Source organism: Metabacillus sp. KH_069 (assembly GCF_057838075.1).
The window spans coordinates 555687-613357 of record NZ_CM174460.1 but is presented as its reverse complement, the minus strand read 5'-3'; the positions used below and the strand labels follow the sequence as shown (position 1 = coordinate 613357).

The following is a 57671-nucleotide window of genomic DNA, read 5'->3' as shown; positions in this document are numbered from 1 at the left end:
AGCGGACTCTGGTCAAATGTCTCAGCTTCCCGTAAAAGTATTTAACCGAAAAGCCGTAAAGAGGAAACAGAATAATGGAAACAAGCGTAAGCTTGATATCCATAGTAAACATGATAATCACTGCAATCACGATTGTAAAAATATCCAGCCATACGTTCATCAGACCGGTGATGACAAAGTTTTTCGTTTGTTCAACATCGTTAATGATCCTGGAGATAATTTCTCCCGCTCTTGTGTTTGCGTAGTAGCGGAGACTGAGCTTTTGCAGATGGGTAAACAGGCTGTCCCTTATATCATAGAGGATCTTGCTCCCTGTCCATTGTGCAAAATATTGACGGTAATATTCAATTGGCGGTCTGACGATTAGGAAGATGGCAAACATGATTCCCATGATTGTCAGCAGCTTTGCCGTTTTTTCATCTGCTGACATTTTTCCGCCTAATATGTCATCGACTACATACTTAAGCAGCAGCGGTGTTAATAAAGGAATAGAGAATTTGATAATTCCGATAAGGATCGTTCCTGCAATTTGCAATTTATAAGGTTTGACGAATTTCATGTAGCGCTTTACAGAACTCAAGGGCCTTGTCTCCCCCTTTCTTTTTCTATGCTCTTTTCGTAAACATTTTTGTTTTAGTTAAACCGCTCTCTTCAAATGGCTCTGTATCTTCAAATTTAAGGAAAAGAGCACGACTGAGAACTTGACGCGTGAGGAATATCTTTACGCTAAGCAACAAGTAATGCAAACAGCTTTTTCTATTTTGCGCGGAGCAGAACATCTCATACGTCCCGCTGCTTCACCTGAAAAACTAAAAAAAATCCCGGCAAAAAGAATAAGCCTGTTTATCAAACAGGCTTTCAGGTTAAACATCCCCGAATCTGCTATCTATGTGCTGTACTTCAGGAAGTGTGAACTGACAACAAATCATTTTACATGTGTTAAATAACGTTCATACCACTCATCGATAAATTCCGCCGAGAACGGTCCTTTTTGCTGTCTGATCCAGCGCAGCAGTTTTTCAAGGTTGCTCTTCAAAATCAAATCGATGACATCAGGATAATTCATTTTTTTACGGTGATATTCGTATTCATCTTCATCTAAGATGATATAGGTCATATCAGGAAAAATTTTAACATCAAGGTCATAATCTATGTATTTCAGCGCTTCATCGTCCCAAGCGAATGGCGAGCTTATGTTGCAATAATAATATATGCCGTCTTCCCGGATCATCCCTATTACGTTAAACCAGTACTTTGTATGAAAGTAACAAATCGCAGGTTCACGGGTAATCCATGTGCGGCCATCAGATTCTGTCACAACTGTACGGTCATTTCCGCCGATAATACAATGCTGACTAGCCTTTAATACGGTTGTTTCATCCCAAATTCTGTGAATATGCCCATCATGTTTGTAACTATGAATTTGTATGTTATCTCCTTCCTTGGGAAATCCCATTTTACTCCCCTACTTTCCGTATCGCCGCTTTGCTGAAAGGGCAAAGGTCTTCAATTATTTGTTTTTACTATTATACCGTTTGCAGGAAAAAAAAGAAAATAAAAGAGCCGCCCTGAGGTTGGCAGACTCTTAAGAAAACCTATTTATTTATGTATCGGCTCCGCAGCTTGATATGAACGGATAACGTCTTCTGTCTGCTTTTCAAACACCTTCTGAATCATATGCAGCTCATCCTTCATAAAATGAATCTCAGACTCAATCTCCTTGCATTGTATTTCATCAGGAAGATTGTTCAGCTGCTCTTTTAACTCCTGGCATCTCTCAATTTCGGACTGCAGGCTCAGCAGCTTCTCCATCGTCTGGAGCTGATTGCCGACTAATTGATCAAATTCTTTCAATCTAATGACACCTCTCTCTTCCGTCCTGGTGATTTGTACACGTATTATTTCTTCTCTGCTAATGAATTTCCTTTGACTTTATATGTTGAGGAATAAGAGGTTTTGTCGGATGTGTAAATCTGGCCTTACAGCACATTGAAATTCCTGATTTTGGTTTGTATCGATTAAAATGAGGGAAACGTTAAACAGTCTGAATTTTCCCAATAACACTAAGGCGGTGCACGTTCATCTTGAATTCCCTTTTATTTTTAATCATCACTGTCATTTGGATCGCTGAATTCATCCTTTACCGCAACAGGGGATTCACAGAAGAAGAAACAAAAGAGAAGCGCTCTTACTCCTTTATCTTATTTGTTTTCGCTTCAACGATTTTAAGTGCGGTCTTAATGAAAGAATGGGGAATATTTTACTGGGAAAATACCTTTATTCAATTAATTGGACTAATGCTTTATTCGCTTGGGGTTTTATTAAGGTACTGGGGGATTGGCCACCTGCGTCAGCAATTTACACGGCATGTATCCGTTCGCGTCAGCGACGAGCTTGTAAGCTCTGGTCCATACAGGCGGCTTAGACATCCGCTTTATACCGGGCTTTTGCTGATCATTATCGGGATTTGTCTTTCTCTCGGCAATATTGTCCTTGCAATTGTTGGCGGATCTGCCGGAGCATTCAGCTTAATTCAAAGGATCCGAATTGAAGAAAGAATGCTCATTAAAGCATATGGAGAGGAATACCGGAGCTGGGCAAAAAAAAGATATAGGCTCTTTCCCCCTATTTATTAACCATTAACAGGAGGTGCTGGAATGATCAATCAAAAAAAGAAAGCTATCGTAATCGGAGCAGGGCTTGGAGGAATGTCTGCTGCAATTCGACTGTCTGCAGATGGATATGATGTGACTGTACTTGAGAAAAACAGCAATGTTGGAGGAAAACTAAATCGCCGCTCCGGCAAAGGATTCACTTTCGATACAGGCCCTTCTATTTTAACGATGCCCTGGGTGCTCGAGCAGCTTTTCAGAAGTGTAAACAGGCACTTGGAAGACTACATAACAGTTGAACGGGTAGAGCCTCAATGGCGCACGTTTTTTGAAGACGGCACAAAAATTGATGTTTCAAGCGACCTTCCGACAATGATAGCAGAAATGGCAAAGGTATCTAAGGAGCCACATGGCAACCTGAGCGGCCTTCTTTCCTACAGTGAAAAAATGTATGATCTTTGTTTGAAAAGTTTTTATAAATTCAGCCTTGAAGATTTAAAGGATTTAAAGAAACACCACACTCTGAAGGATTTAATGGCAATGGATCCCCTCAGCACCGTTGCAGACGGAACTGAAAAGCACCTGGACAGCAAGTATCTGCAGCAGCTGTTCAATTTCTTCGTGATGTATGTCGGATCTAATCCTTATTCCGCACCGGCCATCCTTAATCAGCTGATTTATGTGCAGCTCGGTCTTGGCATTCACTATGTAAAAGGCGGCATGTACGGAATTGCTGAAGGGATGCTGAAGGTAATGGATGAGCTTAGAATTGAAGTCAAAACCAATACCCCTGTAGCTTGCCTGGAGCTGGATGGAAAAACAGTTAAAGGCGTCATGACGGAGAATGGGGATGTTTATCATGCAGATGTTGTTATTTCCAACTTAGAGGCAATCCCCGCATACCGCCATCTTGCTCCTTCAACAGGAGAAGTTAAAAAAGAAATTAAAAAATTGGGCAAAACCTTTTTTCCAAGTGTTTCCGGCTTAGTGCTGCTGCTTGGGACAGACCGCAAATTTGATGATTTGAAGCATCATAATTTCTTTTTCTCTGAGGATCCGGAAAAAGAATTTCAGCAAATATTCGATCAGGGGGTGCCGGCTGATGACCCGACGATTTATATCGGTATTTCTTCAAGATCTGACGCAAGCCAGGCTCCGGAAGGAAAAGACAACCTGTTCGTCCTTACCCACGTCCCTCCTTTAAAGGAAGGAGCTAAAACAAGCTTTGATTGGGAAGAGTACCGGGAACTCGTCTTAAACAAACTTGAACGCATGGGCATGAAAGACCTGCGAAAATCAATTGAATTTGAATACCGCTTCACTCCAGAGGACCTTGAGGAGCTATATGGACCAAATGGCGGTTCAATCTACGGGGTCGCTTCTGATAAAAAGAAAAACAGCGGATTTAAAATTCCTGCAAAGAGCGATATTTATGAAGGATTGTATTTTGTTGGAGGATCGACTCACCCAGGGGGCGGAGTTCCAATGGTTACATTGTCAGGCCAGCTTACAGCTGATCTGATCAAGAAGAATGAGCTTGCTACTGTGAAATAGGAGATTTTGTGCACTGGATGCCGTGTTGCCTTTAGGGGTGATGCGGTGTTTTTTTGTGGGTTTAAATGTTTTCGGATTTGCTCGGTTGCTTAAATCACGATTAGATCACTTTAGCCTGACTCGCTCTTTTGGGAAGTGCTCCAAACTCCAGATTAGAACACTTTAGCCTGATCCGCCCATTCGTGAAGTGTTCCAAACTCATGATTAGAACACATAAGTCTGATCTGATCATTCGTGAAGTGTTCCATACTCACGATTAGATCACTTTAGTCTGATCCGCTCATTCGTGAAGTGCTCCATACTCACGATTAGATCACTTTAGCCTGTCACGCTCTTTCGTGAAGTGTTCCATACTCTCGATTAGATCACTTTAGACTGACTCGCTCTTTCGTAAAGTGTTCCATACTCACGATTAGTACACTTAAGTCTGATCCGCTCATTCGTGAAGTGTTCCATACTCACGATTAGTACACTTTAGCCTGTCATGCTCTTTCGTAAAGTGTTCCAAACTCACGATTAGATCACTTTAGTCTGACTCGCTCTTTCGTGAAGTGTTCCAAACTCACGATTAGATCACTTTAGCCTGACTCGCTCTTTCGTAAAGTGCTCCAAACTCACGATTAGTACACTTTAGCCTGACTCGCTCTTTCGTGAAGTGTTCCAAACTCACGATTAGATCACTTTAGACTGACTCGCTCTTTTGGGAAGTGCTCCAAACTCACGATTAGATCACTTTAGACTGACTCGCTCTTTCGAGAAGTGTTCCAAACTCACGATTAGAACACTTCATCCCCTCTTCCCCTTCTGGAAAGTGCTCTTAAACACATTAGAACACTGTACCACCTGCGCTTTTACCACATATAAAAAAAGACACCTCTCCACACAAGGGAGAAGTGTCTCTTTTCGTTTTTTAAACGGTTTGATTATGAGTTTTGGTTCTTTTTAGCTTCAGCTTGCTGGTTGTATTTCTTTACGTGTTGAGCATCAGTTTCGCTAGCGAACTCAGCTCCGAATTGTTGTTGACCTTGCGCAGCTTGAGCGTTTTGTTGTTTCACGTGTTGTACGCTAGTGCCAGATTGAGTTTTGTTTGGTTGTTGTTGATTGTTTGCCATGTTTATCACCTCCACGAAATTTATCATGTCCCGGAGGTGAAATTAATATCCAAAGGTTTTTAAAATTTTTTTGATTTTGTTCAACCCTATGACAGACCGCTGATTTTACATCAGAAGTGAACGTCCGCCATCGACGATGATGGTCTGTCCTCTAATCATGGATGCCTGGTCTGAAACGAGAAATTCAACTGCATCAACCATATCTTCCATATCCACCATGCGCCCTGCAGGTGTCATTCTTTTCGCATCCGCAAGCAGTTCTTCCCGGTTTGGAAAATGCTTCAGTGCTTCTGTATCAACAGCTCCTCCTGAAACAGCATTGACAACAATGTTTTTGGATGCAAGCTCGACTGCCAAGTAACGTGTCAAAGATTCAAGTGCAGCCTTCGATACTCCAACTGTTGTGTAATTTTCAAGAACGCGGATTGAACCTAATGAGCTGATGCTGACAATCGTTCCGCCGCCATTTTTCTCCATTCTCTTCGCAGCTTCCTGAGCGCAGAATAAAAGGGCCTTGCTGTTGATATCCATTGTCCAGTCCCAGTGGCTTTCTTCAAGTTCCATTAGTGGTCTTAATACCCCTGATGCAGCATTGTTTACAAATATATCTAAACGGCCGAAGGTTTCATCTATCTCGGCAAACATGTCTTTTATCTTTTCAGGTTTTCCTACGTTTGCTTTTACTACAAGGGCCTTTACGCCAAGCGCTTCAATTTCTTCCGCTGTTTGAAGTGCCGCACCTTTGCTTCTGGCATAATTGATGACGATATTGTACCCCTGTTTAGCAAGACGGAGAGCGATTGCTTTCCCTATTCCCCGGCTGCTTCCTGTAATTAGAGCTGTTTTGTTCTGGTTCATTTTTACATCTCCTTATTGGCTGTTAATCGTATAGTTGCCTTTATTGTATCAAACAATAGGACAAGCGAGTAGTAGAGGAGGATTGCTTATGTATGTAGGCCGTGATATGACTGAATTATCCATGATGTCCATCCACGAGTGGAAGGATAGTGAATTAGCTTACTTCCATCATGGACTTCAGCAAATGATGCCATACTTAAACGCCGAAGGACAAACAATACACCGAGAGATCATTCAGGAAATTGAAGAACGCGGCGGTTTAAATCGCAATGAAGCTGATTACACACATGGGACTAAAATAAGCTATGATTAATAAGAAAAGCGGAATCGCCCGTTTAGCTCCGACAGACAGACAAGGATCCGGCTGAAAAGGCGCTTTTTGCCTTTACAGACGGAGCCGTTCTGGCCGAGGAGTTGGGCGATGGAGCTAGACACCAAGAAAAGCGGAGCCGACTGTTCAGACCCGACAGACAGATAAGAAATCACCCGAAAAGTCCGGTTTTGACTTTTTGGGGGATTTTGTTCTGGCCGAGGGGCTAGGAGGCGGAGCTAGACAGCGCAAAATTTCATCTCTTCTCATCTCTAAAAATCGGCCGGAATCAGGCCGGTTTTGTGTATTTTAGGCTTCTTTGAAAGTTTCGGGCTCATTTTTCTGAGATTGCTTCCTTTCTCACTATGAGCTGTTTCTACTGTTCATTCGTTTGCAGCGACATCTGATAAATCTTCTGATGTGAAACAGGAAATGCGTATCTCTGCATTTCAGTTTCTGTCACTTTTACAAGATGTTTATAGCTGCTGCCGGGCTTTAGCTGACCAGCGTAGACGGAAATGTTCCAGACTAAATGTGAAAAGACATGCTGAATGGTGCCTGTCAGCGGCTCTAGCTCAACTTCTGTCTCATATTCTTCACGAAGAAAAGAAACAAGCTGCTCTTTTTGTGAGACGATGTCTATGTTTGTTTCACAGTTTGGGAATTCCCATAAATTAGCTAGCAGACCAGATGAATTGCGCTTATGAATGTAGTAATGGCCTTCTTCATCTTTCAGGACTGCAGCTGCCATAGTAATTTGCTTAGGCTTTTTCTTTTTGCTTTTGACAGGGAGCTCCCTTTGCACTCCTTCATGGAACGCGTGGCAATGCTCTCTCACAGGACACATCAGACAGGACGGGGATGCAGGTGTGCAGATGATTGCTCCAAGCTCCATTAATGCCTGATTAAATTCTGATGGCTGTTCCTTTGAAATAACCTCATATAGAATGTTTTCAAAAATTTTGCGTGTTTTCGGCTTTGCGATATCCTCCCATATAGATAGAATGCGTGACATGACTCTCATCACGTTTCCATCCACCGCAGGCTCCGGCACGTTATAGGCAATGCTCAAAATGGCTCCTTTTGTATAAGGACCCACCCCTTTTAGTTTACTGATCTCCTCTGGTGTATCAGGAACGATTCCGCCGTAGCTGCTCACAACCTCTTTTACAGCCGAATGCAGGTTGCGGACTCTCGAATAATAGCCAAGCCCCTCCCACGCTTTCAGAACATCTTCTTCGTCGGCCTCAGCCAAGGCTTCAAGCGTCGGGAATTTCTCTGTGAAGGCAAGAAAATACGGAATGACTGTATCTACTCTTGTCTGTTGAAGCATAATTTCAGAAACCCATATTTTATAAGGATCCTGATTAAGTCTCCAGGGCAGGTCTCTTTTCTCAAGCAAATACCAGGAGATTAAATCTTTTCTAAAATCTTCTATATTCAATGAATGTAGATTTTTATCAATTGAGTCGAGCATATTTAAATATCCTCCGCATGTTATTTTTATAGGAAATTTGGGAAAATAAATGGTAGGCTTTCCTTTGAGTTTTAACAAGTATAAAAATTTTACGCTTTCTTAGTACAACTAAAAAATCATACAGCATTCGCCGCAAATAAAAAAGGGCAGGCATGCCTTCTCACAAAAACCATAAAAATCAGTAATGTATCCCATAAAATAAAGGGATGGGAAAACCTTATTTCATCATATGATTGTGACAGGAGGTTTTAATGAGTGGATACAGGCACACATGTTGTGATGGGGATTGCTCTCGGCGGGCTTGCAACACTTGATCCGGCAGTGGGCGCAGATCCTGTGACTGCACAGGCCGTTATGATCGGAGCCATCGCAGGGTCTCAGGCGCCAGATCTTGATACCATATTAAAGTTCAGAAACAACGCTAAATATATTCGCAATCACCGGGGCATCACTCACTCGATACCCGCTGTAATTCTTTGGTCCGTGCTGATTACTGCATTATTGTACTGGATCTTTCCGGGAGCTGATTTGCTGCATTTAGCTATATGGACCTCAGTCGCTGTCGTTCTTCATGTGTTTGTTGATATTTTCAATGCATACGGAACCCAGGCACTGCGTCCATTTTCACAAAAGTGGATCGCCCTTGGCATGATCAATACCTTTGATCCCTTTTTGTTCTTTATTTATACAGCAGGCATTGTCGTATGGATATTTGGAGCACCGGCCGGCTACACATTTTTAACAGTATTTATTGTTGCGTTCGGGTATTACATTCTTCGCTTTATCATGAAAAGAAGGATTGTCCATAAGATCCATAAAAAATATGGCGATGTTGAAAAAATCATTATTTCTCCGACGATGAGATTCAGAAGATGGCGCATCGCGATTATTTCAAAAAACCATTATTATGTTGGACGATCACATAATGATGAATTGACAATCCTTGATGAATATGACCGTGTTCCCGTGCCTCAAACGGACATCATTCAGGCTGCGGAACAGGATGAAAACATCTCCGCATTTCTGTCTTTTTCACCCGTTTACAGGTGGGAGGTTGACGAATATACAGACCATTACGAGGTGAAATTCATTGACTTGCGCTACCGGAGCAAAGGCCATTATCCCTTTGTTGCCATCGTTCAGCTCGATCAGGATTTAAACATCGTAAGCTCGTATACAGGCTGGATATTCAGTGAGGAAAAGCTCAGAAAGAAATTGGATTTATTGCCTGATTGAACTACCCTCCACTTACTCGCTAACGCTCCTTGAAGTGGTGGATTCCTAAGTACAGAATGAAGTTCACGATAAAAAACTTGGCTACATTGCAGCCAAGTTTTTTAATGCAGCAAATGATCTTCATCATTCAGCAAATGCTTATATTTAGGATTTGTTGCTAAAAACTCATGCAAATGCTCACCGTAGTTGGTGATCCACTGCGTCACAATTTTCTCTGTGACATTTTTGCCGCGGTATTTTTCGCCGGCCTTGGCGTAGGTTGCTTCAAAATCCTCCCAAAGAAGTTCGATCCAGGTCCGGGCTTTTTCATAGCTTAGGGACGGATTTTTTTCCATCAGCAATTTGGTTAAACGTTCATAATAAGTTTCCATTTTTCATCACCTCGAGGCATTGATTCACTGCTTATAGTTTTAGCTTCAGCATCACATACTATAAATACGCTTCAGTAATTGAAGCTATTTTAAACCCATTGGAGGTCATACGCATGCGGAATAAAGCAAAAGACTTTCCGATTCAATCCAGCAACAAGTTCGAGGGTGAACCTAGAGCAAAAGACGATTTCGCCTCAAAACGGGCAAATGGGACAATCAACACGAACCCGCAGGAAAGAATGAGAGCTTCAGGCGAACGCAATGATATTGGTTCTTGATTTTGCACAAATTTTGCGGAGGTGCTTATAGTGGGTTCAAACCATAAAAAGTTCTACAACAACAGAAGTGCAAATCCGTTTCAGCAGCCTTGGGCCAATCCTAAGCATGCACATGCTCAGGTTAATGGACAGACACAGCAAACCCAAGACTTGATTATATTAGAAGCTCAAACAAGAAAAAGATCTTAGCTTTTCAAGGTATAACGAATCATACTGAATGATCCAGGTTCAGTGTGGTTCGTTTTCATTCTTTTTTTGTCCGAGCATTGAAATAGGAAGACCTTCTTCTTCATCTGGAGTTTGCAGACGATATCCCCAGGCAAATACTCCATTCATGTAGGAGATTTTAAAAAATGTTCCTGGCGCCCCTTCTATTTCATAGATCTCTCCCGGCAAAAAGCTGTCCGGATTCAGCAAATAGGCTTGTGCCATTGTAATTTTACGGTCTAATACAGCGAATTCATTTATCATTCCTAACTGTTCCGCTTTACGGGCTTTCTCGCGCAGCAGGGCAATTTCGGTTTTTAATTCATATTCAGACAGGGTGCTGTAGCGTTTTGTCTGCAAAATGATCATCCTTTCGCATTTCAGTCAATTAAGTATAGAATATTAGTATGATTCAGAAGGAGTGAGCCAATGTCAGCTATCGTTGTTACAGGAGCCGGTTCAGGGCTGGGGCGAGCACTCGCTCTTCAGTACAGCAAAGATTTTAATGAAATTATTTTAATCGGGAGAAATCATGAACGGCTTCAGCAAACAAAAGACATCCTGCAGCAAACGCGGGAGCTTGAAGTGTCTACATATACCGTGAATGTCCAAAATCAAAATGAAGTTGAATCATTATGCACATCATTGTTCACAAAGCATGATACAGCTGCCCTTATCAATAATGCTGGTGTAGGCCACTTTGGCCCTGTCACTTCATTATCAGGTGATGAGATCAGTGAAATGCTCGACACAAATGTAAAAGGCACCATTTTTTTATCTCAGGCTTTTATTAAAGAGTTTCAGAAAAAAGGGAAAGGCAAAATCTTAAACATCATCTCAACCGCCGGACTGCGCGGCAAGGTGAACGAAAGTGTGTATGTCGCATCTAAATTCGCCGTCAGGGGTTTTACAGATAGTCTTGTAAAAGAGCTGGACGGAACTGGCATTACCATTGCCGGAGCTTACATGGGCGGCATGGATACACCTTTTTGGGACAACAATGATCACATTAAAGATAAATCCCGTCTGAAATCTCCGGAAGATATCGCAGAAAAAATTTATCGCCTTGATGACGGCAGAGCAGAAATCATTGTAGAGTAGGATATCAATCCTGCTCTTCTTCGTTTAAATAGCGATCGATGATTTCAATCGAGAAACCCTTTCTGTATAAAGCCTGCTTCATTTTCATTTTATATTGCGCCTGAGCTCCTTTGGCATACTTCCTTTTCAGTTTTTCTGCCTGAATCACAAGAGAATTCCACTCTTCATCATCATTATTTTCATACATTAACTCTTCTTTTACAATAGAGATAACATCATAACTGAAGCCTTTTCTCATCAGGGTCTGTTCCACTTTTTGCTTAATCTGCACTGTGGAGATCTTCGTTTCTTTCCGGACCACTTTTTCAGCATGAACCATCGCTTGTTCCACTTGATCTTCTTTTGAATACTGCTGAAGGGCTTTTTCAGCCGTGTCCTTGCTGATGCCTTTTAATGAAAGTTCCTGCTTCATCACTCCAGGTCCCTTTCCGCCGGTTTTCCAGTGCGTGCGGATATAAGCGTCTGCAAACTCTTCATCGTTTACATATTTATAGTGGCGAAGCTGGTGCATCACTTCAGAGACAACAGCTTCCGGGTACTCTTTTTTCAGCAGCATGTCCGCTACTTCTTTTTCTGAACGCATTCTGAACCCTAAATATTCGATTGCTTTATTAAAAGCTTTTTTTACCGAATCCCCATATTGAATTTCAAGGATTTCCATCTCATCCAGTTCAAGGCCCTTTTTAAGGCCGAATTTCAAGAGAACATTTTGATCGACGCTGAATGCGAATTTCTCGCCGCTTCCGTCATTTAAAAATACATTAAAACGCTCTTCACTGCTTTTTTGAGCGGTTATTTTCGATATAGTTGGCATATTTACACCTCATCCTCATCTTATCATAATTCGCCTTCAGAACATTTAAAAAAGGATTATCAGGGTTTGATTGTTAAATTATAAGGATAGAGAATAACAAGGAGTGATACGATGAAAATTGCGATTGCTGGAGGAACCGGTTTTGTAGGAAAAAAGCTCACGGCCTACCTTTTAGAAAACAGTAACGAAGTGCTGATTTTAAGCAGAACGAAAAAAGAAAGCACGAAACCTGGGCTTAAGTACGTTGAATGGATGACTGAAGGCGCAGCTCCCGAACGGGAATTGGAAGGAATAAATGCTTTCATTAACCTTGCAGGAAAATCAATCAATGACCGCTGGACTGAAGAATCAAAAAAACAGATTGTGGAAAGCCGCGTCAAAACAACTCGTGAAGTCTACAGAATCATTGACACTCTGAAAAAAAAGCCTGAGGTGCTGATAAACGCCAGCGCGGTCGGAATTTACGGAACTTCTGAAGAAGAAACATTTACAGAGGATTCCCGTCCAAATGCATCAGACTTCCTTTCTGAAACCGTCATCAAATGGGAGAAGGAAGCAGCAAAAATTTCCAAGCTTGGGGTGCGGACGGTATTTACCCGCTTTGGCATTATTTTAGGAGAAAAAGGCGCACTTCCTTCTATTGTACTGCCTTATAAATTATTTGCAGGAGGAACGGTTGGCTCCGGCACACAATGGCTGTCATGGATTCATATAAATGATGTAGTGAAACTTATTCACTTTTTGCTTCATAAAAAAACGATTGAAGGTCCTGTGAATGCAGCATCTCCAAACCCTGTTCAAATGAAGGATTTCGGAAAAACGGTTGCCAAAGTGCTGCACCGCCCTCATTGGGTTCCTGCTCCAAGCTTCGCTTTAAAACTGGCACTCGGGGAAAAAAGCATTCTAGTTCTTGAAGGACAGCGCGTGATCCCAAAAGTCGCACTTGAAAATCATTTTCAATTTTCACATCCAGTGCTTGAAGAAGCTCTATCTGACATATTAAAATCCACATAAGGACACTCAGAATAGGAGTTTATCATGGACAGCTTTTTATTTAAGAATGCAACCATATATCCCATTACATCAAAAACACTTTATCAATCCGACCTCCTAGTTTCAGGAGGCAAAATAAAGGCAATCGGCAAACATCTGCCTTGCCCTGAAGGAACGCAAGTCATTGACTGCAAAGAGCAATTTTTGTTCCCCGGATTTATTGATGTTCATACACATCTCGGTCTTTACGATGAAGGAACAGGCTGGGCAGGGAATGATGCCAATGAAACCATAGAAGTGCTCTCTCCTCATATTCGTGCTCTTGACGGAGTTCATCCACTTGATCAGGGCTTTAAGGATGCCGTTCAATACGGGATAACTACCGTTCATATCATGCCCGGAAGTGCAAATGTGATTGGAGGCACAACATCTGTCATTAAAACTCATGGCGTGAATATTAAGGACATGATCGTTGTTGAAACGGCAGCTTTAAAAATCGCACTTGGCGAAAATCCAAAACGCATTCACAGTCACGGCAATAAAGACTCCATTACGAGAATGGGCATCATGGGGATGCTCAGAGAAGCTTTTTATAACGCAAAGTTCGGCAAAGATGCGGATGATTTCAGATCGATTCCCATCCGCAAAGTGCTGAATCGGGAAATACCTGTCCGCATTCATGCTCACCGGGCAGATGATATCCTCTCAGCAATACGGTTCGCCGAAGAATTTAATCTTGATTTCAGAATTGAACATTGTACAGAAGGACATCTGATTGCCGATGAATTCATCGGAAAAAATATTAAGGTGAGCGTAGGTCCAACGCTTACAAGAAGATCCAAAATTGAGCTTAAAAATAAAAGCTGGCTTACGTATCAGGCATTGGCAGACCGCGGCGTTGAAGTTTCCATTACAACAGACCATCCATACACGCCAATTCAGTATTTAAATGTTGTGGCATCCATCGCCGTAAGAGAAGGTTTTGATGAAAAATTGGCCATGGAAGCTATAACGATTACCGCTGCAAAAAACTTATTAATTGACGACCGGGCCGGGAGTCTTGAAATAGGAAAAGATGCTGACATAGTCCTATGGAATCATCACCCATTTCACTACCTCGCAAAGCCCGGCCTGACAATGATTGACGGGAAAATCGTCTTTCAAAAAACCTGAATTTTCCTGCCTGAAACAGGTGCAAATTATGGCATAAAAAAATGTGCTCAAATTCATAAAAAATTAACAAAAAAAATTGTTTCATTTTGAAAAAAAATCGAGTATGATACGAGAGGAAAGAGTAATAAGCTAGAAAAGCGGAAGCGCCCGTTCAGCTCCGGCAGTCAAATAAGAAATCACCCGAAAAGTCCAGGTTTGACTTTTTGGGGGATTTTGTTCTGGCCGAGGAGTTGGGCGCTGCGAGCTGGACATCGAAAAACGAGTCTAAATATTCCTGAAGTTATTACTAAAAACCGAATGATGCAAATGCGTGGGAAGGCAAATGGTGCGCCACCAGTAAACTGGTCCTAGTGGGTTCGATTCCCACCCCGAAATTTTTTTATCTAATTTAAAAAATTTCGAGGGTGGGACTTTAACACGACAAGTCTGTAAGTCTGCCCTCTGGTTGGAGGGATAGCAGATGCTAAAAAAACGTGATATTCAAGACAGTCAGCCGCTATATGATCAAATGGTTCACCCTGATGTCTTCCCTTTTGTGCGCCACAAAGCAGCATCAATTGATGAATATCTATTTTTAACAAAACAAACGATTGAAGCAGAAGAGCGCGGGGAATTGATTTCACGTACCATTCTCGATGAATGGGGCTCTCCAATCGGAACCATCAGTTTATTTGATATTCAGGACAATGCCGGGTTTCTTGGAACATGGCTTGGGAAGCCATTCCACGGAAAAGGCTATAACCAGGCTGCAAAAGATGCTTTTTTCAACGAGCTCTTTTTTGAGCTTGACATTGAACGTATTTTTCTCCGGATCCGAAAGAAAAACGTACGCTCAACAAAAGCCGCTGAAAAGCTGCCTTACGTTGTAAATGCAAACGAAACAAGAAAGCCTCTTCTTGACGAAATCAATCAGGGCGAGGATATTTACAACTTATACGAAATTTCAAAAGACCTATATACTTTTTATACGATGCGCACCGCCTCAGAAATGGAAGAACAGCATCTTAAAGAAGCCTAATGAAACTAAACCTGCTCAGGAGAAAATCGAGCAGGTTTTTTTGTATGAGATTCCTTAAAGATGACAAAAATAGTGCTGACACCAAGAAAAGCGCAAGTGCCCGTTTAGCTCCGACAGACAGATAAGAAATCACCCGAAAAGTCCGGTTTTGACTTTTTGGGGGATTTTGTTCTGGCCGAGGAGTTGGGCGGTGGAGCTAGACAGCGAAGCGCAAAATTTTATACTTTCTTTTCTACTAAGAAAAGTGTAAGCGCTCGTTTATCGCAGAAGCTTGCCATCAAAGTGCAGAACAGTGTAGTTTCTCATGACATAAAGAAAGGGTGAACGAAATGGCAGATAAAAGAAAACGCGAAAAAACCCGCAATTCTTTAAGCGGTGCACAGGAAGTTACCTATTCAAGAGCATTTAAAATGGCTGACCGTGCTGGCGGATACATAAACAGCAAATCAAGTCATTAACTGCCAGCATACCTTCCCCCGGTTCAGATAAAACTAATAATGAACACATGATGTTCAAGCTAACTTCAGGGGGCCAAAAAATGGGCAGAGCAAATAGCCAGCATTCTAGAAGCAAAAGCAAAAATAATTTAGCACAGGTTCCAAAAAACCTTAAAAAAGAATCTGACGGAGTTTATGAAGAATATTCGGCTGAACTCGCAGATCAAGCAGATAAAACGGCTCAGGCAAGAGCAAAAGCTGCTGATGAGCGTCAAGGGAAATAAGCGATTTAGATATGATTCAGAAAAGGGAGTGCATAAATGCACTCTCTTAATATTTTTCTATTAATGACCTGTGGATATAATTATCCACAGGAATGTGCATTTTGTGGATAAGCTAAATCAGACACTTATTAATACAGTTAGATAAAAATTGTCAGATTTTTTAATAATGTTGTGGACAACCTTCCTTTAAACTGTGGATACTGTGTATAAACCTGTGGAGCCTTTATGTTTTTTGGATTTTTATTGTGGATAAATATTTAATGATTGCTGCGCATATTTTCTTTGCTTTTTACAAATTTTAAATATACACCAATGATTGACATCACGATATTAATCAAAGAGCTGCCCGAAGGCAGCTCTTTTTTTATTTATCACCTCTCCGCCTAAAACCATGTCATGTTTCCTCACATAAATAAAGAAATTTCAATTAATTAATAGTAGACTAAGTGAATATTTTAAAAATTTAAAACGGGAGAGATGATAATGAAATTACATAACTTGAGAAAAAGCGGTCATGCCCCTTCCTTGTTTGCATCCTTTCTTTATTTTGATGTCAGTTTTATGATTTGGGTTTTATTAGGCGCATTAGGCGTATATATTACAAAGGATTTCGGGCTGTCACCAGCTGAAAAAGGATTAATTGTTGCCATTCCTATTTTAGGAGGATCATTTTTCCGGCTCATTTTAGGCATTCTGACAGATCGGATTGGCCCTCGGAAAACAGCAATTGGGGGCATGCTCGTTACAATGATTCCCCTTTTATGGGGATGGTTATCAGGAGAAAATTTAGCAGAACTTTATATGATTGGTATCTTGCTTGGAGTTGCAGGTGCAAGCTTTGCTGCTGCTCTTCCTATGGCCAGCCGCTGGTACCCGCCGCACTTGCAGGGCCTTGCCATGGGGATAGCAGGAGCGGGCAATAGCGGTACACTTTTCGCAACATTATTTGGACCGCGTCTTGCAGAATCAATTGGCTGGCATAATGTAATGGGATTAGCCTTAATCCCTTTATCGATTGTCTTCGTCATTTATCTGTCCATTGCAAAGGACGCTCCATCACAGCCGGCCCCTAAACCTGTCAAAGAATATTTTAATGTATTTAAAATGAAGGATACTTGGTATTTCTGCCTGCTTTATAGTGTGACCTTCGGAGGTTTTATAGGTTTTACCAGCTTTTTAAGCATCTATTTTGTGGATGAGTTCGGATTAACCAGGGTTAGAGCAGGTGATTTTGTTACATTATGTGTGATCGCAGGCAGCTTCTTTCGTCCCGTAGGAGGATTTATTGCAGATAAAATTGGCGGGGTTAAACTTCTATTGTTCCTATTTGTGGGAGTAGCAATCAGCATGTTTGGAGTCAGCGTTTTATCATCTTTTACTGCCGTCACGATTCTGCTGTTTCTCGGCATGCTGTTCCTTGGTATGGGGAACGGAGCCGTCTTTCAGTTAGTTCCACAGCGATTTCCCGAGGAAATTGGTTTTATTACCGGAATTGTAGGGGCAGCTGGCGGTGTAGGAGGATTTTTCGTACCTAACATCCTTGGTACCTTAAAACAAATTACCGGAACATATGATGCTGGATTTGCAGTCTTTTCTGTTGTTGGAATTGCTGCACTGACGATCTTACTATCAGCACAGTTTTCGTGGAGAAAGACTTGGGTTATCGGTAAGAAGTCGGTTAAAATTTAGGATCAATCAAGGAATGGGAACTAATCTTCCCCCTTAAGTTTTCACCCTTGGATTTTCGCTGCAGGCACTTGCATTCCGCGGTTCGTCTGGGGGCCTCTATTTCCCGCAGTAATCAAGTGCCTTCCGCTGCAATCCACTCAAGGTTTAAACGTTTTTCCTAAAAACAACAAACTGAGAGACTATTTAAAAGATGTTCTTAATGGTTGATACACGGTAGCAAAAAATCAATTCAAAAACGCTTAGGAAAATACCTAAGCGTTTTTTGATCTTCACCAAAAGTGTTTGCTTTTACTTTTACTTTTCTTATCTGATAATCGGATTTAAACCAATAACAACTATTCATACAAAAAGAGCTTTTAAATAAATACCTTCTCTCTTTTTCTTTGTGAAAACCAAGCTAAACGCTCCGACAATTTAACAACTTCTCCTATTACAATCATGGCCGGGTTTGTGATTTCTTCACTTCTAACAGATTCCACTATTGTTACGAGAGTACCTGTTACAATCCGCTGATTCATTGTCGTTCCTTGTTCAATGACAGCGATTGGCGTTTGAGGATTTTTACCGCAGGATTGAAGCTTTCTGCATATATAAGGAAGATTTTTTATTCCCATGTAAATGGATATAGTATCAACACCTTTCGCTAAATAATCCCATCGGATGTTATCCGGTTTACCTGTTTTACAGTGACCTGTGACAAATGCTATGGAACCCCCAAACTCCCTGTGGGTAACAGGAATGCCAGCATACGCAGGAGCCGCTATTCCCGCTGTTATTCCAGGAACAATTTCAAATATAATGCCGTGTCGGGCAAGAACTTCTGCCTCTTCTCCGCCCCGCCCAAAGATGAATGGGTCCCCGCCTTTTAATCGCACAACAGTTTTACCTTGAAGAGATTTTTCAATGAGTAATTCCTGAATAACCTCCTGTGAGACACAGTGGTTCCCGGGGATTTTACCGCAGTATATGAACTCGGCTTCTTCCTTTCCATGTTTCAGCAAGATTGGATTGACTAAACGATCGTATAGAATGACATCCGCTGCTGCAAGACATTTCACAGCTTTGAGAGTAATTAATTCCGGGTCACCTGGTCCAGCTCCAACGATATAGACTTTTCCCTTTTTCATCCTTTTCCTCCCAATCTGCTCATTCCCTAACTGATTCAGGACTGCAATAACCGGATCCCATTCTATAAAAGAAGGTAAATATCATTGTCATCTATTATCGTTTGATACGTTTTAACACAGCCTGCATCTGGCTCCTGGACGTTGCCATCATCTAAACAGATCTTCCAGTCATGCATTGGACAATAAACATATTCGCCGCTGACAATTCCTTCTGTCAGCACTCCTCCTTTATGAGGACATCGGTTTTCGACTGCGCGGACTCTTCCGTCTGATAATCTGAATACCGCAACCTCATTGCCCTCAACACGAACCGTTTTTCCTAAACGTTCTGGAAGTTCATCAGCAGCACAAACGAGCACTTTTGTTAAACTATTGTTTACCATGAATGATTTCCCCCTAATCTTTTCAGACCGCTGTTTTAAGACATGACGACATTCTCAAACAATTCTTTCTTTGTTTTATTATTATTTACAATTTCTTTCCAAGGGTCTTTATAAACAGATAGAGCTTCATTCATTCGGTCATTAAGCTGTTTGCATTTTTCTTTATCTTCCAATACAGATTGAACATGAGTCAATCCAACGCGCTCTATCCATGCAGAAGTACGCTCTAAATAATTTGCCGTTTCGCGGTAATATTGCAAGTAAGCCCCTGTGATTTCCATCACTTCTTCATCCGATTTCACTTTGATCAATAAGTCTCCTCCGCGTACATGGGTACCGCCATTTCCGCCGACATAAAGTTCCCATCCGCCTTCAATGCCAATAAACCCAATATCTTTGAATCCCGATTCTGCACAGCTTCTTGGGCAGGCAGAAACGGCCATTTTTACTTTATGGGGAGTTTGCAGTCCTTCGAATTTTTTTTCAAGGGCAATTCCAAGTGACATGGAATCCTGTGTGCCGAACCGGCAGAACTGCTCCCCAACACACGTTTTCACTGTCCGAAGAGATTTGCCGTAAGCATAACCAGAAGGCATATCAAGCTCTTTCCACACATCGGGCAAATCTTCTTTTTTCACTCCAAACAAATCCAGGCGCTGTCCTCCAGTTACCTTCACCAGCGGAATTTCATACTTATCCACTACATCAGCAATTCGCCTCAAATCTTTGGCATTTGTTACACCGCCGTACATACGGGGTACAACCGAGTATGTTCCGTCCCTTTGAATGTTCGCATGCATGCGCTCATTTACAAAACGTGATTCTCTCTCATCTTCATATTCTGTCGGCTTTACCATTCCTAAATAATAATTAAGAGCCGGACGGCATTTTGAACAGCCTTCCTCAGAACTCCAGCCAAGAACGTTCATGACTTCTTTTGTATGAGACAATCCTTTGGCTCTAATTTCATCGACGATTTCATCTCTTGACAGTTCGGTACAGCCGCAGATCGCTTCTTTTTGAGAGCCTGCATCAAAATCTTCTCCAAGCGTGTATTGCAATAGCTCTGCAACAAGCGGCTTGCAGCCTCCGCAAGAACGGGAAGCGCTGGTACAAGCTTTTATTTCATCAACTGATGAGCATCCTTGCTTTTGAATAGCCTGAACAATGGCTCCTTTTGATACACCATTACATCCGCAGATCATCTCTTCAGCACTCATGTTTTCTACAAGGCTTGATCCAGCCATTTCCCCTGCAGGCTGTAGAATGGATACTTTGGATATCTCTGAAACATCTGCTTGCTTTTGGATCATTGAGAGCAGGCGGCTGCCATCACTTGTGTCTCCAAATAAAACGGCGCCGACAATTTGATTTCCCCGCAATACGATTTTTTTATAAATTCCATCCTGATCATCAAAAACCTTGATTGCTTTTTTGTCTTCTCCTTCTGTAAAATCGCCTGCAGAAAATACGTTTACACCTGAAACTTTTAATTGAGTGGATACAATAGATCCTTTATAAGGATTTGTTTTATTCCCGCAAATTTGTTTAGCCAGTACTTTTGCTTGCTCATAAAGAGGTGCAACTAACCCGTATGCAATACCATCATGTTCTGCGCATTCTCCAACAGCATAGATGTGAGGAAGATTGGTCTGCAGATAATCATCGACAAGAATTCCGCGATTTACTGAAAGTCCGCTTTCCTTTGCAAGCTCTGTATTCGGCCTGATCCCCACTGCCATAACGACTAAGTCAGCTTCAATTTCCGTACCGTCTTTAAACTTCAATCCTTCCGCCCGATCATCCCCCATTATCGCTTCAGTTTGCTTTTCTAAAAGAAAGTTCATTCCCTGATTTTCCAGTTCCTTTTGCAAGAGATTTCCAGCTATTGGATCCAATTGACGCTCCATCAAATTTGGCGAGAGATGAATCACAGAGACATCCATACCTAAGTTTAAAAGCCCCCTTGCCGCCTCAAGCCCCAGCAATCCCCCTCCGATTACAGCAGCTTTTTTGTATTTCTTTGAGGCTTCAAGCATTTCATCTGTATCCCTAATATCCCGAAAAGCCGTAACACCCTTTTTATCTGCACCGGGAATTGGAAGAATAAAAGGAAGGGATCCAGTAGCTAAAATCAATTCATCATAAAACTCTACTCTTCCTGAATCAGAAAAAACAGCCTTCATCTCCGCATCAATCTTTGTCACCGTTTCTCCTGTATGTAATTGAATGTTATTTTCTTTGTACCAATTCCAGTCATTTAATGTAATATCCTTAACTTCTGTATCTCCCTGCAAGACCTTTGACAGCAAAATCCTATTATAATTCGGATGCGGTTCACTTCCGAAAATCGTAATCTCAAATTCTTCTCCTGATACGTTCAATACCTCCTCAATGGTTCTGACGCCCGCCATTCCATTACCGATAAGAATTAGCTTTTTCTTCACTTGGCGTTCCTCCTCTTAGAAAGTTTCTTAAACTATATCACAGCAAAAAGTAAACTTAACTTCTTGTGTAAGGTTTTCTGACATTGTTTTTTGATAATTTAAAATATTAGATTTTCAATAAGGTGTGTTTCAATGAAAAAACCGGCTGTAAACCATAACGGGTTCGGATACCTATCACAAACCGTTAATTTGGATTGTAAAAAGTAACGTTTGGTGTATATAAAAATGTTATTAGTTTTGTGGACCAAATTGCTATACAGGCGATTTGGTCTTTTTGTTTTTTAGGACATTTATAAACCATTATTACTAAGAAGGATTAGCTGAAGAAGAAGAATTAGAATAATTTTAAAAATTAAAAAGTCAGAATGTTTTAAATGATACATAAAATAGAAGGGGAAAGTTTCAATTAAATATAAAATACAAAATTCTTGGAGGTAATGTAGGTGAGAGCAGCGGTTTATAATACCTATGGTTCCCCTGAAGTTATAGGTATTAAGGACGTCGAAAAACCAACTATCAAAGAACAAGATAGGGTGTTGATTCTTGTACACAATGCCTCAGTCAATACATTAGACTACTTGTACAGAAAAGGTTATTTACCAACAAGAATGGATAATGGACTAACAAAACCTAAGAGTCCCATACTAGGCATAGATGTTGCAGGGACTATTGAGGCTGTAGGTGAAAATGTACGCAAATTTAAGGTGGGTGATAATGTTTTTGGGAGTTGCTTTGGATCTCATTCTGAATATGTCGCTCCACGTGAGAATTTCCTAAGTCATATGCCGAAAAACATAACTTTTGAGGAAGCGGCTGCTATACCGTGTGCTGCTCAAACTGCGTTACAAGCATTACGAGATGTAGCACAGGTAAAGCAAGGTCAAAGAGTGTTAATATATGGAGCTTCTGGCGGAGTAGGGCATTTTGCTGTTCAACTTGCAAATTACTTTGGAGCTGAGGTAACTGCTGTTTGTAGTACCTCAAATTTAGATTGGGTCAAGAAACTTGGGGCACAGTATGTTATTGATTATACCAGGAAAGATTTCACGGATAATGGAAATAAATACGATATTATTCTGGATGCAGTTGGTAAACGAACCTTTTTCAGTTGTTTACACTCTTTAACCGAGAACGGTCTTTATATTACGGTGCACCTATTTTTCCCTAAGTACCATCCTTTTCAATTGATGATAGGCTCATTAATAGGTCGCAAGAAAGCAAAAATTCATTTTACGAAACCGAATGCTAGGGATTTGGATTTCCTAAGGGGTCTTGTGGAGGAAGAAAAGTTACGACCTGTTATTGAAAAATGTTACCCTTTAGAACAAATTGTAAAGGCACACCAGCACATTGAAACTGGACGTACAAAGGGAAAGATAGTTCTTAGAGTCAAATAGGTCGGATATATTTGATGATGTGAACTCCATCTTAAACAAACAGGTGCTTAAGTTAAAGATGGACTCGATCATAAATAAAAATCGCTTAACGCTACTGTTAAGCGATTTTTTCATTCTCCAGATTACTTCTGTTAGCAAAATTGCCGGTTAAAATGTACCTTAATTTGCACGCTTACAGAAATGTCTGTTAGTCTGCAATTTGATATACAAAATCTAAAACAAAAAAATAAAATTTATTAGTATAAATGCCTATATATCAATAAAAAAAGACCATCATTTTCAATTGCAATTTGATGGTCTATTTGCTTTACATAATTAAATTTTGTGACAGGTAACTGAACCGTTATGTAAACCAGCCGGTTTTAATGTATTTTGAGAATTATTGTGCTGATTCGGCAAGAGGTGCAATTTTAACCGCACTAACCTTAAATCCAGGCATTTTGCATACAGGATCTAAATCTTTTGAAACAAGCAGATTGATATTTTGAGAGTCTGCCCAATGAAATGGGACAAAAACAGTATCCGGACGAATCTTTTCAGACCATCTGCTTCTGACAGTAATACTGCCGCGCTTTGACTCAATTTTCACTAGAGTATGATTGGGGATGTGATACTCCTCGGCCGTTTTAGGGTGAATTTCCATAAATGATTCGAAATTTCTGGCTGCAAGTGTTGAACTCTTTCTTGTTTGCACCCCGGTCAAGTAGTGTGACATGACCCTCCCTGTTGTTAAATATAAAGGAAACTCTTGAGTTGGTTCTTCTTTCGGAACTTTCGGGCTGTTTGGAACTAAAGCCATAGCCGCTTTGCCATCCGCATGCGCAAATGATTGTTCAAATAATCTTTTTGTTCCTTCATGATCAAGAGCTGGACATGGCCACAATATTCCGTCTTCTTTTCTTAGACGATTGTATGTAATGCCATAATAATCAGCTGTTCCCCCGCGGCTTGCCGCTCTTAATTCATTAAAAATCTCTTCAGCAGATTGAAAGGGAAAATACTTTCCTTTTCCTAGAACACGTGCAATATCACAAATAATTTGCCAATCATGCTTCGCTTCACCGGGTGAAGGAAAGCTTGCTTCTCGGAGCGTGACCCGGCCTTCTAAATTTGTCATTGTTCCTTCATCTTCCAGATAGGAGGAAGCAGGTAAAATTAGATCTGCTAATCTTGCAGTTTCTGAAACAAACAGATCCACAGCTACAAGATACTTTAATTTTTTTAATGCTCTCTTGACAAAATCAGCATTTGGATTAGAGACAATAGGATTTGAGCACATTAAAAACATGCCTGTGATTTCACCCTCATGTATTTTCTCTATCATTTCATATGCAGAAACACCTTTTCTCGGTAAATCGCCTTCTTCGATTCCCCAAACACTTGCAATATATGATCTGTGTTCATCGTTCTCAATAGAGCGGTATCCCGGCAGCTGATCTGCTTTTTGGCCATGCTCCCTTCCCCCCTGACCATTCCCCTGTCCAGTAATGGCTCCATAACCGGAGTTAGGCTTTCCAATCTTCCCTGTTACGAGGAGAATATTGAGGAAATTCCGAACAGCTGCAGATCCATCTGTTTGCTGTTCAACACCTCTAGCTGTAAAAATCATTCCTGATTCTGCCTGCCCGAACGTTTTGGCTGCAAGACGGATTTGATCAGCCGAAACACCTGTCATTTGAGCAATTTCCTCCAAATCCAGAGAAGAAACATGCTCTTTTACTTCCTCAAAGCTATTCACGCGATTCCTGATAAACCCATGGTCAATAAGGTCCTCCTCAATCAGCACGTTCAGTAATCCATTAGCCAATGCTGCGTCCTTCCCCGGTTTAACTTTCATATGTAAGTCAGCGAGTTCCGTTGTAGCTGTTTCCCTTGGATCTATTGCGATGATAAAAGCTCCATTTTCCTTCGCCTTCTCAAAATAAGGAATAATGGTGGGCTGGCATTCCGCAATATTCGTCCCGGCTAAAATAATACATTTGGCGAATGGTATTTCGGTTAAGCTGTTTGTCAGACCCCTATCCATCCCGAATGTCTGACTTGCAGCTGAAGCAGCTGAAGACATACACAATCGGCCATTATAATCGATGTATTTTGTTTTCAGAGCCACTCTTGCAAATTTGCCGAGTAAATACGCTTCTTCATTTGTAATCGAAGCACTTCCATAAACAGACAAAGCATTCAGCCCATCTGCTGCTTGAATTTCAGCAAAATTTTCTTTTATGTGGTTCAATGCTTCCTCCCAGGAAACTTGAATAAATTCACCATTTACTTTTAATAACGGATATTTAAGACGATCATTATGCAAAGCGTGCTGGTGTGCATTCATGCCTTTTATGCATAAACGGCCCTCTGAAACCGGATTGTCTTTGCCGATTGTCATATATTTTTTTCTTGTGACAATCGATTGTTCAAGCAATTGCATCTTACACTGGATACTGCAAAATGGACATTGTGTATCATATGATTTTTCCGATTGAACTTCCAGCTGCTTCTCGCGGAAATATTTCAATAATAACTCTGTCAAGCTCTCACATCCTCCTGAAAATTCACTTGATCATTTATCAAAAATGCTAATAAGCTGCTGGTTCTCCCTTGCATTTTTTCGCTGAGAGGCATCCCTTTCAAAATAATGAAGAAGCTGCAGGATAAGTTCTTGATTAAAAAGCACTTCCCTGATATGAAGCAATCCCATGCGCTCAATCCATTGCCAAGTCCTTTCTGAATAATTGGCTGTTTCACGGTAATATTGAATCAGTCCGCATGTGATATTAATCGCTTCTTCATCTGTACTGGCGACGCATAATAAATCCCCCGCCCGCACATTGCGTCCGCTGCTCCCCCCAATATACATTTCCCAGCCTCTGTCAATTCCCATAATGCCTATATCCTTCGTTGTGGACCCTGCCCCATTATGCATACAGGCAGAAACACCTATTTTCAAACGATACGGCGCTGAAATGAGTGCGAGTTTCTTTTCTAAAGCCACAGCAAGGTTTAGCGATTGCTGTTTATCGCACCTGCAGATATGCTCTCCCGTACAGGTTTTAATGTTTTGAACATAGTTGCCGGCCTTAGAAGATAAAGGCATATTTAAATCAGCCCACATCCCTTTGAGATCTTCTTTTTTAACTCCCATTAAATGAATTCGCTGTTCACTTGTTACAGCAACCTGCGAGATGCTGTATTTATCCGCTGCATCTGCAATTTTCCGGAGTTCTTCAGGATTCGTGATTCCGCCGTACAATTGGGGAATAACTGTGTACAAACCATCACTTTGCCGGACAGCATTCATTTTTTCATTTATAAAAATCATTTTTTGACTCTTTTCATACTCTGGGTAAATCATTCCCAGATAATACCTTAGAGCAGGCTGACAGGTTAGGCAGCCTTCACTATTTTTCCATCCAAGTGCAATCATGATTTCTTGATTAGATGATAAATTTTGGAGCTGCATTTCATGCACGACTTCTTCTTCTGTTAGATCAGTACATGAACACATGCTCTTTTTTTCGATCACTTCATTAAACTCATCACTATTTATATATAATAAAAGTTCTTTCACTGCCGGCTTGCAGCCTCCACAAGAACTTGATGCCTTTGTGCATGTTTTCACTTGTTCAAAATTTGTTAATTCTTTCGTTTGTACAGCTTCAATTATGTTTCCTTTTGTTACTCCGTTACAATTGCAAATCACATCACTCATTGCCATTTCAGCAATCAAACGTCCGCCGGAATTTGATGCGGATTGGAACAGTGCATTCTTTTCCTCTGAGGAAATATCTTTTTGTTTCAAGATCAAATCAAATAATTTTGCACCGGCTTTTGTATCACCAAAAAGAACAGCGCCAATGAGTTTTCGATCTTGAAAAACCGCCTTTTTATAACACCCATCCAACTCATCAAATGCTGTTATTGATCTTGTTGAATCTTGATCAGCGAACTGTCCTGCTGAAAATACATCCACTCCTGAAATTTTCAGCTGAGTAGAAAGGACGGATCCCTGATAACCTTGAGTTTTGACCCCACATATATGTTTTGCTGCTATTGCTCCTTGCTCATAAAGAGGTTTTACCAGTCCATAAACGATGCCCTGGTGCTCAGCACACTCTCCCACAGCGTAAATATTGGCAGCACTTGTTTCTAAATAGTCGTTTACAGTAATAGCTCGATTTGTATGAATGCCGCTTTCTTTTGCAAGCTTTATATTGGGTCTGATTCCCGCTGCCATAATCACTAAATCTGCCTCTGCTTCTGTTCCATCTTGAAAACGGACGCCCTTTGCACGGCCGTTTCCGATGATCTCTTGCGTCTTCTTTTTTAAAAGAAAATGCATGCCTTGCCTCTCCAGTTCTTTTTGAAGAAGGATGGATGCTGTCCGATCAAGCTGCCGCTCCATTAAATATTCTGAAATATGGACAACACTAACGTCCATTCCCAGGTTTAAAAGTCCTCTTGCCGCTTCTAAGCCTAATAATCCTCCTCCAATAACCACCGCTTTTTTATATCGAAGCGAACTTTCCATCATTTTCCGGCAATCATCAATTGTGCGGAAAGCGATTACTCCATCTTTATCAGCACCTGGAACAGGAAGAAAAAAAGGAACAGACCCTGTGGCTAGAATCAGCTTGTCATAGGATAACTCCCTCTCTTTATCTGTTTGAATAATTTGATTCAACGTATCGATATTCACAACCGTTTCACCTGTAAACAGCTGGATATTATTTTTTGTATACCAATTAAGGTCATTTATTGTAAGATCATCAAAAGTCATGCTGCCCTGCAGAACGGATGACAATAAAATTCGATTATAGGTAACATGCCGCTCACTTCCGAAAATGGTAATATCAAACGCTTCAGATCCATTCTTAATCATTTCTTCCACACATCGCGCGCCTGCCATACCGTTTCCTACTACTACTACTTTTTGTTTAGTCATTTTGAAACCTCCAACATCCTTAAATGTGGTAGTTGAGATTTTTATTATTTCATATTCTCTTTAAAAAAGTAGTAATTATGTTACATTTCCTTACATGATTTGTGATATGTATAAGTGACGGGAAACATAATAAAGGGGCTGTCCAGGAAGTCTGTTTCCACATAATTATTGTTCTAGGTTATAAATGTTGTCCGTTCCTTTCCGCTCCAGGAACTTGCTTTCCGCGGGGAGCATGGGAGCCTCCTCGGCGTTGCCTGTGGGGTCTCCCATTTTGCTCTATTTCCCGCAGGAGTCAAGTTCCTTCCGCTGCAATCCACTTAAAGTTTGAAAAATGGAGTCTAATAACAACAAAGTTTATAAAATAAGCCCACAGAAAAAAGCAGACAGGAAATAACATTTGTTTTTCCTGCCTGCTTCATTTTATAGGCTTATTGGACAATCCCTTTTATTTAGATTCTACAATTTCACCCTTGTAAAAACGCTTTTTATGAAGTTCAACCTTTAACCCTCTGCAAATTTGCTTCAGTTCACGCTCTTCACGTTCTGTTACTAGCGATACGACAGTTCCGTCTGCTCCATTCCGGCCTGTTCTTCCCGAGCGGTGAACATATTGCTCAACTGTTTCGGGAAGGTCGTAATGGATCACATGCGTTACGCCTTCAATATCAAGTCCCCGTGCAGCTACATCTGTTGCAAGAAGAATCGGAAGCTCCCCTGTACGGAAACTTTTAATGGCAGTTTCGCGCTCGCGCTTTGTAGAATCCCCATGCAGAATGCCAAGCGGCAATCCTTTGTACATCAGTTTTTCCGCTAAAACAGCAGCATTGCCGATATCTTTTACAAAGGCAATTGCCTTAGCCCCTTCTAATCTTGAAAGCTTTTGAAGAAGATCAATTTTATCTCTCGCTTCTGCAGTGAAGTAAATGTGATCGACTTGTGATTGGATACTTTCATCTCTGCTTACTTTAATGACTTCCGGGTTTTGCATCAGGCTTTTTGCTTCTGCTTCTGTTTTTTCTGGTAGGGTTGCCGAGAACAGCAAAAGCTGTCTGTCCTTAAGTGTTGTTTTGATGATGTTTTTGATATCTGACAAATGTTCAGGCTGAAGCAGCTGATCGCCTTCATCAAGGACGATTGTTTTCACTTCATGCATTTTGATTTTCTTTTGTTTAATAAGCTCAGAGACACGGCCCGGTGTACCGACAATGATCTGCGGACGTTTTTTCAGCTTTTCCTGCTGTCTTTTCACATTTGCTCCGCCGATGAAGCTTGCGCCGAGAATCCCGCTCCCTGCTGACCATTTTTGAATCTCCTCATGGATCTGCATCACCAGTTCCCTTGAAGACGCCATAATCAGTGTTTGGATATTTTTGCTTTCAGGGTTAATGCGCTGCAGGACAGGCAGCAGATAAGCAAGCGTTTTGCCTGTTCCGGTCGGTGATTCGGCAATCACGTCGCGTCCGTCCAGAATGGCAGGAATCGACTTTTCCTGTATAGCGGTTGGAGTTGTATACGAGGCCTTATTCCAGGCTTCCTGTAAAAATGGTTTTGCTTCTTCAAGCAGTGACCATGTGCTGTTCATTTGTTTTCACCTTTTCGTATCTGAAGTCCGTCTTTCCATGAGAAAGACGCATTTTCTTATTATATACCATTTCTGCGGAGGGAAAAACAGCTCTTGTTATTTCTAAGGGTAAGAACACCCTGAAAATTACCAGGAAAGCACGAGAAAGCACGGGGACGGTTCTCTTGCTTCCTAAGCAGTAGAACCGTTCCCGTGCTTCTTAACAAAGACTCCCCTTCTATTTTATAACAGTTTCCATTGCCCTTCAGAGATAACTTCGACCTCTCCATCAACCACTTTGATGGCGGTTTGATCATCAATTGCATACGCCGGCCCCTGCATCCCTGCTGCCCATCTCTCTGCAGCTGCCATCGTGTTATACGGCAGCATCTCGTGATCCAGATGCGGGAACATTGCAAAATCAACCAGATTCAGCGTTTCATCACCGCCGTTGAGTGGAGTCCAGCTAACAAAAAATTCCCCGATATTAGGTGCCATCACCATGCTCCCGGCGCTCAGTCCCAAATAAACTGCGCTTAGCGACGGCAAGAGGTCTGCCAGTCCGGACTGCCGCATCCAGTAACATAGATACAAAGGGTCACCGCCATTCACCAGTATTACGTCAGTCTTCTTGACCACAGGGACCCAAAGCTCTTCATCGATGCTGGGCAGCGCGGTGAGCTCCAACACCCCCATGGACTTCCAGCCCAGCTCACACATCGGTGTGGTGGCTTGTCCACTGAAGAACTGCCATGCTTTGCCTGCACCACCGGATATGGCGTATATCCCAGTGGTAATACAGAGGGCGCTCGCCTCGGAAATCGGTTTGCCCAGCATGTCAACCAACGCGTCATGTATGCTCTTGTTCTTGATGCCTGCAGATGTGAGGAGAAATTTCATAACTCAATCAGCTCCTTGTCATTGTATGATGCTGTCAAAGTTTTCCACACTCCAAAGACAGCAATTTATTTTCTAACTCTATATACAGGATGACTAGTGCAATTGTTCAAAAACTTTTTAGACTACCAACTTATATCTTATATCTTATTATTTTTATAATATTCTGAAAAGATAACCATTTCAAGTATAACACGCACTCGATAGTACACCGCCTTAAAAAAGGCGCTTGTCCCCCAGCACGTTAATGAACAAAAGTACTGTTAGACAAACACCTTTTATTTTTCCTTTATATTACCTCTTATTTGGGTTAAGGCGGGGCAGGCCTGGCATCAATATCTCAAACTACTCAGATTCAATAACTCTTGCCACTGCATGTCCGCACTGCCGGCACTTTCCCTTTAAGACAATTCCAAATTGGTTGTCCTCAATCGTAAAACTCTCAATAGCAACGACATCACTACACTTCCTGCAAAAAACATTGTTTATAAGTTCGCTTCTGATTTCTTTAGGAATAGAGAGCCATTTTTTATTTGCCTCCATATAACAACAGCCTCCTGTATTCGGATTTTTATATAATGAAACAAAACCGGGTTAATATTTAAGCTCAAGCAGCGTGACTGCTTGGAAAGCACGGGAATGCATTCCTGGGTTTTGTTCCTGAAAGAGAAGTCCTGCAGCTTTTAATCACAGGCAAAAGGGTTCATTTTAAAGCCCTAGCTTATTGTTTATTCCAAATGGTGTTTATAATTCCTGAAAACCTCAAATGGAGAACGTTCTTCTTTTTCATCAGGGACATAACAATCTCTATCATGGTAAGGCGGCATTTGCAGACTCTTCCCAATTATAATTATCTTCCACACATTTGATGTACAAATCATACCCCTCCCCATCAGATGGAGATAATCCAAGCCTTGCCTCTTTATGCTTCAGTGCAACATCAATGGCTTCTCTTAATTCCATTAAAGCTGCCTTGTTAGCAATTAGAAAGGAGTTGTCATGCCACATCCGTTGTCCATAAATATGGCACAAAGGAACGGGCTCATCTTCTTCATAAAATTGTTTGCTGTACACATGTTTCAGCTTATTCAGAACATCTTCCGGATCGTCCACATCCAAGTAGGCGTCCATTCCCGTTTCCCAATAACGGCTGCCTCCATCCCGAAACCTCGAAATAAAGTCACCATACAACTCATTGTTTTCTACAAATAGGTACCTCTCCAACGCATCATTAGGATCTGCTATTAAGTAGTAGCAGTGAAGTTGTTTTGCATCCTTTTTGTAAATATAATGAAAAAGCGTATTATCTATTTTTTTATTCTCTGCCAATTCATAGTTATGCTTCTTTAACTTTTTCGGTCTAACGATTTCATTCACAAATGGGGTTTCTGGAATATAGATAGCCATAAATAATCTTGCATCTGCCATTTTGTCTAACACCTTACTGAAAAATATATTTCAATTATAATCCACACTTACCCGGAGGAAATATGAAAGATACTTTATCTGAATTTTTGAAAGAACACTTTAATAATCTTAAGCTCGAACCCGCCCTCTTCTATTCGTCTCAATACGGCATACGCTTTGAAATTTCTGTTCCCTGGATGGAACATGAGGACAAGCGCAACCTTCGCCAAATCGAAAAACGAAGTACCGGGATATTCAATAAAGTGTTCCACGATGGAGATGACATGCTTTTAATAACCGACATCCACTGCGAAAAGAACGACCGGTTCCTGCAGAAAAGACCTGCAAAAGTGTATCAAAAATACATAAAGAACAAAGAGCTGAGACTAAAACTGCAGCACAAGACAATTCCAAATGCTTTCTCAGAAGAAGAGATGGTCACGCACCGTTTCATTCTTTCCTGTAAAAAGAGCGACATCCGATCCAGAGCGGTCCTGTCTGCCATCAGCTATGAAGATTTTCGGCACCCAACTAACATCTTAAAAAGTTTTCCCAGGAACGGAATCGACATTTACTTCATCAACACAACCAGAAAAATCATTTACCATCTCTACGATGACCGGGGCTGTGATGTCATTGCATCAAGAAAAGAAGATTTACTCCCGCTTTATCATGATTATAATGAGTGGATACTTGATTATGACCGGGAGGAGATTGATGGGGTGTTTGGATAGGGGTTGTATTGTGGGGCAAGGAAACCTGGTTGAAAAAGCTTAGTGTTGATTTCCAATAACACTAAGCTCAAAGGCATGATTAGTAATACATCTTTAAAAACTCTGCAATATCATGATTAATTTCTTTGAGCTGTTCTTCAGACGGGAAATGTCCCATTTGATAGCTCTTGAACGCAGTTAAATTCGGTATGATTTCTTTAGCGGCTTTACTCAATCTGCTTTCAGGAAAAAAGATATCTTTTGTGCCTGCTATAACTAAAGTCGGAGCTGTGTAATCTGACAGCTCTTCCTTCGTAGTTAATTTCGGCATATCCTGTTCTAGGCGAATATATTTGAATACATCGCCAATAATTCTCTTATCAATTTCTTTCATACTATGATTCTGACATAGTATCAGCAATCTTATCAAGATGTCTTTGCGATGAAGTGCCATTAAACAAGAGTAATGGAAGTAAGATTTTCCGGATCATTTTGACCTTAGAACCTAAGCATATTCCTGCTGGGGATACCAATACAGAACAGTCAATTTTATCCGGCATGAATGCCGCCAATCTTAAAATAATCCCTGCACCGTAGGAAGGGCCGACAAACGCACTGCTGGCTATTTGAAAGTGGTCCATTAATTCTTTTATCCACTGAGCAAAACTGTTGTCCTTTGCCGAAATTCTGCCTTCACTGCTGTATCCCGGATGACCGATTGTATCTGGCGCATACACTCTGTATTTTTCTGTGAGCGGCAAAAACCAGGATAACGTCATTGGATTTATGCAATTGCCGCCCTGGAAAACAAAAACAGGTTTTCCTTCTGGCGGTCCTGCTGCAAGAATATGTGTTTTACCAAGGCCTGTATCAACATATATCTGCTCCACATCAAAATTAAATGACTTTAGGTACTTATCGTAATGTTGAGTGATTAGCCTTTTCCCATCCTTTTTATAGATGGTTTCTTTCTCCAAAAATATTCCTCCCTTATCTAGTTAAAACATTATTTTTATGAGTTTAAATTGGAAAATTCTTATAATCTAAGTTTATCAGAGCAGGTATCTCAATATCTACTAAATCTGGTTTGATTTCTACATGATCATATATCATATCTGGTAAGTTGTTTAAAAAGCATGGGGACGGTTTAGGCAGCCCTCATTAAAGACATAAAAGCATAGAAGCCACCTGTATTAAGAACAAAGAGGGTTCACTTGCTATCGAACCAGCAGAATCATCATGGGATAAAGGCGTCATGATGCAGGAATATAATCTGGATGAGCCGAATAGAAGGATGAAGAATTTTTTACCCTGAATCAATGTTTACAGGATTTTCAACTTTTTTTATTTTGAAAGATTACCCTAATCAGTGAGGAGATTGGATGTATGCAAACTGTAACCAACATTTTTTCTGATCAACTCGACATGCATTGGCGCGAGAATGACTGGTTTGCATCCTTGGAGCAGGCGCTTGATGGAGTAAATGCGCCTGAGGCATCATGGACTAGTTCAGGAAAGAGCAATTCGATATGGCAGATTGTCAACCATTTGATTTATTGGAATGAAGACGTCATTCATCGAATCAAGGGCACAAAAAACCCGCATAAAATAAAGGATAATGAAGAAACCTTTGCAAACCCTGGGAATCCGGAAGACGAAAATGGCTGGGCCCAAACATTACAGCGCCTTGATGAAGTCATGAATCAATTCAAAACCGTCATCGCGGAACTAGATGACGAAAAGCTAAAAGCCCCGTATGCAGCGAACAGGCCCTCCATTGAGCGCTTACTCAGCAGTATTATGATGCATGATTCTTATCATATTGGACAAATTGTTTTGCTTCGGAAGTTACAATCTTCTTGGGGCGGGGTTGATTGGTCTTAGAGCGCTCCTGTTTTAATGTAAATGAAAAGAAGCAGGAACCTGTTGACGGGTTCCTGCTTCTTGTATTAAAACAAACTCCCTAAGCTTCAGTTGAAAGAAGCTGGGTGTTATCTTTTCTCGTTTTCTATCTAGCATTAAAGGGTTAAAATAATCGGTCCGTTTTTCGTCAGGATGATCGTATGTTCCACTTGAGCGACGTAGCTCTTTTCCGTAGCAAAGGTCCAGTCGTCATCCAATTGGAACACTTCTTCTTCAGAGGTGGAGATAAACGGTTCGAAGGCGATGACCATTCCTTCCTTCAGGATCTCATCATCCCACGGATCATTATAATTCAAAATATGATCAGGGGCTTCGTGGATCTTACGGCCGATTCCGTGTCCGGTAAGGTTTTTGATAACGGTGAACCCATGCTGTTTCGCTATTTCGAAAACCGCTTTTCCGATCCTGCTTTTTTTGGAACCTGGCTTTGCTTTCTCAAGGCCCGCTTCAAAAGCCTTCTTCGCCGTGTCACATAATCTCGTTAAGACTTCTTCGCCTTTTCCCACGACAAATGAGATTCCCGTATCAGCAAAATAACCGTTCTTGGAAGCAGACACATCGATATTGACGAGATCCCCTTCCTTGATCACCCGGTCACCCGGAATCCCGTGTGCCACCTCTTCATTCACACTAATGCACGTAAACCCGGGAAAATCATACTCGCCTTTTGGTGCTGAAACAGCCCCTGCTTTTTCAAAAAGCTCCCCGGCCAAATCATCAAGCTCTTTCGTCGTAATGCCGGGAACCGTTTTTTGAACCAACTCATCCCGAATGTACGCGATAATCTTTCCGATTTCCTTTAATCCGCTGAAATCTTCTTCTGTCTTAGCAATCATTTTTTCTACCTCTTTTTCTTTTTCTTCTATAGGTGTCATTATTCCATTGTTGGATCGAAAATACCCGGATTATGCTCAGGATTAGTCTGCCGGACAATCTACTCTTTAGAACCTCCACTAAACTCTATAACATTTAAACCCTCAGATGCATCTGGCTCTTCAAAGAAACTTGTGACATGATGAAACACCGCTTCCGTATCAAAAATCGCTCGTTCGGGTTGTTCCTTACGTCTTTGAGCAATTTGGCGCAAGCACTGCTCGTCACTCAGGTTGAGATAAATCAGCTGATGATCTGCATGAACCTCTTCAACCATATCTAAAAACCATTTTCGCAGCTTTTGAGTGTTGGCCGGAAAGTCCATAACTACATCTGTATTAACAGATAATATGTTTTGAACCTGAAGTGAAAATCGCTTGTAATCCTATATTTCGGTCAGGGCGGATTGCTGAAGCGCCTGTATCCATTAGCAAGTTCATGTTCAAAATGCTCCATGTTGATAGATGTGTGGCTGGCCAAATTTGAATCAGTCACATCTGCTGCAACTCCGTTATGAAAGGCGGGATGGAATCTTGTTTTTATGTAAAGAAAAAGAAGCAGGAACCCATCAACCGGTTCATGCTTCTAAAGATATGTAAATATGATATTTAAGTAAAGTTTAGATTGAGGACAGTAAAAAAACCATCTAACTTTTAATGAAATTAATATCTCATATTTAATTAATGAACTAAAACTGTATGGGATTCACTCGTATCAGTAATTTCTGTATCATAGTTCATTTTCTTTAGTTGATTGATGAGTTTGTCTGTAACATTTTTTGGGCTAATGATTTTAAAATTTTGAACCTTTTCGAAACGGTTACTTATTTTGGTTAATTTATCATATTGATCAACTGTTTTGTGAATCAGATTAATAAAATTATCATTTTTATGACTTGAGTAAATAGAAACAGTACCGAGTTTGTTTATCATTATTTCCAAATCATCTACTTCATACACTAAAAGATCGGATGATGAAAAAACAATATTTGGAATATCGTCTTTCAATTCGAATAGAAATTCATCAAAATAAAATTTATTCGTGTTGAATAAGACATTTATTCTATTCATCATCTTCAACTCCTTTTACCTTTTCCATGTCAACTAACTCTTGATGCATATAATCCAACTTTCCCATTATTACTACTTTCTCACCTAAATCATTAGCTTTGGTAAAACTATAATATGATTGAGTAGTATCTTTGTGCATGGTCTGTATATTACCTATTCTATAATAAAAAGGATTTTCCTTTTGTTTATTCTCCTCATCTCCACTATATTTTATTACATTTTCTGTTCTTTTGTGAATGTTAGCAAGTCCCTCAACGATCAAATTGTTTGGATAATCATGAAGCTTCCTAAGTATTTCATTAGCATCTTTAAAAAGATCTACTTTCTCTTCACTCATCCTTTTAACGCTCCAAACTGTTTCAAAATAAGTTTTTCTAGCTCTGTTAGTGTAATTATGACTTGAGGCTCAAGTTGTTTATACATTTTTGGACTATCTATTCCTTTACACAATCTATACAATTCATCTAAATTTGTATTTAGTTTCTTCGGAGCAAAATTTAACAATACTTTATTTTCAAGTATTATTCTCTTGATTCTATGAAAGTCTATATCCTCATTCAAATTATTCTTTTTATGTAACTCATTTAAAAGCGGAACGTATACTGTTGGCAGAATACTTTTTAGTGCCAAGTCAAATTTAATTTGCTTTTTAGCAACTCGTCTATTCAATAAGTATATCGTTATAGTTACTATCGCTGAAACGAATGTACTTATTATACTCACTGGAATTAATTGACCCCAAATTGTCAGATTTTTAGGGTCTGAAACTTTTGTCACACTTTGATTCTCAATATTTTTCAATGAATTTACACTATTTAGGTTTAAGGGTTCATGTTCCGCTAACATGAATATTTCATTATTCGGTATTGTACTCTTCAGGTTTATGTCTATAGATAAGTATTTAGAATACATAATTGTTTCTTTTTCTTTTCCAATGACCTGATCCACAAAGACTAAGTTAACTAAAATAACAAAAATAAAAGCTATTTTAATTGTTTTCATGTTTTGTCATTTCAATTTGATCTAGAAGTTTATTAGTCAATTCATCAGATAATTCTCTATAATTTAATGCCATGTTCCCGTCAATAATGTTACCACCTCTTTCAATTTGCTCCTTCATATTAATAATTAATTGGTTTATTAAATTTAAACCCCCATTAAAATCTAATGATGTAGTAAAGCTTGATTGATCATTATTTAGCAAAGTCATTTTTACTATATTTGGTTGAAGATCAGTATGTGAGAAGAATATAATATTTAAGAATTCCGGCATTGATAAAGCTTTTTCTGCATTGTTTATATAGAGTGAAGCATGTCTTTTTAATAGTTCAATCCTTCTAAAGGTCTCAGTATTTTTTCTATTGTAACCTCTTAAATTTATTGAACCTTTTAAAAATGTTAATATCGGCATTGAATGATTCTTGAAGTTTTCATGTAGTTGTAATTGATATGTAAGATAATTGTAATTATCTTTTTCTAATGAAGATTGAATAAAAGCATTAGTCATGTTTTCTAATAATTTTAGATTATTTTCTTTAGACAAGAATGTAATGGCTTCTTCAAAATCCACTAAAAAGTTATCGATATTTTCCTGATAATTTTTTTGTTCACTATTTTTCACGTCCAATTTCTTCACCTCATGAATTTTCCTAAGATTAATATACCATAATTATCAAATTTTTTTACAAAAAAAACATCCTAATTAGGATGCTTTCCTTTATAGCTTGTAAAATATTCACGCCTTTTGGCGGAAAACGTCTCTTTACTGAGTGTCATAAATATTTCATAGACCGTATCTTAAGTTCAATCTCCTTTTGAAAATTGAACTAATGCAGTAAAAAGAATACATATACACTGCTAAGCAGTTTTAATAATTATTTTAGTGTTAGCAACACCACACACTCCACATGAGCCGTATGCGGAAACATATCAACAGGCTGAATATACTCAACCTTATATGCCTTCGAAAGTGTCTTAATATCTTTCGCCAATGTAGACGGGTTACATGACACATAAATAAACTTCTTCGGTTTGACCTTTAATATCGCACCAAGCAGTTTTTGGTCGCAGCCTGTTCTTGGCGGATCCACTACTACAGCATCGGGTCGCCAGCCTTCGCCGAGCCATTTTGGGAGCCAGTGTTCGGCTGTGCCTTTTACGTAGGTGGCGTTTTTGAAGCCGTGTTTTTTGGCGTTCTTTTTGGCGTCTTCGACGGAGTCGGCGATGGTGTCCATGCCTCTGATTTCTTTGGCGCCATCTGCGAGCCACATGCCGATGGTGCCTACGCCGCAGTAGGCGTCGACGATTTTTTCTTTGCCGGTTAGCTGGGCGGCTTTTTTGACTTCGTCGTACAGTTTGACGGTCTGGACGGGGTTGAGCTGGAAGAAGGCCCGTGCCGAGAGGTCAAAGGTCAGGTCGCCGAGCTGTTCCTGGATGACTTCTTCTCCGTCTAAGTGGACGGTTTTTTCGCCGAAGATCAGGGATGTTTTTTCGCCGTTGATGTTTTGCATGATGGATTTGACTTCAGGGAGACGCTTGTTGATTTCGCTGACAATCAGGTCCTTGCGCGGCAGGTTATCCTGTGCGGTGATGAGGACGATCTGGACTTGTCCGCTCTTGAAGCCGACTCTGCTGACGATGGTCCGGACGATGCCTTTGCGTTTCCGCTCGTCGTAGATGGATACTTTCAGGTCCTGCAGAATTTGCTTGACGGTCTGTACCGCTTTGTTGGTTGCTTCGTGCTGAACGATGCAGTGATCGATGTTGACAAGGTGGTGGGAGTTTTTGCTGTATAGTCCCGCGATGACTTTCCCGTTTCTGAGCCCTGTCTGGAACTGGCTTTTGTTGCGGTAGTTCCACGGGTCCTCCATGCCGATCGTCTGTCTGATGTCGGTTTTACCTAGATCAAGTCCGGAAAAACGCTCCATCGCCTGGACGATAATGTCTCTTTTTTCATGCAGCTGTTTTTCGTAGGAGAGATGCTGAAGCTGGCAGCCGCCGCATTCGTGATAAATCGGGCATGGCGGGTTTACTCTGTCGGGAGAGGCCTTCCTGATTTTTTTCACTTTGCCCTCGGCAAATTTTGCGCTGATGTTCGTTGCTTCTACTACTACTTCTTCATTTGGCAGGGCTCCTGGAACAAATACGACCTGCTTTTTAAAATAGCCGACTCCTTCTCCGTTGATTCCGAGTCTTTTTATCGTTAATGGAAAGGTTTGTCCCTTTTCCAGAGGTATGCCTTTGTTTTTTTCATTGGTCTTCATATTTGACGCTCCATTTCTATTCAATGCTTCTCCACAAATAAAGAGACGCATAGCTTAAATAAGGTGACCATTCTTTGCTGAGGATCTCCATTTCTTCAAAGGTTGGTTTCCGTTCAAGCTGAAAATGCTTCTTTAATGCGTTTTGTATACCTATATCTGCAAACGGAAAAAGGTTTGGACGCCCGAGGCCGAATAACAGCAGATTCTGGACGGTCCAGGGACCTACTCCGCGTATTTTTACAAGCTCCTTAAGAATATCTGGATCTTCCATATGCTGAAGTTCTTCCAGGTTTATTTTGCCTTCAGCTATGAGCTTTGATGTATCAATTACATACTCTGCTTTACGGCCGCTGAACTGAAGCTCCCTTAAATCGCTGTAATCAAGCGCAGCCACTTTTTCCGGGGCCGGATAAAACCACACCCCATCAATCTGCTCACCGAATGTATGAACAAAACGTTCTGTCAGAGTGTGGGCGAATTTCAGGTTGAGCTGCTGGTGAATAATGCACTTCATCAGACATCCGTAAAGACTAAATTCGAGAACAATAGGCGTGCCATCATGCGCTTCGAAAATTTCTGCGATGTTTGAAGAACGAAAATGTGTTTGAACATCTACTAAAGAAACATTCCATTGAAAAATGCGCATCGTTTCTTTTACTGCAAAGTCTCTGTCCGAATTCCCGCTCAGCAGAAATTCAGGAGCTGTTTTAGTGCCCAGTCCTTTTACAGTGACAACAAAAGGTTTATTATCTTGATTTCGAAGTGGAATGGATACCTCACGTTTATCTATATGGACATGATGAAGCGGGTCCATGGATAAACGATCAAGCACACGGTCAAAATCATATGGAGGTTCTATTCGTATACACTCTTCCCACATAGTCATCTCAAATCCCTTATTTTTGATACTGTGTATTATACCATGAATAAACAAGCGGGAAACGTAAAACTCCCTTTGGAACAAATCTCAAAGGGAGTAAAGGAATGGCTGATGAAACGTTCTGTCAATCATGAGATCATCAAGGCTTTTAAAGATATATCCTTGTTTGGTTAAATCCTCAATCGCCCTGTCAAGAGCCTCTGCATTATCTTTTGAAACAGTATGCAGCAAAAGAATACAGCCAGGGTGGATTTGAGTCATGATTTGATCGTATGAATATCTCCACCCTTTTTGTGCATTCGTGTGCCAGTCGACAAAGGCAAGCGACCAGAATACCGGCTGATAGCCAAGTTCTCTTGATAAGGATAGAACGCGTTCACTGAAAACACCTCTTGGCGGACGCAAATAATTGATGCCCTGGTAGCCTGTCAGCTGCTCTGTTTTCAGTCTTACCGAATCCAGTTCTTTTTTCAATCGTTCATCACTGACTTTTGTTAAGTCGGGGTGATGCCATGAATGATTTCCAACGATATGGCCTTCAGCTGCCATGCGTTTGACTAGCTTTGGCTGATCAAGCAAATAATGACCTGTGACAAAAAAAGCGGCTGGTACTCTTCTTTTCTTCAGAACATCAAGGACGCTTGCTGTATAGCCGTTTTCGTATCCATTATCAAAAGTCAGGTAAATATATTTTTGAGTGGGGTCACCCATAAAAAAAGAATCATACTTATTCAGCAGTTTCTCCATCGGCAGCCCCGGGTTTGCTGATTTGTGATTCCTGCTTTTTTCAAAGCCCCAGTTAATTGGCTGGTTGGAGACGGACGCTTCAGCTGCATGTATTCCGAATGATAAAAACATCAGAAAGCTAAATATAGCGCAACAGTATTTCAAAGAAATCGCTCCCCTGACATAGGTTCTATTTATAGTGTCGGAAAGAGCGGAGATTACATACTGTTTTTTATTAGGTAACATATGGAACCAACGAACAAAAGCGCAGGCGCCTTGGTCAGATCCGACAGGCAGATAAGAATTCGACAGAAAAGTCCGGGTCCCGCCTTTTTTGGCGAATTCGTTCTGACCGAGGATCTAGGCGCTGGAGCTGGACGTAGATAACTTTATTTCATTATCCACAACCTATTAACTTTTATAATTTTTTAAACGATGAAAAAAGCCGGAATTAATCCGGCTTCTCCTTAAATGAAAACAGGCTCTTTAAATTGTGAAAGCTTTTCAAGAGAAGACTGATCAACATCTGCATGAAGGCTGTTGCCGTGCGAATCCATTGTAACTACCGCTGTAAATCCTTCAACCTTCAGGTGCCACATCGCTTCAGGAATACCGAATTGCATCAAATCAACGCCTTCAACGGATTTTATGCAATCTGCATAATATTGTGCAGCTCCGCCAATTGCATTCAGATAAACTCCGCCATGTTCATTTAAGGCTTTCAGTGTTTTTGGACCCATGCCGCCTTTTCCAATGACCGCGCGAATGCCGAATTTCTTCATAATATCGCCCTGATATGGCTCCTCGCGAATACTTGTTGTCGGACCTGCAGCTTTAACGTGCCAATTCCCATCTTCATCCTTCATCATGACCGGACCGCAGTGGTAGATAATTTGACCATCAAGATCAACTGGAGCATCATGGTCTGATAAGTATTTGTGAATCGCGTCGCGGCCCGTGTACATCATGCCATTGATATGAACGACATCTCCAACTTTCAAATCACGAATCTTCTCTTCTGTAATTGGCGCTTCAAGCACAACTTCACGTGAAGATTGAGGTGCTTCGTCAGCTTGATCTGCATTATTCAGGTTTGGCATTTCACCTTCCTGGTACAGCCAGTTTTGAATTTCACCGCTTGCAGCATCAATGTTTACCCCTAAACGGCGGTATGCCCAGCAATTATATGCTACGGATACAAAGAAGCTGGCAGGAATCCGGTTCATCACGCCCACCTTGCACCCTAATAGAGTTGCTTCACCGCCAAAGCCCATAGTGCCGATTCCAAGCTGATTGGCTTTTTCAACAATATATTCTTCTAGTTTTTGAAGATCCGGGTTTGGATTGACGTCTTCTGAACTTCTGAAAAGCTGGTCTTTTGCAAGCTCATAGCCTGAAGTACGGTCTCCTCCAATACCTACCCCGATGAAGCCTGCGCTCGCAGCCTTGTCCTTGCGCCTGGTAAACAGAATGAAGAACGCATTTGCGGATGCCGTCTAAGTCCCTGCCTGCTTTTCCAAGTCCATCAAGCTCGCATGGAAGACTGTATTGAATGTTTTTATTTTCACAGCCGCCGCCTTTTAAAATTAAGCGGGCATCAATGTAATCTTTTTCCCATTGTTCAAATTTAATGACAGGGGTGCCGTACCCAAGATTATCACCGCTGTTCTCGCCAGTCAGCGAGTCCACTGAATTCGGACGAAGTTTTCCGTCTTTTGTCGCTTGTTCGATAGCGCGTTTGATTTCTTCTTTCATTTGAAGCTGATTAGCACCAACCGGCACTTTCAATTTAAAAGTCGGAAGGCCTGTATCCTGACAAATAGGCGATACATTCTCATCCGCCATTTTGATATTTTCAGATATAGTAGCAAGAGACATGGCAGCACGGGTTCCTGCATTCTCTTTCATCTTGGCTTTTAATATTGCACGGCGGACATCTTTAGGAAGTTTTGTTGATGTTTCAACGATTAATTCAAACATGCTTTGATAAAATTTTTCCATCCTGTTTCTCCCCTTATTGTCTATAGAATTCGGTCAATTCATTCGATTTTTATTATACTCCTTTGTGATTTGGTTGGAAAGGCTTACAGTTCGAAGATTGTTTCTGCATGAATTATCTTAGATTGTTACCCGTTCCTTTCCGCTCCAGGAACTTGCTTTCCGCGGGGAGATCTGGGAGCTTCCTCGGCCAGCCTGCGGGATCTCCCATTCCCTCTGCATCCCGCAGGAGTCAAGTTTCTTCCGCTTCAATCCACTGGAGTATTATCTTGATTATAAGCAACTTTAATTTCAAAAAGTCTTATTAAAGTCAAAAAACCGCCCGGCCAATGACCGGGCAGCATCTGCTGTTACTGTTTTTTAGGGAGAATGTCAATCTCCATGCTTTTCTTGATATCCAGATACTGATAAGAAATGGTTAAGGTTCCGCTTTTCTTCGATTTGATTTTTCCGTTTTTCCATTCTGCCAGGTCCGGAGGTGAAAGCTCCATAAAGAGCTTGTCCTGATCCATGGCAAATCGGTTACCGTCTTTATCGATAGCTGTTGCTGTCAGGCGGATGTTCTTTCCTTCTATGACTGTTTCGTTATTTGGGTTGAGTTCAACGTTGACAGGTTTGATCGTGTTCGGATCCACCACTGTCACTTTAATCGTGCTGCTTTTCCCTCCTGAAACGGCTGTGATGTTTGCTGTACCTGGCTTGAGGGTCTGAATGGTTCCGTCAGTAAGCACTTTTACTGCTTTTTCATTATCAGAGGTCCACACTGTGTGAACATCTTCGAAAGAGCTTAGGTTGACGAGATAGTTTCCGTAGATTTCTCTAAAATCGCCGAAAAGGTTGAGTGTGCGTTCTGCTCCGGCTGCCATTTTCATTTCCCGCTGTTCATTGAGGGCATCATCGACAATGGATACATCCGTCAGCAATGGGTTAAATTTATAGTCCATTCCTGACTTCGTCACTTCAAGCACTCCGCTTCCAAGGATATTTCCTTTGTCGTTTGAGACATATCCTTTGCTTGCTCCGTTGCCTGTGATTGTGTAGTTTACGCCGTCTTTTTCCCATGACTGCAGGAGGTGAAGGTGGCCGAACAGAACTTGTATATTCACATCTTTGTTTTGCTTTTTATAGGATCCGAGAATGTCTTCGAATTGTTTGGCATCTGCCGGATTCATTTCATGCTTTGTGCCGAAATCATCTTTTGTCGTATTGTGTGTCACGACAAGAACATTCTTCTTTTTATTTTCCTTCAAAAGCTTTTGAAGGTAATGGAACTGTGTAGAGTCGGATGCTGAAATACTCTGTCCGAACGCACTGTTCAGGCTGATGATCAGCGTGTTTCCATATTCAAAGTGGTAGGTTGGGGATCCAATGATGTCTGAATAGAAATCAATGTTTCCCTGGAACGATTCGTGGTTTCCAGGCGTTGCGAAAAAGGGTTTTTCTCCAAGTAAGGCAAGATCGCTCACGGCTCTGTCCCATTCTGCCTGTGAAGAGGTATCAACGATGTCGCCTACATGCATCACGAAGTCCGTTTCTTCATTTGCAGCCCGGTCAAACAGGCGTTTTGAGTACATAAATCCTTGTGTATCAGGCAGGACAGAAATGGCGAATTGATTGGCCTTTTCCGGCTGCTGAAGCTGCTTTGTTTCAAATTCCTTCACAAATGGTGTCATGACATTCCCGCTTTGGTCTTTTGCTTCGATAATAAAAGAATGCTGGCCGTCTTTAAGCGGCTTTTCAGGAACGGCATATGCCCAGCCCGTTTTTTCGTCGTAGTGGACAGGAGCAGGTTTGCCGTCAATTTTTACAGCGATACTGTTTTTCTTTACGCCGCTTTTTTCATCTTTCAGTTTAAAGGTAATGCGCGGTTCTCCTGTTTTTTCAACCGCTTTTCCTGTTGGCGTCACATTTGAAAGAACCGGTTTTTCTGTATCATCGCTCAAGTCTACTTTGATCGTTTTATCGACGGACGGAACGGACACATTTCCGTTTGTGTCACGTGCTGAAGCCGTCAGATGATAGGTGCCCTCTGTAAGGTTTTCAGCTGCTGCTTCCACTTTTCCTGTTTCATCATCATATGTGTGCGGAAGCTTTTCCCCGTTTAGTTTCACTTCAATTGATTCAGCATCTACGCCCGATTCTTCATCAATGACGAGAGAAGAAAACGCAATTTTGTTTTCATAAACGGTATTTCCAGCAGGTGTAATCTCTTTGAATTCAGGACCGTTAAAGTCTTCTGTTTCGTTCGTGTAAATATATCTCATGTGATCGATGTAAACACTGCCGCTGTAGTCAGGGATGCTTTTGTTCGTTTCTACAAAATAGAGATAGTTGAATACGATCGGAAGTGCCCAGTCCTGAGGAAGCTCAACCTCAAGGTATTTCCAGCCGGTCCAGTCTACTTTCGGTGCAAGATCAAGCGTTTTGTTAACACCGTTTGCTTTGAAAATCAGACGTGCCCACGGCGCTTTTCCGTCCCCGTAAACCCATACGCCGAATTTCTTTGGTCGGATATCTGTTTTATAGGTTTCATACATGGAATCAGCAAGCTCGTCCGGCCATGCACCGGATGCTGATTTGTACCAGTGTGGGATGACATTAATCGTGCCGTTGTATTTGCGTTCCCACTTTTTCGAATCGTAATCCACACGCAGGCTGCGCTCTCCGAATTTTGCCTCGTCCCCGGACAGCTGATGTGTGCCGCCCATGAAGCCTGATACTTCATATCCTTCTTTTGGATATGTTTCATAGTCATCGATGACTTGTTCTTTAAGCCCTATTAATAACTCAATCTGTTTTTCAATGGAGCCAAGTTTTGCAGTAACGGTTGTTCTTGTTCCCTCAGGTACATCTTCTTTAATTTGGATGGTGCCGTCTGCAGTGATTTCACCAACCTGCTCGTCCATCTCCCAGTCGATTGCGTCTCCTGTGAGGATGACTTCTTTCCCGTCTTTCACGGCTTCAGCTTCTAGTTTCTTTTCTTCACCTGGCTGAAGAATAACCGGACCCTGATCAGCAAATTTGAAGGCATCCACCTGGTCGATGACGGTAACGGATGCCTGCCCGCTTACTCCGTTGATGACAGCTTCCACTGTATCTGTTCCTGCCTGGGCAGGCGCCTTGTAAAGACCTGTTTTATCAATGGTGCCTTTTGAAGTTTTCCACTGGATGGAGCGGCTTGCAATCATGACAGGGTTGCCGTTGCTGTCTGTTGCTTTTACTCCGAACGGGAAAGCAGCATTTTTGAAGATTGTCAGATCTTTTTCTACGATAACTTCGCCAATATCACCTGTTTTAGTTGAATGATTGACAAAAAGAAGTCCGTTTGTGATTGACCTTGACTGCCCGTCACTCGGGTGATTGGCCGTCTCAAGCGCGCTTTTCCCTTTCGGCTGAACGATCATTTCTGTCGATCCTCCGCCGTCAAGGCCAAGAGCCGAAACTGCGCCGTGCTCTTCCATGATTTCAGCCATTTCGACTAGCGTTACCCCCTGGCTTTTATCAAAAAGGGTGCTCGGTTTATCAATGGTCATCGTGATGACCTTTTGCTCTGCTGTAATTCCGATGGCGGTTCTGGCACTCTTAAGATTCACGTGGCTGCCGTATTTGGACAGGAGCTCATCTTTTGTAAGGGCCTTTCCGTCCTTAACAAGCCAGTTGTAGCCGCCTGTAGCCTCGGTAATATCATTTTTGAGTACTCTGTCTTCTCCCGTGAAAAGATCAAACTGGAAGGAAATGTCCATGCCTTCTTTTAATTCATTCCGGATCATCTCAGCTTTTGACCCGAATCCGGCAATGATGACACTGTCTGACGGAATATCAATGCTCTCATAAGCAGGGTAGATCTTTTCGATTTTTCCCGTGTAGGCTTGTCCTGCTTTGATGGCAGAAGCGTCCTTTACCTCTTTTACGACGGCCATGGTTCCATTTTTAATGAAATTCTCATTGCGGTCATCAAAGGTGAGGACTCCCTTCTGGTTTAGCTTTGGTGTAAAAATGCCAAGCTTTTCTCCCGCGTTTTCATTGCGGTTCAGTGTATCCACTTTTACATTTTTGCCGCTGTAGGAGAGCGAGCCTCTCATTTCAACTTCTCCGATAAAAGGTTTTTTGTCTTGGTCAATTGCAAATACAGGATGAAGAGAAACGCCTGAAGGATAGCTGTGATTGATTAGAAGATTGCGGTTTTGAACCTGGAGCGTCATATTGATGCCGGTCTGCATATTGAACATATCCGCATTCACGCCTGCCACAATGTCTTTTCCCTTGAATTCTTCTCTTGCAGCTTGTGAAGGCAGGGTCTCTGCAGCAACGACTCGTTCAAGTGCTTTGGACGTGACAACGGATACATTCGGATTCGAAAGATCTGCCTCGAGAACGTTCACTCTCTGGCTGTTTCCGGCCGTTCCCCCGAAATTCTCGATTTGCTTTTCAGTGTGTGTAATGCCTGAAGAAATTTGTTCTGCTTTTAACACTGTGCTTTTCTCTGAAGGCACTGTTTCTTCTCCAAGAACAGCATTCGGCATAGTCAGCAGCGTACAAGCCATCAAAATGGCAGCAACATTCTTTTTCCCTATCATCTTGCACCTCCGAATAGTAGTAAGTACTTCTCTATTATAGAAGGCGATTGTTGATAGAATTTGGTATTTTCTTTAATGCTTGTAAACTTTACAGGTCTAAAAGTACCGTTAAATGTAGATTTTTTGTAAAGGGAGGATGTATGGACTACATATTATAGAGGAGAATTTTGCTCCATTCGGGTCTTTGGATCGAAAAAGCTAAGAGGCTGGTTTGCCCTTTGTTTCTATGGTACCTTTTTCTTGATTTGGGCTGGAGTACCCGTTCCTTTCCGCTCCAGGAACTTTCTTTCCGCGGGGAGGGCTGGGAGCTTCCTCGGCAAGCCTGCGGGATTTCCCATTCCCTCTTCATCCCGCAGGAGTCAAGTTCCTTCCGCTGCAATCCACTGGAGTTCTGAAACAGCCCTGTTGATTAAAAAAGAAAAAAAAGAACACCCTCATCAGGTGCCCTTTCATCCTCTATTCTTTATCCCAGTCCTTTTTAAACTGCTCCTGCTTTACTTCAAGCTCATCAAGCATTTTAATTAAACGATCAATATCCTCGACGTCTGTTGACTCAGGATCCATTGAATCGATAACATTCATAAACATATTTAAGCGTGTTTTTAAATATTTTAACTGTGAGTCTTTATCATGAACGGCGTTGCCCAAGATGTATCTCTCCTTTCACTGATAGTGATATCGTAGCTTATTCGCTCTGCTTTGACAACAGCTCAGACAGAGAAGGTATTCTAAAATATGTTGTTCATGATAGAATGTTCTCTATGTGAACTTGAAAAAGGAGTTTTATGAATGAATGCATCAGCTGCAAATACACTACAGCCCATTACACCTTCTCATGATCCATGGGAAGCTTATTTAGATATAAAGCAGTATGGAAAATTGACTTTAACAAATGTTGAATTTACGACTACGACCCTGTGCAATATGCGCTGTGAGCATTGTGCGGTGGGTTATACGCTCTCACCAAAAGATCCGAAAGCATTGCCGATTGATTTAATCCTGAAAAGATTAGACGAAGTAGATACGCTCAGGTCAATCAGTATTACCGGCGGGGAACCTATGCTGTCGCTTAAATCAGTGGACAATTATGTGCTTCCTTTACTAAAGTATGCCCGTGCGCGGGGGGTTCGTACACAGATAAACTCAAATTTGACACTTGATTTGACGCGTTATGAAAAAATTGCTCCCTACCTGGATGTTTTACATATCTCTCATAACTGGGGAACACAGGATGATTTTGCAGAAGGCGGATTTGCGATGATGGACCGGAAGCCGACTTATGAGCAGCGGACTGCTTATTTTGACCGTATCATTGAAAACAGCCGTGCTCTGGTGGATGCGGGAGTGATGGTTTCTGCTGAAACGATGCTGAATAAGCGGACATTGCCTCATATTCAAAAAATACATGAACAAATCGTGAATGATATGAAATGCCAGCGTCATGAAATTCATCCTATGTATCCCTCAGATTTCGCAAGTGCCCTTGAGACCCTTTCATTAAAAGAAGTCAGAGAATCGATTCATCATCTGCTCGATATCCGCAATGAAAATGTGTGGATGCTGTTTGGCACACTGCCTTTTTATGCCTGCAGTGATGAAGAAGAGGACATAAAGCTGATCAGACGGCTTCGGGAAAGCAAAAACGTAACAGTGCGCAATGACCCTGACGGCCGCTCAAGACTTAATGTCAATATTTTTAACGGAGACATCATCGTAACAGACTTTGGAGATACACCTGAGCTTGGCAACATTCAAACAGATACGCTCCAATCAGCGTATGACCGCTGGAACGAATCCAAGCTTGCACGGGAGCTTAACTGCCATTGCTCCGCTGTTTCATGCCTTGGTCCAAACCTATTGGTGAAAAATAGCTATTATCAGGATCTTGATTTTAGGAAGCGAAAATCTGTGATATAAAAAAGCGAGCCGATGAAGGCTCGCTTTTCTATTATCTCGGCTGTTCCGAAACGGTAAATCCGAAAGAAGCATGATCCTGAACAGGAATCCAGGCGCCAATTCCCTGAGATGTTACATTTTGAACAACAATTTTTCGTTTATTTCCTTTTAACACTAAGTAGACTTCGCCGTATGTTACTTTGCCCTTTTCATTGACTGCCGGTGCGTATGCATTTAAATATCCTACTCGTTTTGGGGGAATGTTATAGATCTGTTCTTTTTTTGATCCCGTTCCGATGATTGTCTGAAATGATAAAGGCAGGCTTGTCTTTTTCATTGCCTTAAGGAGCATCATTTTTTTCACATCTTCTTCACTCGGAATATGGGCAGTTAAGCCGCCTTTTACCTGCTTTTGGGCTTCTTGCTTATAATGAATTTGAGTTGTTCCCTTGCCGCCGCGGTTATCAAAGAAATTGGTATTGATTTTCCGGTATTCCCAGTTAACTGCGGTTTCGCCTGATTCGTAATTTAATGCCCATTGCCCGAGGAAAATCGTTGCTCTGTATCCGATTGAGAGCGGATTATCAGAGATTGTCGATTCATTCAGAAGACGAATTAAATTAGGATTTTCAATCGGAATTTTAGATGTTTCAATCAGGCTTTGAGCAAATTCGCTCGGCTGAAGATACGGGAGATCCTGAGTTGGGTTCGGATACGTATTCTCCTTCGAGATATCCAGAACAGAGCTTGGCACCTTCGTTTTGTTCACAGCAAAAACAGAGCTTGAAAAACCAATTGATAAGAGCAAAGCCATTGAAACGAGCATCCATTTTCTCATTTCCTAAACCCCTTTCGGTTGCTTTACAATTATTGTTTTCAAGCTCTTACTTCTTTATCCAACAATTTATTTATGTTTTCGCCACCCATTTACCAATAACCGCGTTTACAGGAGTATTGCACAGCTGAATCAGCGGTCCGATTGCGAAGGTAATAATGATTGTACCAAGACCAATAGGACCTGCAAATAATAGAGCCAGCAGAAGGGCACCGACTTCGCCAATTGTTTTTGCAGCCATCAGGCTTAGTCCAAACCTTTGATGAAGTGTAATCATGAGCTGGTCAATTGGATTTGCCGGAAAGCTGGTTTGAAGATAAATAGAAACGCCAATGGCTATTAATAAAATCCCTAAAATTAAAATGATTCCTTTGAAAAAGATATTTTGTGTATTGAAGTCCTGAAAAATTGAAAGCATCCAGAAATCAACAAAAAAACCGATTAATAAAATCGTAAACACTCCGAGTACTTTGGGAGCTTCTCTCATAATAACGGCATTTAAAAGAATAATTAAGATCCCTACAATAAAAATCCAGCTGCCGACTGTTAAACCGATTTGATCTGTCAGTCCGACGTTCAGTGCATCCCATGCTCCTGCTCCCAGGTTTGCTTTAATTGTCAGTGTCACGCCAAATGCCAAAACAAATAAACCGATTACAAAAAAGGCCAATCGATAAATCATGCTCTCCATCCCCTTTAATCTTTATATGTATGTCCTTCTTTTGAAGCAAAGAATAAAAAACTGAATATTTACAAATTTTAAATAACATGCTACATTTAGATTAACTCCCATGATTTCATGAGGGTTAGCTTCTTATTAATTGTTTCGTCCTACACGTAAAAATGACTCTGTGCTAAGCACAGAGTCCCTTTTTTTTCACAAAAGATAAAAGCCAATGCCCATGATCAAGTAGGCTGCAAGCAAGGTTGCCCCTTCAAACCAGTTTGTGTCCCCATCATTTGTAATCGAAATGGTCAGGAGAACGGCCGTTACCATTGAAATCAATTCCGGCATTGTAAAGACAAGCGGCATTTTCTTTGTGAACAATAAGGAGATCAGGACAAGAAGCGGCGCTACAAACATGGCGATCTGCAAGGTGGATCCCACCGCTATCTCGACTGCTATATTCATTTTATTTTTATAGGCCATAATGATTGCAGATGCATGCTCAGCAGCATTTCCGACAATTGCAACAATAATGACCCCGATGAAGAGTTCACTCCAGCCGAAGCTCTCGCCAACAGCCTCAAATGTATGAACAAGACTCTCCGAAACGTAAGCTACTGCAATTGTAGCAAGCAAGAGGATTGTAATGGCTTTTTTAGCAGACCATTCCGGTTCCTCATGATCATCTGTCTCATCCGTTTTATGCTGATAAACACCGCGGTGTGTAACAAGCTTAAAAAACAATGCTGCTAAATATAAGAGAATTAAAATAACAGAAATGCCTATACTCAAGTTTAACGTTTTTGCCTCATCCATGTCCATTGCAAAAATTTCAGGGATGACAAATGCCACTATAACAGCAAAAATTAAAAGACCTGAATTATGCCTCGCATCGTATACATTGAACTCCTGTCTTTTGAACTTTAATCCTCCAACGAAAAAGGACAATCCCGCTACAAGCAGCAAATTCCCAAGGACAGAGCCTGTTAAAGAAGCAAGAACAACGCCAATTAAACCTGCTTTTAATGCAAAAATAGAAATGATCAGTTCAACAGCATTTCCAAAGGTTGCGTTCAGCAGGCCTCCAATTCTCGGACCTGTCACGATCGCCAGGCTTTCAGTTGCTCTTCCCATATAACCCGCAAGAGCAATAATCGTTATACAGTAAACGGCAAACATGATGAGCTGCGGCCAGTGCATCAGACTCCCTATAACAGAAAGAGGAACACCTGCCATTACAACAATAAAAAAGATTCGATTCATTCCATTCTCACCCTTTCTTCTCCTTATTCTTTCTCTATTTCAGGAAAAATTAAACCACATGCTTCTGCTGCGTATGAAAACATCAATTTGATGCAGATTAATGATAGATATGAAAGGAGTGATTGGATATGAGTGAAGCAAAAGAAAAAGTTCTGCAAATGTTTAAAGAACATAAAATCGGAACACTCGCTACAATCCGTCAAAACAAGCCATTTTCGAGGTTTATGCTGTTTTTCCACGATGAACTGACCTTATATACTGCCACGAACAAAGATACCCACAAAGCAGAAGATATTGAAAGCAATCCAAACGTTCATGTTCTTCTTGGCTTTGAAGGCGACGGCTGGAAAAATGATTACGCGGAGATTGAAGGCAATGCTTCTGTAGAAGAATCTGCCGAACTAAAAGAGAAATTCTGGAACAAGGAGTTAAAAGAATGGATTTCCGGCCCTGACGATCCAAACTACTTACTGTTAAAAATAACGCCTCAATCAATCAGATATTATCAAAAGGCAGGAAGCAAACCGGAAATTATTGAGTTTTAAATCCTAATAAAATGAGACTGTGCATAAGCACAGTCTCATTTTATTATTTCAAACGTTTCGGTGATTTGAATGCTGTCTTCCACTGAACGCACCATTGGGCAATTTTTTCTGGCCAATTTAATCGACTGCTCCACTTTCTCCTCCGGAAGGTCCTGTCCTTTAATAATGTAATGGATGGCAATGCTCTCAATCCGGTTCGCTTCTTCTTCATTTCTCGTTACAGATGTCTGAATCTTAATGTCCTCAGCAACTAATCTTTTCTTTTCAAGGATCCCCCTAAGTACGCCGCCGCTGCATACGGCAATGGATGAAACCATCAGCTGATAGGGGCGAAAACCATATTCTTCATTTCCCGCAACATGAAGTTCCCCGTATTCAAAGTCAGCGGTGAATCCTACTTCTCTCATTTTAAATTCCACTGTGATCATCCTTTCTTTATGCCATCATACCCGAAAAAACAATTGTTCGAAAACGATATGCAATTTTCCTTGTCTGGCATGAATAATGGGTGTAACATTCAGGATGGAAAATAGAGTTAGGAGTCAGGATTATGCCGAAATTCAAATTTGCTATTCTCGTCAGTATTGTTGCTATTTCAGGATTTTCACAGGGAATGCTTCTCCCTTTGATCGCCATTATCTTTGAGCAGGAAGGGTACTCCTCTTCTGTCAATGGATTGCATGCCACAGGACTCTACATAGGTGTTTTAATTGCCTCTCCTTTTATGGAAGGTCCTTTAAAGCGGTTTGGCTTTAAGCCTCTGATTTTAGTTGGAGGAATCATGGTTGCGCTCAGTTTATTTGGATTTCTATGGATTCAGTCATTTTGGTTCTGGTTTTTGCTTAGACTTTTAATCGGTGTCGGAGACCACATGCTGCATTTTTCAACCCAAACTTGGATTACATCCATATCTTCTGAAGAAAAGCGCGGACGAAATATCTCTCTTTATGGATTGTTTTTTGGGCTTGGCTTTGCAGCAGGTCCGCTAATGGTTCCGCTTGCTGAAATAAGCTCAAGCCTGCCATTTATCCTTTCTGGCAGCATTAGCCTGATTGCATGGGCCTTCGTCTTTTTCCTGAAGAATGACTTTCCTGAACAGGACATGGGATCTACTTCATTTTTCGGGACAGCTAAACGCTTTGCAAAAGCATCGAAGCTTGCATGGGTCGCATTTCTTCCAACGTTCGGATATGGTTTTTTGGAAGCTTCGCTAAACGGAAATTATCCTGTGTATGCACTTCGGACAGGAATAGACGTTTCATCTGTATCGATCATTTTATCCTCTTTTGCTGTCGGGGCGATTGTTTTTCAGCTTCCTCTCGGGATCATCAGCGACAGGTTTGGCAGAAGAAACACCATCATGTTCGTTATGCTGTTTGGCTTTATCAGTTTTATGGCCGCAAGCTTTGCCGAAACGCTCGTTCCGCTTGTCATCTGTTTCTTCATAGCCGGCATGGTTGTCGGATCAACTTTTTCACTTGGCATCAGCTTTATGGCTGATTTGCTTCCTAAGAATCTGCTGCCTGCAGGAAACCTGCTGTGCGGCATCTTTTTCAGCATTGGAAGCATATCCGGTCCATTTTTAGGCGGACTATACATTGAACATGTGACATCGGCCAATTTTTTTCACGTAGTGAGCTTTATCCTGCTTCTGATTTTTATAACGACTGCTTTCTTTAAGCAGCCTGCTTTTAAAACCGCCAATAATTAAGAAAAGCTAAAGCGCCTGTAAGGCGCTTTTTGCCTTTTCCGGCGAATTCGTTTTGGCCGGGGAGTTTATCTCTAAAAAATTGGCGGTTTTTTTTAAATATAGGTTGAACATTTTGAATTGTCTGTTATATAATAGTATTAACAAATACAATCTGTATCATAACAATACTATAACAGGAGGAATTATTATTATGAAAAGACAAGAGCGCAAAAACATGATCGAATTTATTTCAAAAATGAAGGATATCGAGACAGAGACATTGATGTATATGACGGATGAGGACATTGAGCATATTTATTCATCGGCTTATCACAGTTACATTCAGTTGGCTGAGTAAAAGAAAAGCGGAACTGACTGGTTAGCTCCGACAGACAGATAAGGATTCGTCAGTAAAGGCGCTTTTTGCCTTTACTGGCGGATCCGTTCTGGCCGAGGAGTTAGGAGGTGGAGCTGGACAATGAAGAAAAGCGGAACCTCCGATATAAAAAAGCAAACCGCAGAGATGCGGTTTGCTTTTTTGTTTTAGTGGTAGCCGTTCTGACCGTTTGCACTGCCACTTGTTTTATGCTGCGGCTTGCTTTTTGAATTTTGCTTGTTATGGCTCCCGCCTTTTTTCGTATGCTTTGCCATGAAGATTCACCTGCCCAGCAAGATTTTGAAGATCATGATCTTCTTCTTTACTGTTTCACTATTTCCCGCTCTCTATCACACACAATCCCTGGAAATATTAATGGGTCCCTTTTCTTTTGTAAAGAATGGCATTTAGCTCTCCGCCAATCATGATGATCATTCCGGACAGATAAAACCAGATCATCAGAACAATGATTCCGCCCAAACTGCCGTAGGCAGCGCTGTAATGACCATAGCTTCCAACATAATAAGAAAAGGCGAATGAGACAAAGGCCCAGCCGATTGTTGCAAAAACAGCGCCAGGCATCGCATCCTTCAGATGCAAATGCTTATTTGGGGCAAAAAAATAGAGTGCTGTAAAAACAATAAATAAAATAATCGCACTGACAATCCATCTTCCCATATTCCATACGGTTAAAAACTCTTCTGAAAGTCCAAAGACAGAAAAAAGGAGCATGCCGATCTCTTTCCCGAATACAGGTAAAAGCAGAGCCACTAAAATCACAAAAACCATTGCAATTGTAAGTAAAACCGCCATTCCCCTCGCTACTATAAATGATCGGCTCTCAGGTACGTCATATGCACGGTTAAAAGCACGGACTATGGCATTAATGCCATTTGAGGCAGACCACAAAGTGGCAAGGATCCCGAACGAAAGCAATCCTCCACTTGAATTGCTGACGATTTCAGCCAGGGTGTTTTTGATAATCTCTACAGACTCCCCTGGTGCATATTGCGCAAGAAAGTTTAAGATATCTGCCTGAGAAAGCGGCAGAAAGGCGATAAGCGTAATTAAAAAGATTAAAAACGGAAACAGAGAAAGTAAAAAGAAATAGGCGAGTTCTGCCGAAAGCCCGATGATTTCATCTTTAGAAAAACGCTCAAACAGGTCTCTTAGGATGGATTTCGGGGTCTGTTTATGCTGTTTCACGCTTTTCATTTATTCACCTCTCTTTTGGATCGGTCAGAAACCTTTCTTTTGTTTCTTCTATCATTTCAATCATTTGAGGTGTTGTTTCTTTAAGTTCATTTATTTTTTCATTGATAAATTCAATATCTTCCTTAGCTTCTTGGATTACGCTCTTTGCCTGATCAATCTGCTGTTTGATCTCTTCCGTTAATAGAGACGGGTTTTCAATATAAAGAGCTGTTTTATCTTTTAAAGATTTTCCCTGTGCAACAAACTGATCTCTTGTCGGCTTATGAAGAAGTGTAAGGGCTCCTCCAACCGCAGCACCGGCAAAAAGTCCTTTTAGAAATAAACTGTTTGATTCATTACTCATTCGAAATAACCCCTCTTCTTATAAGTTATGGTCTATTTTAATACGCTCAAGCAAGTGACTGCATCCTGTGTGCACCATTTCGTAAACCTCATCAAAGTTGTCTGTAAAATAAGGATCAGGTACGTCTGCAAGATCTGATTCCGGCACGAAGTCCATCAGCCTTCCGACATAGCCTGTTTTAGAGTACCCCGCAAGCCTCCTTAAGTAACCAAGGTTTTCATTGTCCATCGCAATAATGTAATCGAAGTTCAGGAGATCATCAAGGGTCACCTTTCTTGCCTGTATCCCTTCGTACCCAATTTTGTGATGATCAAGGATTTTCCTTGTTCCTTCATGCGGCTGATGGCCAATATGCCAGTCCCCGGTGCCGGCTGAATCCGTTATAATCGCTTTGCTTAAACCTTCTTCTTCAATTAAATGCCTCATAATTCCTTCTGCCATCGGAGAACGGCATATATTCCCTAAACAAACAAATACTACTTTAATCATCATTTTCCTCCTGCCGGTTAAGACAATTATCATAAAGTAAACTTCCATCATGGGGGTATCCCTTATCCTCAGTGACGATTAGTTGAACCAATCGGCTTTTACGGGATAAAAAACAAGTCTTATTAATATGTATGTTTCCCCTTACTCTATATATGGTACATTTCTCTATTCTTTACATAAGTGAATTTATAATAAGCAACTTTTATTGATATAAAACATGTTACAATAAATAATACTTAAAAGGGAAAGTTTGAAAGGATGAATTCAGTTGAATAATCTATCAGAAAAATCAGTTGAAAACGTAGAATACATGATTGAACAAATTAAAGAAAAATTGCGTGTCATTAACATTGGTGCGATTAAACCGTCCCATTTTGACGAAGAGATGTATGAAGAATTGAAGGATATCTACGATTTAGTCATGAAGAAAAATACATTTTCACCTAACGAAATGCAGGCTATTGTTGAAGAGCTTGGCAACCTGAGAAAAGTTTAATTCATTTCTGCCTTTAGAAAAAGGATAAAAAGATTCTCAGCACGTCCCCTTTTGCATATATGTGTACAAAGGGGGCTGAAAAATGGCTGCAATGTGGTGGCTTGCAACGATTGTTTTATTCCTGTTGCTTATTACTTGTATTGTTTTTGTT

The 57671-nt window shown here is 41.1% G+C and carries 60 protein-coding genes and 1 pseudogene (2 of these 61 cut by a window edge); 22 read left to right on the top strand and 39 right to left on the bottom strand.

What is annotated here, in order from left to right; genetic code table 11:
- The 3 genes from AC3ISE_RS03205 to AC3ISE_RS03195 all read right to left on the bottom strand — a co-directional run.
- Positions 1-559: the beginning of an ABC transporter ATP-binding protein gene (locus AC3ISE_RS03205; RefSeq protein WP_489224252.1), read on the bottom strand. It extends 1163 nt beyond the left edge of the window; 559 of the gene's 1722 nt are visible here — the first part of the coding sequence; the start codon lies at positions 557-559; its stop codon lies off the left edge, out of view.
- A gap of 366 nt (positions 560-925) precedes the next feature.
- Positions 926-1456: a nucleoside tri-diphosphate phosphatase gene (ntdP, locus tag AC3ISE_RS03200; protein WP_133313127.1), complete on the bottom strand. Its 531-nt coding sequence runs from the start codon at positions 1454-1456 to the stop codon at positions 926-928.
- 143 nt (positions 1457-1599) lie between these two features.
- A complete protein-coding gene (locus AC3ISE_RS03195) occupies positions 1600-1854 on the bottom strand; it encodes a YgaB family protein (protein WP_489223023.1) in 255 nt (84 codons plus the stop codon).
- Positions 1855-2084: 230 nt separating this feature from the next.
- Between AC3ISE_RS03195 and AC3ISE_RS03190 the strand changes: the two genes are divergently transcribed.
- Together AC3ISE_RS03190 and AC3ISE_RS03185 are read left to right on the top strand one after the other, a co-directional pair.
- Positions 2085-2636: a methyltransferase family protein gene (locus tag AC3ISE_RS03190; RefSeq protein WP_489223022.1), complete on the top strand. Its 552-nt coding sequence runs from the start codon at positions 2085-2087 to the stop codon at positions 2634-2636.
- A 21-nt stretch (positions 2637-2657) separates the two neighbouring features.
- Complete coding sequence (locus AC3ISE_RS03185; RefSeq protein WP_489223021.1) at positions 2658-4166, top strand: phytoene desaturase family protein; 1509 nt, start codon at positions 2658-2660, stop codon at positions 4164-4166.
- Positions 4167-5089: 923 nt separating this feature from the next.
- Here AC3ISE_RS03185 and AC3ISE_RS03180 read toward each other — a convergent pair.
- Together AC3ISE_RS03180 and fabL are read right to left on the bottom strand one after the other, a co-directional pair.
- Positions 5090-5278 (bottom strand): gamma-type small acid-soluble spore protein, encoded by a 189-nt coding sequence (locus AC3ISE_RS03180; protein WP_489223020.1) that lies wholly within the window; start codon positions 5276-5278, stop codon positions 5090-5092.
- A 105-nt stretch (positions 5279-5383) separates the two neighbouring features.
- Positions 5384-6136, bottom strand: coding sequence for an enoyl-[acyl-carrier-protein] reductase FabL (gene fabL, locus AC3ISE_RS03175; RefSeq protein ID WP_430006539.1), 753 nt, complete (start codon positions 6134-6136; stop codon positions 5384-5386).
- Between the two features lie 88 nt (positions 6137-6224).
- Between fabL and AC3ISE_RS03170 the strand changes: the two genes are divergently transcribed.
- Positions 6225-6449: a hypothetical protein gene (locus tag AC3ISE_RS03170; RefSeq protein ID WP_133313133.1), complete on the top strand. Its 225-nt coding sequence runs from the start codon at positions 6225-6227 to the stop codon at positions 6447-6449.
- 373 nt (positions 6450-6822) lie between these two features.
- Here the strand turns inward: AC3ISE_RS03170 and mutY are convergent, their stop codons facing one another.
- Positions 6823-7923, bottom strand: coding sequence for an A/G-specific adenine glycosylase (gene mutY / locus AC3ISE_RS03165; RefSeq protein WP_489223019.1), 1101 nt, complete (start codon positions 7921-7923; stop codon positions 6823-6825).
- Positions 7924-8178: 255 nt separating this feature from the next.
- Between mutY and AC3ISE_RS03160 the strand changes: the two genes are divergently transcribed.
- Positions 8179-9159 carry a metal-dependent hydrolase gene (locus AC3ISE_RS03160; protein ID WP_489223018.1) on the top strand — a complete coding sequence of 327 codons (981 nt, stop codon included), beginning with the start codon at positions 8179-8181 and terminating at the stop codon, positions 9157-9159.
- Between the two features lie 101 nt (positions 9160-9260).
- Here the strand turns inward: AC3ISE_RS03160 and AC3ISE_RS03155 are convergent, their stop codons facing one another.
- Positions 9261-9530 (bottom strand): YfhJ family protein, encoded by a 270-nt coding sequence (locus AC3ISE_RS03155; RefSeq protein WP_070879724.1) that lies wholly within the window; start codon positions 9528-9530, stop codon positions 9261-9263.
- 113 nt (positions 9531-9643) lie between these two features.
- Here AC3ISE_RS03155 and AC3ISE_RS03150 point away from each other — a divergent pair, with 113 nt between their 5' ends.
- Together AC3ISE_RS03150 and AC3ISE_RS03145 are read left to right on the top strand one after the other, a co-directional pair.
- Positions 9644-9808, top strand: a complete 165-nt coding sequence (locus AC3ISE_RS03150) for a small, acid-soluble spore protein K (RefSeq protein WP_070879723.1) — start codon at positions 9644-9646, stop codon at positions 9806-9808.
- Positions 9809-9838: 30 nt separating this feature from the next.
- Entirely contained in the window at positions 9839-9997 is a 159-nt protein-coding gene (locus AC3ISE_RS03145) for a YpzG family protein (RefSeq protein WP_083328407.1), read from the top strand.
- 39 nt (positions 9998-10036) lie between these two features.
- Here AC3ISE_RS03145 and AC3ISE_RS03140 read toward each other — a convergent pair whose 3' ends face one another.
- Entirely contained in the window at positions 10037-10375 is a 339-nt protein-coding gene (locus AC3ISE_RS03140; protein WP_489223017.1) for a YfhH family protein, read from the bottom strand.
- A 69-nt stretch (positions 10376-10444) separates the two neighbouring features.
- On the opposite strand from AC3ISE_RS03140, the gene AC3ISE_RS03135 reads away from it, so the two are divergent.
- Positions 10445-11116 carry an SDR family NAD(P)-dependent oxidoreductase gene (locus tag AC3ISE_RS03135; protein ID WP_489223016.1) on the top strand — a complete coding sequence of 224 codons (672 nt, stop codon included), beginning with the start codon at positions 10445-10447 and terminating at the stop codon, positions 11114-11116.
- Positions 11117-11120: 4 nt separating this feature from the next.
- Here the strand turns inward: AC3ISE_RS03135 and recX are convergent, their stop codons facing one another.
- A complete protein-coding gene (gene recX / locus AC3ISE_RS03130; protein ID WP_489223015.1) occupies positions 11121-11930 on the bottom strand; it encodes a recombination regulator RecX in 810 nt (269 codons plus the stop codon).
- Between the two features lie 111 nt (positions 11931-12041).
- Here recX and AC3ISE_RS03125 point away from each other — a divergent pair, with 111 nt between their 5' ends.
- The 6 genes from AC3ISE_RS03125 to AC3ISE_RS03100 all read left to right on the top strand — a co-directional run bounded on the left by AC3ISE_RS03125 (position 12042) and on the right by AC3ISE_RS03100 (position 17524).
- Positions 12042-12944: a TIGR01777 family oxidoreductase gene (locus AC3ISE_RS03125; RefSeq protein WP_489223014.1), complete on the top strand. Its 903-nt coding sequence runs from the start codon at positions 12042-12044 to the stop codon at positions 12942-12944.
- A gap of 24 nt (positions 12945-12968) precedes the next feature.
- A complete protein-coding gene (locus AC3ISE_RS03120; RefSeq protein ID WP_489223013.1) occupies positions 12969-14096 on the top strand; it encodes an amidohydrolase in 1128 nt (375 codons plus the stop codon).
- 460 nt (positions 14097-14556) lie between these two features.
- Positions 14557-15114, top strand: coding sequence for a GNAT family N-acetyltransferase (locus tag AC3ISE_RS03115; protein ID WP_191556639.1), 558 nt, complete (start codon positions 14557-14559; stop codon positions 15112-15114).
- A gap of 329 nt (positions 15115-15443) precedes the next feature.
- On the top strand, positions 15444-15572 hold the full coding sequence (locus tag AC3ISE_RS03110; RefSeq protein ID WP_083328406.1) for a YfhE family protein: 129 nt from the start codon (positions 15444-15446) through the stop codon (positions 15570-15572).
- Positions 15573-15652: 80 nt separating this feature from the next.
- On the top strand, positions 15653-15835 hold the full coding sequence (locus AC3ISE_RS03105; RefSeq protein ID WP_070879716.1) for a YfhD family protein: 183 nt from the start codon (positions 15653-15655) through the stop codon (positions 15833-15835).
- A gap of 483 nt (positions 15836-16318) precedes the next feature.
- Entirely contained in the window at positions 16319-17524 is a 1206-nt protein-coding gene (locus AC3ISE_RS03100) for a NarK family nitrate/nitrite MFS transporter (RefSeq protein ID WP_489223012.1), read from the top strand.
- A 356-nt stretch (positions 17525-17880) separates the two neighbouring features.
- On the opposite strand, the gene cobA is transcribed toward AC3ISE_RS03100, so the two are convergent.
- From cobA to nirB (AC3ISE_RS03085), 3 genes are all read right to left on the bottom strand, one after another.
- Complete coding sequence (cobA, locus tag AC3ISE_RS03095; RefSeq protein WP_489223011.1) at positions 17881-18651, bottom strand: uroporphyrinogen-III C-methyltransferase; 771 nt, start codon at positions 18649-18651, stop codon at positions 17881-17883.
- A 62-nt stretch (positions 18652-18713) separates the two neighbouring features.
- Complete coding sequence (gene nirD / locus AC3ISE_RS03090; RefSeq protein WP_070879712.1) at positions 18714-19034, bottom strand: nitrite reductase small subunit NirD; 321 nt, start codon at positions 19032-19034, stop codon at positions 18714-18716.
- 35 nt (positions 19035-19069) lie between these two features.
- A complete protein-coding gene (gene nirB / locus AC3ISE_RS03085; RefSeq protein WP_489223010.1) occupies positions 19070-21481 on the bottom strand; it encodes a nitrite reductase large subunit NirB in 2412 nt (803 codons plus the stop codon).
- A gap of 443 nt (positions 21482-21924) precedes the next feature.
- Here nirB (AC3ISE_RS03085) and AC3ISE_RS03080 point away from each other — a divergent pair, with 443 nt between their 5' ends.
- Entirely contained in the window at positions 21925-22878 is a 954-nt protein-coding gene (locus AC3ISE_RS03080) for an NAD(P)-dependent alcohol dehydrogenase (RefSeq protein WP_489223009.1), read from the top strand.
- Between the two features lie 379 nt (positions 22879-23257).
- Here the strand turns inward: AC3ISE_RS03080 and nasC are convergent, their stop codons facing one another.
- The 6 genes from nasC to AC3ISE_RS03050 all read right to left on the bottom strand — a co-directional run bounded on the left by nasC (position 23258) and on the right by AC3ISE_RS03050 (position 31703).
- Positions 23258-25405 (bottom strand): assimilatory nitrate reductase catalytic subunit NasC, encoded by a 2148-nt coding sequence (gene nasC, locus AC3ISE_RS03075; protein ID WP_489223008.1) that lies wholly within the window; start codon positions 25403-25405, stop codon positions 23258-23260.
- Between the two features lie 30 nt (positions 25406-25435).
- Entirely contained in the window at positions 25436-27817 is a 2382-nt protein-coding gene (gene nirB / locus AC3ISE_RS03070; protein WP_489223007.1) for a nitrite reductase large subunit NirB, read from the bottom strand.
- A 445-nt stretch (positions 27818-28262) separates the two neighbouring features.
- Positions 28263-29399 carry a DEAD/DEAH box helicase gene (locus AC3ISE_RS03065; RefSeq protein ID WP_489223006.1) on the bottom strand — a complete coding sequence of 379 codons (1137 nt, stop codon included), beginning with the start codon at positions 29397-29399 and terminating at the stop codon, positions 28263-28265.
- 222 nt (positions 29400-29621) lie between these two features.
- A complete protein-coding gene (locus AC3ISE_RS03060; RefSeq protein ID WP_489223005.1) occupies positions 29622-30278 on the bottom strand; it encodes a Type 1 glutamine amidotransferase-like domain-containing protein in 657 nt (218 codons plus the stop codon).
- A 342-nt stretch (positions 30279-30620) separates the two neighbouring features.
- A complete protein-coding gene (locus tag AC3ISE_RS03055) occupies positions 30621-30818 on the bottom strand; it encodes a hypothetical protein (RefSeq protein WP_489223004.1) in 198 nt (65 codons plus the stop codon).
- 267 nt (positions 30819-31085) lie between these two features.
- Positions 31086-31703 carry a hypothetical protein gene (locus tag AC3ISE_RS03050; protein WP_489223003.1) on the bottom strand — a complete coding sequence of 206 codons (618 nt, stop codon included), beginning with the start codon at positions 31701-31703 and terminating at the stop codon, positions 31086-31088.
- A gap of 62 nt (positions 31704-31765) precedes the next feature.
- Here AC3ISE_RS03050 and AC3ISE_RS03045 point away from each other — a divergent pair, with 62 nt between their 5' ends.
- On the top strand, positions 31766-32416 hold the full coding sequence (locus tag AC3ISE_RS03045) for a DUF3885 domain-containing protein (RefSeq protein WP_489223002.1): 651 nt from the start codon (positions 31766-31768) through the stop codon (positions 32414-32416).
- 79 nt (positions 32417-32495) lie between these two features.
- Here AC3ISE_RS03045 and AC3ISE_RS03040 read toward each other — a convergent pair whose 3' ends face one another.
- Both AC3ISE_RS03040 and AC3ISE_RS03035 read right to left on the bottom strand, forming a co-directional pair.
- A complete protein-coding gene (locus AC3ISE_RS03040) occupies positions 32496-32789 on the bottom strand; it encodes an alpha/beta fold hydrolase (protein ID WP_489223001.1) in 294 nt (97 codons plus the stop codon).
- Between the two features lies 1 nt (position 32790).
- Entirely contained in the window at positions 32791-33372 is a 582-nt protein-coding gene (locus tag AC3ISE_RS03035; protein ID WP_489223000.1) for an alpha/beta fold hydrolase, read from the bottom strand.
- Positions 33373-33781: 409 nt separating this feature from the next.
- Here AC3ISE_RS03035 and AC3ISE_RS03030 point away from each other — a divergent pair, with 409 nt between their 5' ends.
- On the top strand, positions 33782-34279 hold the full coding sequence (locus AC3ISE_RS03030) for a DinB family protein (RefSeq protein WP_489222999.1): 498 nt from the start codon (positions 33782-33784) through the stop codon (positions 34277-34279).
- Between the two features lie 134 nt (positions 34280-34413).
- Here AC3ISE_RS03030 and map read toward each other — a convergent pair whose 3' ends face one another.
- From map to AC3ISE_RS02970, 12 genes and pseudogenes are all read right to left on the bottom strand, one after another.
- Complete coding sequence (gene map, locus AC3ISE_RS03025; protein WP_489222998.1) at positions 34414-35154, bottom strand: type I methionyl aminopeptidase; 741 nt, start codon at positions 35152-35154, stop codon at positions 34414-34416.
- 98 nt (positions 35155-35252) lie between these two features.
- Positions 35253-35516 carry a P-loop nucleotide/nucleoside kinase family protein gene (locus AC3ISE_RS03020; protein WP_489222997.1) on the bottom strand — a complete coding sequence of 88 codons (264 nt, stop codon included), beginning with the start codon at positions 35514-35516 and terminating at the stop codon, positions 35253-35255.
- A 355-nt stretch (positions 35517-35871) separates the two neighbouring features.
- Complete coding sequence (locus AC3ISE_RS03015) at positions 35872-36264, bottom strand: hypothetical protein (protein ID WP_489222996.1); 393 nt, start codon at positions 36262-36264, stop codon at positions 35872-35874.
- Positions 36254-36598 (bottom strand): hypothetical protein, encoded by a 345-nt coding sequence (locus tag AC3ISE_RS03010; RefSeq protein ID WP_489222995.1) that lies wholly within the window; start codon positions 36596-36598, stop codon positions 36254-36256. The genes AC3ISE_RS03015 and AC3ISE_RS03010 overlap by 11 nt, the downstream gene beginning before the upstream one ends.
- A complete protein-coding gene (locus AC3ISE_RS03005) occupies positions 36595-37263 on the bottom strand; it encodes a hypothetical protein (protein ID WP_489222994.1) in 669 nt (222 codons plus the stop codon). The genes AC3ISE_RS03010 and AC3ISE_RS03005 overlap by 4 nt, the downstream gene beginning before the upstream one ends.
- Positions 37250-37888, bottom strand: coding sequence for a hypothetical protein (locus AC3ISE_RS03000; protein WP_489222993.1), 639 nt, complete (start codon positions 37886-37888; stop codon positions 37250-37252). The genes AC3ISE_RS03005 and AC3ISE_RS03000 overlap by 14 nt, the downstream gene beginning before the upstream one ends.
- Positions 37889-38135: 247 nt before the next feature.
- Positions 38136-39524 (bottom strand): 23S rRNA (uracil(1939)-C(5))-methyltransferase RlmD, encoded by a 1389-nt coding sequence (gene rlmD, locus AC3ISE_RS02995; RefSeq protein WP_489222992.1) that lies wholly within the window; start codon positions 39522-39524, stop codon positions 38136-38138.
- A gap of 16 nt (positions 39525-39540) precedes the next feature.
- Positions 39541-40404 carry a DNA-3-methyladenine glycosylase family protein gene (locus AC3ISE_RS02990; RefSeq protein WP_489224251.1) on the bottom strand — a complete coding sequence of 288 codons (864 nt, stop codon included), beginning with the start codon at positions 40402-40404 and terminating at the stop codon, positions 39541-39543.
- An 87-nt stretch (positions 40405-40491) separates the two neighbouring features.
- Positions 40492-41262, bottom strand: a complete 771-nt coding sequence (gene pdaA / locus AC3ISE_RS02985) for a delta-lactam-biosynthetic de-N-acetylase (protein ID WP_489224250.1) — start codon at positions 41260-41262, stop codon at positions 40492-40494.
- Positions 41263-41597: 335 nt separating this feature from the next.
- Positions 41598-43131, bottom strand: a pseudogene (locus AC3ISE_RS02980) (fumarate hydratase).
- A 347-nt stretch (positions 43132-43478) separates the two neighbouring features.
- Positions 43479-47705 (bottom strand): phosphodiester glycosidase family protein, encoded by a 4227-nt coding sequence (locus tag AC3ISE_RS02975; protein ID WP_489222991.1) that lies wholly within the window; start codon positions 47703-47705, stop codon positions 43479-43481.
- Positions 47706-48161: 456 nt separating this feature from the next.
- Positions 48162-48353: an SE1561 family protein gene (locus tag AC3ISE_RS02970; RefSeq protein WP_070879697.1), complete on the bottom strand. Its 192-nt coding sequence runs from the start codon at positions 48351-48353 to the stop codon at positions 48162-48164.
- A gap of 141 nt (positions 48354-48494) precedes the next feature.
- Between AC3ISE_RS02970 and yfkAB the strand changes: the two genes are divergently transcribed.
- A complete protein-coding gene (gene yfkAB, locus AC3ISE_RS02965) occupies positions 48495-49622 on the top strand; it encodes a radical SAM/CxCxxxxC motif protein YfkAB (protein WP_489222990.1) in 1128 nt (375 codons plus the stop codon).
- Between the two features lie 31 nt (positions 49623-49653).
- Here yfkAB and AC3ISE_RS02960 read toward each other — a convergent pair whose 3' ends face one another.
- The 3 genes from AC3ISE_RS02960 to cax all read right to left on the bottom strand — a co-directional run bounded on the left by AC3ISE_RS02960 (position 49654) and on the right by cax (position 52366).
- Positions 49654-50415, bottom strand: a complete 762-nt coding sequence (locus tag AC3ISE_RS02960; protein ID WP_489224249.1) for a YfkD family protein — start codon at positions 50413-50415, stop codon at positions 49654-49656.
- A gap of 94 nt (positions 50416-50509) precedes the next feature.
- Positions 50510-51118 (bottom strand): YczE/YyaS/YitT family protein, encoded by a 609-nt coding sequence (locus AC3ISE_RS02955; protein ID WP_489222989.1) that lies wholly within the window; start codon positions 51116-51118, stop codon positions 50510-50512.
- A 195-nt stretch (positions 51119-51313) separates the two neighbouring features.
- Complete coding sequence (gene cax / locus AC3ISE_RS02950; protein ID WP_489222988.1) at positions 51314-52366, bottom strand: calcium/proton exchanger; 1053 nt, start codon at positions 52364-52366, stop codon at positions 51314-51316.
- Positions 52367-52494: 128 nt separating this feature from the next.
- Between cax and AC3ISE_RS02945 the strand changes: the two genes are divergently transcribed.
- The gene (locus AC3ISE_RS02945; protein ID WP_489222987.1) at positions 52495-52911 is read left to right on the top strand and encodes a pyridoxamine 5'-phosphate oxidase family protein; all 417 of its coding nucleotides are present in this window, start codon (positions 52495-52497) and stop codon (positions 52909-52911) included.
- 35 nt (positions 52912-52946) lie between these two features.
- Here AC3ISE_RS02945 and AC3ISE_RS02940 read toward each other — a convergent pair whose 3' ends face one another.
- Positions 52947-53330: an OsmC family protein gene (locus tag AC3ISE_RS02940; protein ID WP_070879691.1), complete on the bottom strand. Its 384-nt coding sequence runs from the start codon at positions 53328-53330 to the stop codon at positions 52947-52949.
- Between the two features lie 131 nt (positions 53331-53461).
- On the opposite strand from AC3ISE_RS02940, the gene AC3ISE_RS02935 reads away from it, so the two are divergent.
- Positions 53462-54622: an MFS transporter gene (locus AC3ISE_RS02935; RefSeq protein ID WP_489222986.1), complete on the top strand. Its 1161-nt coding sequence runs from the start codon at positions 53462-53464 to the stop codon at positions 54620-54622.
- Positions 54623-54812: 190 nt separating this feature from the next.
- Positions 54813-54959, top strand: a complete 147-nt coding sequence (locus AC3ISE_RS02930; RefSeq protein ID WP_070879690.1) for a BH0509 family protein — start codon at positions 54813-54815, stop codon at positions 54957-54959.
- A 390-nt stretch (positions 54960-55349) separates the two neighbouring features.
- Here the strand turns inward: AC3ISE_RS02930 and AC3ISE_RS02925 are convergent, their stop codons facing one another.
- The 3 genes from AC3ISE_RS02925 to AC3ISE_RS02915 are packed head-to-tail and all read right to left on the bottom strand — an operon-like array spanning position 55350 to position 57024.
- Positions 55350-56192, bottom strand: coding sequence for a YihY/virulence factor BrkB family protein (locus AC3ISE_RS02925; protein WP_489222985.1), 843 nt, complete (start codon positions 56190-56192; stop codon positions 55350-55352).
- A 4-nt stretch (positions 56193-56196) separates the two neighbouring features.
- A complete protein-coding gene (locus AC3ISE_RS02920; RefSeq protein ID WP_489222984.1) occupies positions 56197-56535 on the bottom strand; it encodes a YtxH domain-containing protein in 339 nt (112 codons plus the stop codon).
- A gap of 18 nt (positions 56536-56553) precedes the next feature.
- Positions 56554-57024: a low molecular weight protein-tyrosine-phosphatase gene (locus AC3ISE_RS02915; RefSeq protein ID WP_489224248.1), complete on the bottom strand. Its 471-nt coding sequence runs from the start codon at positions 57022-57024 to the stop codon at positions 56554-56556.
- A gap of 268 nt (positions 57025-57292) precedes the next feature.
- Between AC3ISE_RS02915 and AC3ISE_RS02910 the strand changes: the two genes are divergently transcribed.
- The gene (locus AC3ISE_RS02910) at positions 57293-57520 is read left to right on the top strand and encodes a DUF1128 domain-containing protein (RefSeq protein ID WP_083328402.1); all 228 of its coding nucleotides are present in this window, start codon (positions 57293-57295) and stop codon (positions 57518-57520) included.
- An 82-nt stretch (positions 57521-57602) separates the two neighbouring features.
- Positions 57603-57671 carry the 5' portion of a hypothetical protein gene (locus AC3ISE_RS02905; RefSeq protein ID WP_154318919.1) on the top strand. It continues 96 nt past the right edge of the window, so 69 of the gene's 165 nt are visible here — the first part of the coding sequence; the start codon lies at positions 57603-57605; its stop codon lies beyond the right edge, outside the window.

Coding starts and splice junctions, on each gene's coding strand:
- ntdP (WP_133313127.1), bottom strand. CDS start 1,456: ATGGGATTTCCCAAGGAAGGAGATAACATACAAATTCATAGTTACAAA.
- AC3ISE_RS03185 (WP_489223021.1), top strand. CDS start 2,658: ATGATCAATCAAAAAAAGAAAGCTATCGTAATCGGAGCAGGGCTTGGA.
- AC3ISE_RS03180 (WP_489223020.1), bottom strand. CDS start 5,278: ATGGCAAACAATCAACAACAACCAAACAAAACTCAATCTGGCACTAGC.
- fabL (WP_430006539.1), bottom strand. CDS start 6,136: ATGAACCAGAACAAAACAGCTCTAATTACAGGAAGCAGCCGGGGAATA.
- AC3ISE_RS03170 (WP_133313133.1), top strand. CDS start 6,225: ATGTATGTAGGCCGTGATATGACTGAATTATCCATGATGTCCATCCAC.
- mutY (WP_489223019.1), bottom strand. CDS start 7,923: ATGCTCGACTCAATTGATAAAAATCTACATTCATTGAATATAGAAGAT.
- AC3ISE_RS03155 (WP_070879724.1), bottom strand. CDS start 9,530: ATGGAAACTTATTATGAACGTTTAACCAAATTGCTGATGGAAAAAAAT.
- AC3ISE_RS03150 (WP_070879723.1), top strand. CDS start 9,644: ATGCGGAATAAAGCAAAAGACTTTCCGATTCAATCCAGCAACAAGTTC.
- AC3ISE_RS03135 (WP_489223016.1), top strand. CDS start 10,445: ATGTCAGCTATCGTTGTTACAGGAGCCGGTTCAGGGCTGGGGCGAGCA.
- recX (WP_489223015.1), bottom strand. CDS start 11,930: ATGCCAACTATATCGAAAATAACCGCTCAAAAAAGCAGTGAAGAGCGT.
- AC3ISE_RS03125 (WP_489223014.1), top strand. CDS start 12,042: ATGAAAATTGCGATTGCTGGAGGAACCGGTTTTGTAGGAAAAAAGCTC.
- AC3ISE_RS03120 (WP_489223013.1), top strand. CDS start 12,969: ATGGACAGCTTTTTATTTAAGAATGCAACCATATATCCCATTACATCA.
- AC3ISE_RS03115 (WP_191556639.1), top strand. CDS start 14,557: ATGCTAAAAAAACGTGATATTCAAGACAGTCAGCCGCTATATGATCAA.
- AC3ISE_RS03110 (WP_083328406.1), top strand. CDS start 15,444: ATGGCAGATAAAAGAAAACGCGAAAAAACCCGCAATTCTTTAAGCGGT.
- AC3ISE_RS03105 (WP_070879716.1), top strand. CDS start 15,653: ATGGGCAGAGCAAATAGCCAGCATTCTAGAAGCAAAAGCAAAAATAAT.
- AC3ISE_RS03100 (WP_489223012.1), top strand. CDS start 16,319: ATGAAATTACATAACTTGAGAAAAAGCGGTCATGCCCCTTCCTTGTTT.
- cobA (WP_489223011.1), bottom strand. CDS start 18,651: ATGAAAAAGGGAAAAGTCTATATCGTTGGAGCTGGACCAGGTGACCCG.
- nirD (WP_070879712.1), bottom strand. CDS start 19,034: ATGGTAAACAATAGTTTAACAAAAGTGCTCGTTTGTGCTGCTGATGAA.
- nirB (WP_489223007.1), bottom strand. CDS start 27,817: ATGACTAAACAAAAAGTAGTAGTAGTAGGAAACGGTATGGCAGGCGCG.
- AC3ISE_RS03065 (WP_489223006.1), bottom strand. CDS start 29,399: ATGAACAGCACATGGTCACTGCTTGAAGAAGCAAAACCATTTTTACAG.
- AC3ISE_RS03060 (WP_489223005.1), bottom strand. CDS start 30,278: ATGAAATTTCTCCTCACATCTGCAGGCATCAAGAACAAGAGCATACAT.
- AC3ISE_RS03055 (WP_489223004.1), bottom strand. CDS start 30,818: ATGGAGGCAAATAAAAAATGGCTCTCTATTCCTAAAGAAATCAGAAGC.
- AC3ISE_RS03050 (WP_489223003.1), bottom strand. CDS start 31,703: ATGGCAGATGCAAGATTATTTATGGCTATCTATATTCCAGAAACCCCA.
- AC3ISE_RS03045 (WP_489223002.1), top strand. CDS start 31,766: ATGAAAGATACTTTATCTGAATTTTTGAAAGAACACTTTAATAATCTT.
- AC3ISE_RS03040 (WP_489223001.1), bottom strand. CDS start 32,789: ATGAAAGAAATTGATAAGAGAATTATTGGCGATGTATTCAAATATATT.
- AC3ISE_RS03030 (WP_489222999.1), top strand. CDS start 33,782: ATGCAAACTGTAACCAACATTTTTTCTGATCAACTCGACATGCATTGG.
- map (WP_489222998.1), bottom strand. CDS start 35,154: ATGATTGCTAAGACAGAAGAAGATTTCAGCGGATTAAAGGAAATCGGA.
- AC3ISE_RS03020 (WP_489222997.1), bottom strand. CDS start 35,516: ATGGACTTTCCGGCCAACACTCAAAAGCTGCGAAAATGGTTTTTAGAT.
- AC3ISE_RS03015 (WP_489222996.1), bottom strand. CDS start 36,264: ATGATGAATAGAATAAATGTCTTATTCAACACGAATAAATTTTATTTT.
- AC3ISE_RS03010 (WP_489222995.1), bottom strand. CDS start 36,598: ATGAGTGAAGAGAAAGTAGATCTTTTTAAAGATGCTAATGAAATACTT.
- AC3ISE_RS03005 (WP_489222994.1), bottom strand. CDS start 37,263: ATGAAAACAATTAAAATAGCTTTTATTTTTGTTATTTTAGTTAACTTA.
- rlmD (WP_489222992.1), bottom strand. CDS start 39,524: ATGAAGACCAATGAAAAAAACAAAGGCATACCTCTGGAAAAGGGACAA.
- AC3ISE_RS02990 (WP_489224251.1), bottom strand. CDS start 40,404: ATGTGGGAAGAGTGTATACGAATAGAACCTCCATATGATTTTGACCGT.
- pdaA (WP_489224250.1), bottom strand. CDS start 41,262: ATGTTTTTATCATTCGGAATACATGCAGCTGAAGCGTCCGTCTCCAAC.
- AC3ISE_RS02975 (WP_489222991.1), bottom strand. CDS start 47,705: ATGATAGGGAAAAAGAATGTTGCTGCCATTTTGATGGCTTGTACGCTG.
- yfkAB (WP_489222990.1), top strand. CDS start 48,495: ATGAATGCATCAGCTGCAAATACACTACAGCCCATTACACCTTCTCAT.
- AC3ISE_RS02960 (WP_489224249.1), bottom strand. CDS start 50,415: ATGGCTTTGCTCTTATCAATTGGTTTTTCAAGCTCTGTTTTTGCTGTG.
- AC3ISE_RS02955 (WP_489222989.1), bottom strand. CDS start 51,118: ATGATTTATCGATTGGCCTTTTTTGTAATCGGTTTATTTGTTTTGGCA.
- cax (WP_489222988.1), bottom strand. CDS start 52,366: ATGAATCGAATCTTTTTTATTGTTGTAATGGCAGGTGTTCCTCTTTCT.
- AC3ISE_RS02945 (WP_489222987.1), top strand. CDS start 52,495: ATGAGTGAAGCAAAAGAAAAAGTTCTGCAAATGTTTAAAGAACATAAA.
- AC3ISE_RS02935 (WP_489222986.1), top strand. CDS start 53,462: ATGCCGAAATTCAAATTTGCTATTCTCGTCAGTATTGTTGCTATTTCA.
- AC3ISE_RS02930 (WP_070879690.1), top strand. CDS start 54,813: ATGAAAAGACAAGAGCGCAAAAACATGATCGAATTTATTTCAAAAATG.
- AC3ISE_RS02925 (WP_489222985.1), bottom strand. CDS start 56,192: ATGAAAAGCGTGAAACAGCATAAACAGACCCCGAAATCCATCCTAAGA.
- AC3ISE_RS02920 (WP_489222984.1), bottom strand. CDS start 56,535: ATGAGTAATGAATCAAACAGTTTATTTCTAAAAGGACTTTTTGCCGGT.
- AC3ISE_RS02915 (WP_489224248.1), bottom strand. CDS start 57,024: ATGATTAAAGTAGTATTTGTTTGTTTAGGGAATATATGCCGTTCTCCG.